The 57,671-nt window shown below is 46.9% G+C and carries 55 protein-coding genes, 3 tRNA genes and 1 pseudogene (2 of these 59 cut by a window edge); 48 read left to right on the top strand and 11 right to left on the bottom strand.

Annotated elements, in window-relative coordinates; genetic code table 11:
* The 8 genes from ACLTOH_RS02425 to ACLTOH_RS02390 form a co-directional block, all read left to right on the top strand.
* Positions 1-939, top strand: the end of a protein-coding gene (locus ACLTOH_RS02425) for a glycoside hydrolase family 2 protein (protein ID WP_412223244.1). 1,194 nt of this gene lie to the left of the window's left edge; the window shows 939 of its 2,133 coding nt (coding positions 1,195-2,133); the start codon falls outside the window, past its left edge; its stop codon occupies positions 937-939.
* A 139-nt stretch (positions 940-1,078) separates the two neighbouring features.
* Positions 1,079-1,636, top strand: a complete 558-nt coding sequence (locus tag ACLTOH_RS02420) for a hypothetical protein (protein ID WP_227062426.1) — start codon at positions 1,079-1,081, stop codon at positions 1,634-1,636.
* A 55-nt stretch (positions 1,637-1,691) separates the two neighbouring features.
* Positions 1,692-3,200, top strand: coding sequence for an alpha-N-arabinofuranosidase (locus ACLTOH_RS02415; RefSeq protein ID WP_412223243.1), 1,509 nt, complete (start codon positions 1,692-1,694; stop codon positions 3,198-3,200).
* Positions 3,200-3,475, top strand: coding sequence for a DUF6171 family protein (locus ACLTOH_RS02410; protein WP_227062430.1), 276 nt, complete (start codon positions 3,200-3,202; stop codon positions 3,473-3,475). Before ACLTOH_RS02415 ends, ACLTOH_RS02410 begins: the two co-directional genes overlap by 1 nt.
* Positions 3,450-3,893 carry a carbohydrate ABC transporter permease gene (locus ACLTOH_RS02405; protein ID WP_412223280.1) on the top strand — a complete coding sequence of 148 codons (444 nt, stop codon included), beginning with the start codon at positions 3,450-3,452 and terminating at the stop codon, positions 3,891-3,893. The genes ACLTOH_RS02410 and ACLTOH_RS02405 overlap by 26 nt, the downstream gene beginning before the upstream one ends.
* 49 nt (positions 3,894-3,942) lie before the next feature.
* Positions 3,943-4,839, top strand: coding sequence for a nucleoside hydrolase (locus tag ACLTOH_RS02400; protein WP_412200284.1), 897 nt, complete (start codon positions 3,943-3,945; stop codon positions 4,837-4,839).
* A 5-nt stretch (positions 4,840-4,844) separates the two neighbouring features.
* Entirely contained in the window at positions 4,845-6,998 is a 2,154-nt protein-coding gene (locus ACLTOH_RS02395; protein WP_412223242.1) for an ADP-ribosylglycohydrolase family protein, read from the top strand.
* Positions 6,999-7,019: 21 nt separating this feature from the next.
* Positions 7,020-7,919, top strand: coding sequence for a ribokinase (locus tag ACLTOH_RS02390; RefSeq protein WP_227062434.1), 900 nt, complete (start codon positions 7,020-7,022; stop codon positions 7,917-7,919).
* A gap of 36 nt (positions 7,920-7,955) precedes the next feature.
* On the opposite strand, the gene ACLTOH_RS02385 is transcribed toward ACLTOH_RS02390, so the two are convergent.
* The gene (locus ACLTOH_RS02385; protein WP_227062436.1) at positions 7,956-9,695 is read right to left on the bottom strand and encodes an alpha-glucosidase; all 1,740 of its coding nucleotides are present in this window, start codon (positions 9,693-9,695) and stop codon (positions 7,956-7,958) included.
* Between the two features lie 187 nt (positions 9,696-9,882).
* Between ACLTOH_RS02385 and ACLTOH_RS02380 the strand changes: the two genes are divergently transcribed.
* Both ACLTOH_RS02380 and ltrA read left to right on the top strand, forming a co-directional pair.
* Positions 9,883-10,782, top strand: a complete 900-nt coding sequence (locus tag ACLTOH_RS02380; RefSeq protein WP_412223240.1) for an AraC family transcriptional regulator — start codon at positions 9,883-9,885, stop codon at positions 10,780-10,782.
* 30 nt (positions 10,783-10,812) lie between these two features.
* Positions 10,813-11,973 (top strand): annotated as a pseudogene (gene ltrA, locus ACLTOH_RS02375) (group II intron reverse transcriptase/maturase); the annotation flags it as partial.
* A gap of 140 nt (positions 11,974-12,113) precedes the next feature.
* Here ltrA and ACLTOH_RS02370 read toward each other — a convergent pair.
* The 4 genes from ACLTOH_RS02370 to ACLTOH_RS02355 all read right to left on the bottom strand — a co-directional run bounded on the left by ACLTOH_RS02370 (position 12,114) and on the right by ACLTOH_RS02355 (position 15,832).
* Positions 12,114-13,529 (bottom strand): IS1182 family transposase, encoded by a 1,416-nt coding sequence (locus ACLTOH_RS02370; protein ID WP_021922233.1) that lies wholly within the window; start codon positions 13,527-13,529, stop codon positions 12,114-12,116.
* 128 nt (positions 13,530-13,657) lie between these two features.
* Entirely contained in the window at positions 13,658-14,086 is a 429-nt protein-coding gene (locus ACLTOH_RS02365; RefSeq protein ID WP_117465826.1) for an aspartate carbamoyltransferase regulatory subunit, read from the bottom strand.
* 91 nt (positions 14,087-14,177) lie between these two features.
* On the bottom strand, positions 14,178-15,089 hold the full coding sequence (gene pyrB / locus ACLTOH_RS02360; RefSeq protein ID WP_176865627.1) for an aspartate carbamoyltransferase: 912 nt from the start codon (positions 15,087-15,089) through the stop codon (positions 14,178-14,180).
* A gap of 203 nt (positions 15,090-15,292) precedes the next feature.
* Complete coding sequence (locus ACLTOH_RS02355; RefSeq protein ID WP_412223239.1) at positions 15,293-15,832, bottom strand: nitroreductase family protein; 540 nt, start codon at positions 15,830-15,832, stop codon at positions 15,293-15,295.
* 248 nt (positions 15,833-16,080) lie between these two features.
* Here ACLTOH_RS02355 and ACLTOH_RS02350 point away from each other — a divergent pair, with 248 nt between their 5' ends.
* Positions 16,081-16,461 (top strand): PH domain-containing protein, encoded by a 381-nt coding sequence (locus tag ACLTOH_RS02350; protein WP_227062444.1) that lies wholly within the window; start codon positions 16,081-16,083, stop codon positions 16,459-16,461.
* Positions 16,462-16,550: 89 nt separating this feature from the next.
* A complete protein-coding gene (locus ACLTOH_RS02345) occupies positions 16,551-17,924 on the top strand; it encodes an MATE family efflux transporter (protein WP_412223238.1) in 1,374 nt (457 codons plus the stop codon).
* 14 nt (positions 17,925-17,938) lie between these two features.
* On the opposite strand, the gene ACLTOH_RS02340 is transcribed toward ACLTOH_RS02345, so the two are convergent.
* The gene (locus tag ACLTOH_RS02340; RefSeq protein WP_412223237.1) at positions 17,939-18,361 is read right to left on the bottom strand and encodes a putative ABC transporter permease; all 423 of its coding nucleotides are present in this window, start codon (positions 18,359-18,361) and stop codon (positions 17,939-17,941) included.
* 47 nt (positions 18,362-18,408) lie between these two features.
* Here ACLTOH_RS02340 and ACLTOH_RS02335 point away from each other — a divergent pair, with 47 nt between their 5' ends.
* From ACLTOH_RS02335 to folK, 5 genes are all read left to right on the top strand, one after another.
* Complete coding sequence (locus ACLTOH_RS02335; protein WP_412223236.1) at positions 18,409-19,725, top strand: bifunctional folylpolyglutamate synthase/dihydrofolate synthase; 1,317 nt, start codon at positions 18,409-18,411, stop codon at positions 19,723-19,725.
* A 2-nt stretch (positions 19,726-19,727) separates the two neighbouring features.
* Positions 19,728-20,285: a GTP cyclohydrolase I FolE gene (gene folE, locus ACLTOH_RS02330; protein WP_118539072.1), complete on the top strand. Its 558-nt coding sequence runs from the start codon at positions 19,728-19,730 to the stop codon at positions 20,283-20,285.
* A 9-nt stretch (positions 20,286-20,294) separates the two neighbouring features.
* Entirely contained in the window at positions 20,295-20,825 is a 531-nt protein-coding gene (locus ACLTOH_RS02325) for an HD domain-containing protein (RefSeq protein ID WP_412223234.1), read from the top strand.
* A gap of 93 nt (positions 20,826-20,918) precedes the next feature.
* Positions 20,919-21,731 carry a dihydropteroate synthase gene (gene folP, locus ACLTOH_RS02320; RefSeq protein WP_227733740.1) on the top strand — a complete coding sequence of 271 codons (813 nt, stop codon included), beginning with the start codon at positions 20,919-20,921 and terminating at the stop codon, positions 21,729-21,731.
* A 39-nt stretch (positions 21,732-21,770) separates the two neighbouring features.
* Positions 21,771-22,628 carry a 2-amino-4-hydroxy-6-hydroxymethyldihydropteridine diphosphokinase gene (folK, locus tag ACLTOH_RS02315; RefSeq protein ID WP_412223233.1) on the top strand — a complete coding sequence of 286 codons (858 nt, stop codon included), beginning with the start codon at positions 21,771-21,773 and terminating at the stop codon, positions 22,626-22,628.
* Here the strand turns inward: folK and ACLTOH_RS02310 are convergent.
* Together ACLTOH_RS02310 and ACLTOH_RS02305 are read right to left on the bottom strand one after the other, a co-directional pair.
* The gene (locus ACLTOH_RS02310) at positions 22,606-23,103 is read right to left on the bottom strand and encodes a Gx transporter family protein (protein WP_117465832.1); all 498 of its coding nucleotides are present in this window, start codon (positions 23,101-23,103) and stop codon (positions 22,606-22,608) included. The genes folK and ACLTOH_RS02310 overlap by 23 nt on opposite strands.
* Before the next feature lie 90 nt (positions 23,104-23,193).
* The gene (locus tag ACLTOH_RS02305) at positions 23,194-23,622 is read right to left on the bottom strand and encodes a NusG domain II-containing protein (protein ID WP_117465833.1); all 429 of its coding nucleotides are present in this window, start codon (positions 23,620-23,622) and stop codon (positions 23,194-23,196) included.
* A gap of 54 nt (positions 23,623-23,676) precedes the next feature.
* Here ACLTOH_RS02305 and ACLTOH_RS02300 point away from each other — a divergent pair, with 54 nt between their 5' ends.
* Together ACLTOH_RS02300 and ACLTOH_RS02295 are read left to right on the top strand one after the other, a co-directional pair.
* Positions 23,677-24,768 (top strand): FAD:protein FMN transferase, encoded by a 1,092-nt coding sequence (locus ACLTOH_RS02300; protein ID WP_412221997.1) that lies wholly within the window; start codon positions 23,677-23,679, stop codon positions 24,766-24,768.
* Between the two features lie 91 nt (positions 24,769-24,859).
* The gene (locus ACLTOH_RS02295; RefSeq protein ID WP_022154707.1) at positions 24,860-25,210 is read left to right on the top strand and encodes an ArsR/SmtB family transcription factor; all 351 of its coding nucleotides are present in this window, start codon (positions 24,860-24,862) and stop codon (positions 25,208-25,210) included.
* A gap of 228 nt (positions 25,211-25,438) precedes the next feature.
* Here ACLTOH_RS02295 and ACLTOH_RS02290 read toward each other — a convergent pair whose 3' ends face one another.
* On the bottom strand, positions 25,439-26,464 hold the full coding sequence (locus ACLTOH_RS02290) for a DUF5050 domain-containing protein (protein WP_412223231.1): 1,026 nt from the start codon (positions 26,462-26,464) through the stop codon (positions 25,439-25,441).
* Positions 26,465-26,772: 308 nt separating this feature from the next.
* Here ACLTOH_RS02290 and pheA point away from each other — a divergent pair, with 308 nt between their 5' ends.
* From pheA to ftsZ, 12 genes are all read left to right on the top strand, one after another.
* The gene (gene pheA / locus ACLTOH_RS02285; RefSeq protein ID WP_412223230.1) at positions 26,773-27,897 is read left to right on the top strand and encodes a prephenate dehydratase; all 1,125 of its coding nucleotides are present in this window, start codon (positions 26,773-26,775) and stop codon (positions 27,895-27,897) included.
* 145 nt (positions 27,898-28,042) lie between these two features.
* A complete protein-coding gene (locus tag ACLTOH_RS02280; RefSeq protein ID WP_262594182.1) occupies positions 28,043-29,329 on the top strand; it encodes an ATP-binding protein in 1,287 nt (428 codons plus the stop codon).
* 8 nt (positions 29,330-29,337) lie between these two features.
* On the top strand, positions 29,338-30,888 hold the full coding sequence (locus ACLTOH_RS02275) for an exopolyphosphatase (RefSeq protein WP_412222000.1): 1,551 nt from the start codon (positions 29,338-29,340) through the stop codon (positions 30,886-30,888).
* A gap of 18 nt (positions 30,889-30,906) precedes the next feature.
* A complete protein-coding gene (locus tag ACLTOH_RS02270) occupies positions 30,907-33,033 on the top strand; it encodes an RNA degradosome polyphosphate kinase (protein WP_262594179.1) in 2,127 nt (708 codons plus the stop codon).
* Positions 33,026-33,652 (top strand): Maf family protein, encoded by a 627-nt coding sequence (locus ACLTOH_RS02265; RefSeq protein ID WP_412223229.1) that lies wholly within the window; start codon positions 33,026-33,028, stop codon positions 33,650-33,652. Before ACLTOH_RS02270 ends, ACLTOH_RS02265 begins: the two co-directional genes overlap by 8 nt.
* 9 nt (positions 33,653-33,661) lie before the next feature.
* Positions 33,662-34,315: an HAD family hydrolase gene (locus ACLTOH_RS02260; RefSeq protein ID WP_412223227.1), complete on the top strand. Its 654-nt coding sequence runs from the start codon at positions 33,662-33,664 to the stop codon at positions 34,313-34,315.
* Positions 34,316-34,924: 609 nt separating this feature from the next.
* Positions 34,925-35,188, top strand: a complete 264-nt coding sequence (locus tag ACLTOH_RS02255) for a hypothetical protein (protein WP_022312581.1) — start codon at positions 34,925-34,927, stop codon at positions 35,186-35,188.
* Between the two features lie 165 nt (positions 35,189-35,353).
* Positions 35,354-36,721, top strand: coding sequence for a UDP-N-acetylmuramoyl-L-alanine--D-glutamate ligase (gene murD, locus ACLTOH_RS02250; RefSeq protein ID WP_412223226.1), 1,368 nt, complete (start codon positions 35,354-35,356; stop codon positions 36,719-36,721).
* Positions 36,722-36,755: 34 nt separating this feature from the next.
* Positions 36,756-37,928 carry an FtsW/RodA/SpoVE family cell cycle protein gene (locus ACLTOH_RS02245; protein WP_118539812.1) on the top strand — a complete coding sequence of 391 codons (1,173 nt, stop codon included), beginning with the start codon at positions 36,756-36,758 and terminating at the stop codon, positions 37,926-37,928.
* A gap of 84 nt (positions 37,929-38,012) precedes the next feature.
* Positions 38,013-39,296, top strand: coding sequence for a UDP-N-acetylglucosamine 1-carboxyvinyltransferase (gene murA, locus ACLTOH_RS02240; protein WP_118539814.1), 1,284 nt, complete (start codon positions 38,013-38,015; stop codon positions 39,294-39,296).
* Between the two features lie 28 nt (positions 39,297-39,324).
* Positions 39,325-40,023 (top strand): cell division protein FtsQ/DivIB, encoded by a 699-nt coding sequence (locus ACLTOH_RS02235; RefSeq protein ID WP_337544821.1) that lies wholly within the window; start codon positions 39,325-39,327, stop codon positions 40,021-40,023.
* 101 nt (positions 40,024-40,124) lie between these two features.
* Positions 40,125-41,321, top strand: a complete 1,197-nt coding sequence (gene ftsZ, locus ACLTOH_RS02230) for a cell division protein FtsZ (protein ID WP_117466845.1) — start codon at positions 40,125-40,127, stop codon at positions 41,319-41,321.
* A 99-nt stretch (positions 41,322-41,420) separates the two neighbouring features.
* On the opposite strand, the gene ACLTOH_RS02225 is transcribed toward ftsZ, so the two are convergent.
* A complete protein-coding gene (locus tag ACLTOH_RS02225; RefSeq protein ID WP_022312103.1) occupies positions 41,421-42,467 on the bottom strand; it encodes a lysylphosphatidylglycerol synthase transmembrane domain-containing protein in 1,047 nt (348 codons plus the stop codon).
* Between the two features lie 237 nt (positions 42,468-42,704).
* Between ACLTOH_RS02225 and ftsH the strand changes: the two genes are divergently transcribed.
* The 7 genes from ftsH (at position 42,705) to ACLTOH_RS02190 (ending at position 49,355) form a co-directional block, all read left to right on the top strand.
* Positions 42,705-44,528 (top strand): ATP-dependent zinc metalloprotease FtsH, encoded by a 1,824-nt coding sequence (gene ftsH / locus ACLTOH_RS02220; protein ID WP_412223225.1) that lies wholly within the window; start codon positions 42,705-42,707, stop codon positions 44,526-44,528.
* A 201-nt stretch (positions 44,529-44,729) separates the two neighbouring features.
* Positions 44,730-47,003 carry an extracellular solute-binding protein gene (locus tag ACLTOH_RS02215; protein WP_412223224.1) on the top strand — a complete coding sequence of 758 codons (2,274 nt, stop codon included), beginning with the start codon at positions 44,730-44,732 and terminating at the stop codon, positions 47,001-47,003.
* Positions 47,004-47,142: 139 nt separating this feature from the next.
* Positions 47,143-47,358: a type II toxin-antitoxin system Phd/YefM family antitoxin gene (locus ACLTOH_RS02210; protein WP_022312100.1), complete on the top strand. Its 216-nt coding sequence runs from the start codon at positions 47,143-47,145 to the stop codon at positions 47,356-47,358.
* The gene (locus tag ACLTOH_RS02205; RefSeq protein ID WP_118504736.1) at positions 47,355-47,786 is read left to right on the top strand and encodes a PIN domain-containing protein; all 432 of its coding nucleotides are present in this window, start codon (positions 47,355-47,357) and stop codon (positions 47,784-47,786) included. The genes ACLTOH_RS02210 and ACLTOH_RS02205 overlap by 4 nt, the downstream gene beginning before the upstream one ends.
* A gap of 199 nt (positions 47,787-47,985) precedes the next feature.
* Positions 47,986-48,441 carry a YaiI/YqxD family protein gene (locus tag ACLTOH_RS02200; RefSeq protein WP_022312098.1) on the top strand — a complete coding sequence of 152 codons (456 nt, stop codon included), beginning with the start codon at positions 47,986-47,988 and terminating at the stop codon, positions 48,439-48,441.
* Positions 48,438-48,656 (top strand): aspartate dehydrogenase, encoded by a 219-nt coding sequence (locus ACLTOH_RS02195; RefSeq protein ID WP_412223223.1) that lies wholly within the window; start codon positions 48,438-48,440, stop codon positions 48,654-48,656. Before ACLTOH_RS02200 ends, ACLTOH_RS02195 begins: the two co-directional genes overlap by 4 nt.
* A gap of 24 nt (positions 48,657-48,680) precedes the next feature.
* Positions 48,681-49,355 (top strand): hypothetical protein, encoded by a 675-nt coding sequence (locus tag ACLTOH_RS02190; protein ID WP_337544829.1) that lies wholly within the window; start codon positions 48,681-48,683, stop codon positions 49,353-49,355.
* A 156-nt stretch (positions 49,356-49,511) separates the two neighbouring features.
* Here the strand turns inward: ACLTOH_RS02190 and ACLTOH_RS02185 are convergent.
* Positions 49,512-49,595: transfer RNA gene (locus ACLTOH_RS02185), tRNA-Leu, on the bottom strand.
* A 245-nt stretch (positions 49,596-49,840) separates the two neighbouring features.
* On the opposite strand from ACLTOH_RS02185, the gene ACLTOH_RS02180 reads away from it, so the two are divergent.
* The 10 genes from ACLTOH_RS02180 to ACLTOH_RS02135 all read left to right on the top strand — a co-directional run.
* The gene (locus ACLTOH_RS02180) at positions 49,841-50,230 is read left to right on the top strand and encodes a C-GCAxxG-C-C family protein (RefSeq protein ID WP_412223222.1); all 390 of its coding nucleotides are present in this window, start codon (positions 49,841-49,843) and stop codon (positions 50,228-50,230) included.
* A 32-nt stretch (positions 50,231-50,262) separates the two neighbouring features.
* Entirely contained in the window at positions 50,263-50,415 is a 153-nt protein-coding gene (locus ACLTOH_RS02175; protein ID WP_337537157.1) for a hypothetical protein, read from the top strand.
* Positions 50,416-50,435: 20 nt separating this feature from the next.
* Positions 50,436-51,008, top strand: coding sequence for a TetR/AcrR family transcriptional regulator C-terminal domain-containing protein (locus tag ACLTOH_RS02170; protein ID WP_412195487.1), 573 nt, complete (start codon positions 50,436-50,438; stop codon positions 51,006-51,008).
* Positions 51,009-51,180: 172 nt separating this feature from the next.
* Positions 51,181-52,326, top strand: a complete 1,146-nt coding sequence (gene fucO, locus ACLTOH_RS02165) for a lactaldehyde reductase (protein WP_412223221.1) — start codon at positions 51,181-51,183, stop codon at positions 52,324-52,326.
* Between the two features lie 288 nt (positions 52,327-52,614).
* Positions 52,615-54,429, top strand: coding sequence for a bifunctional homocysteine S-methyltransferase/methylenetetrahydrofolate reductase (locus tag ACLTOH_RS02160; RefSeq protein WP_337535746.1), 1,815 nt, complete (start codon positions 52,615-52,617; stop codon positions 54,427-54,429).
* Positions 54,430-54,556: 127 nt separating this feature from the next.
* Positions 54,557-55,327 (top strand): flagellar filament capping protein FliD, encoded by a 771-nt coding sequence (fliD, locus tag ACLTOH_RS02155; RefSeq protein WP_337535744.1) that lies wholly within the window; start codon positions 54,557-54,559, stop codon positions 55,325-55,327.
* A gap of 259 nt (positions 55,328-55,586) precedes the next feature.
* Positions 55,587-55,670: transfer RNA gene (locus ACLTOH_RS02150), tRNA-Leu, on the top strand.
* 79 nt (positions 55,671-55,749) lie between these two features.
* Positions 55,750-55,833 (top strand) — tRNA-Leu (locus ACLTOH_RS02145).
* Between the two features lie 80 nt (positions 55,834-55,913).
* Positions 55,914-57,230, top strand: coding sequence for an alcohol acetyltransferase (locus ACLTOH_RS02140; protein ID WP_412223220.1), 1,317 nt, complete (start codon positions 55,914-55,916; stop codon positions 57,228-57,230).
* Positions 57,231-57,256: 26 nt separating this feature from the next.
* Positions 57,257-57,671: the 5' portion of a DUF6320 domain-containing protein gene (locus ACLTOH_RS02135; protein ID WP_118504765.1), read on the top strand. It continues 290 nt past the right edge of the window; only the first 415 of its 705 coding nucleotides appear in the window; the start codon lies at positions 57,257-57,259; its stop codon lies off the right edge, out of view.

Raw genomic sequence — 57,671 nt, 5'->3', positions numbered from 1 at the left:
CATCCGGAGGATGAAGCGTTTGCGGATCGTTTTGTTCATATATATCTGGAAACAGTAGACATGCTAAAAAAGCATCCGTCGCTGTTTTGCTGGATCTGCATGAATGAGCCGGGCGATCTGACAGTAAGTACGGGGGCGAAGCTGTTTGCAGCGGTATGTGAGCATGATCCGAGTCGTCCGGTTATCAAGGGTTCCTTTTGCGTAGATGATCCGGATAGCGGAGACAGCCATAACTATACCGGATCGTTGGATGGCGGACATTACAGCGACATTTATGGGACGACAGAAAAAATGAATACGGAGTTTGGATTTGATGCGCCGCCATGCATAGATGACCTGAAAAAGATGCCGCCGGTATACCGCCGTCTGCAACCGATTCTGGATAATCTGGATTCAATTGGGCAGTATCAGTATCATCTGTTGAAATACTATATTGAGCATTATCGTATGCAGAAGTATAAGCCAAATGCAGGCTATGTGCAGTTCTTGTTTAATGATATGTGTCCGCAGACCTTTTACGGTATTTATGATTACTGGGGACTTCCGAAAAAGGGACTGCAGGCTGTGCTGGAGAGCAATATGCCAGTCGGAATATTTTTAAAATTTAAAGACAAGCTGGATGCGATTTATGCGGTCAACGATTACAGCTGTGCGCTTGGCATTTGCCGTGTAGGCTACAGTATTACTGATGAGACAGGAAAGGTAGTAGCCGAGGATGCAAAGGATATCAATATAAAAGAGGATTCGCTCACAAAGCTTTGGGAGTTTGATGGAACGATTCACAGCGGCAGTGTTTATAATGTTGCCCTGTGGATTGAGCAGGACGGAAAACTTCTGGCACAGAATGGATATCACGATGTATTTTATATGCCGCAGCACACGCCAGGCCATCCGACTTATATGAGCCATGAGACCGGCTGCAGAATTTACTGGGCATAGAGCTACGGATATCAGGGAGCAATCTGCAGGCATCATAGTATAACGAAGAGAAGAAAAAGAGGGCTGTGAAAAGAGAATAGTCCAGAAAAAAAGAAGGACCAAGGGGTTTCTTATAAAACTGATGCTGGCAAAAATGAATATGCATAATACAATCTGGGCGGATACGCAGCCGGAGAACGGCACCAATGAGAGGATTCTGGTGGAGGATTGTGTCTACGGTTTCTGCCACAGGTGTCTCACCTGTGGTTCGGAATCCGTACATAACCGGAATATCCTCATGCGCAGAATAAAGATCAAGGGAGCGGCGAGACTGTTGTGGCTGAAAATGCGTCCGGACACCCCGCAGTGCTATGAATACATAACCGTGGAACAGATCGAAGGCAGGGTAAAGGAATTCCTTAAGATCTATCACTGGACACAGTTTTTTGATCTGAAGGACCGCAAGGACAGACCGCTTTCTTATGCTGATCATATCACCATGTGGGATTGTGATTGTGTCTGTGATACATTTTTTGATGTGATCGCGGATGAAGAGCAGTATCTTCTTACGGATTTTACACTGAAGGACCTGCGGATCAAGGCAAGAGTGGATAATTTTTCGGAAGACAAATTAAGAAGCGTAGTATATGAGAACGTACAGGTGGAAGAGAGCACGGAGCCGGCGGGGAGCTGGCATGAAGTGAAGGGCTTCCAGTGATATTTTACGTAAAAAGCCACAGCGGCGGATAGTGTAAGCCGCGGAAAGGATCAATATGGCAAAGCTGTATATCAACGAGAAAAACAAGAAGGGACATATCAACCCGGAACTTTACGGTAACTTCTCCGAGCATCTAGGCAGATGCATCTATGAGGGACTGTATGTGGGAGAGGATTCCGAGATCCCCAATACCAACGGTATGCGTAATGATGTAGTGGCAGCACTCAAGGAGATGAAGCTTCCGGTGCTGCGCTGGCCCGGCGGCTGTTTCGCGGATGAATACCACTGGAAGGACGGTATCGGACCCAAGGAGAACCGCAAGAAAATGATCAACACCCACTGGGGTGGTGTGACCGAGGACAACAGCTTCGGTACCCATGAGTTCTTCGAACTGTGTGAGCAGATCGGCTGTAAGACCTACATCAACGGCAATGTGGGCAGCGGCACTGTACAGGAGATGTCCGAGTGGGTCGAGTATATGACCTTTGACGGGGTATCACCCATGGCAGACCTGCGCCGGAAAAACGGCAGAGAGAAAGCCTGGAAGGTGGATTATTTCGGTGTCGGTAACGAGAACTGGGGATGCGGCGGCAATATGACTCCGTCCTATTACGGCAATCTGTACCGCAGATACCAGACTTATGTGAGAAATTATGATCCAAAGCAGCCTATTTTCAAGGTATGCTGCGGTCCCAATACCGGAGATACCTATTGGACGGAAGAGGTGTTAAAAACCTGTTTTGAAAATGCACCGGAATGGCTGCACGGTTTTATGGATGGACTGTCTCTGCACTATTATACCCTGCCGGGAGATGACTGGTCGAATAAGGGAAGTGCGCTGGATTTCGATGATGCGGCATGGTACAAGACCTTAGCCAAAGCCTTTAAGCTAGATGAACTCATCGGAAAACATTCCACTATCATGGACAAATACGATCCCGAGAAGAAGATCGGTCTGATCTGTGACGAGTGGGGAACCTGGTATGATGTGGAGCCCGGCACGAATCCCGGATTTTTATACCAGCAGAGCACCATGCGTGATGCACTGGTAGCGGGACTTTCCTTAAATATTTTTAACAAGCATTGTGACCGTGTGAAGATGGCAAATATCGCACAGTTAATCAATGTATTGCAGGCAGTGATCCTGACGGAAGGACCGAAGATGCTGCGGACTCCGACTTATCATGTGTTCCATATGTACAAATACCATCAGGATGCGGATCTGGTGGAAAGTTATATCGATGGCGTGGAGCAGGTCGGTGAGGATGAGAAGTACAAGGTTCCCAATTTGCAGGAATCCGCTTCCGTGGATAAGGACGGTGTGGTGACCATTACCCTGAACAATCTGTCTATCAATCAGGCGGAAGAGATGGAGATCACCTTCGCGGAATGCGACCCGAAGCAGGTAAGCGCAGCGATTCTTACCAATGATATGCATGCATATAATACTTTTGAGGATCCCGACAAGGTACACGAGGAAGTATTTACAGATTATAAGATCGAGAACGGAAAGATCACATTTACCATGCCGGCGTGCAGCGTGGTAATGTTCCGGGTGAAATAATGCCGGACGAAGAAGTAAAAGAAGTAAGGCAGAAATACCCCTGCAGAAAATGTCTGTTGAGGGAGATGGATCAGAATGCCTATATGGAAAGTCTGTATGCGTACATCGCCAGACTGGAGCCTGAGATCAAGGCGGACGAGGCAGTTTACGAAGAACGTCTTGGCATATGCAAAGGCTGTGATTATCTGAAGGAAGGCTTGTGCGGTGCCTGTGGGTGCTTTGTGGAACTCAGGGCTGTGATTGCCAAAAATGTATGTCCCTACCAGAAGTGGTAATACAATCTGGGCGATTACGCTTCCTTTCTTGTCACAAACGATGTACCTGTTTATCGCAAGGCAGTTCTTTTATTCTGTGCCAGATGAGCTGATAGAAGCTGCAAGAATTGATGGTGTGAGTCATGCAGGTGCATTTTTCAAAATTGTATGTCCTATGTCAAAACCACTTTATGCAACAATTGCGATTCTTGCCTTTACGGGAACGTGGAATTCCTATCTGGTGCCTGCTACCTTTATCAACAGGATTGAAAAATATACACTTGTGGTTGGACTGCAGACGGTAAATATGTCTTTCTTCCAGAAAACTAATCTGACTATGGCAGGCGTTGTTTTATTATCCTTCCCAGTAATCTTATTCTTTATCTTTAACCAGAAGAAGTTCGTTCAGGGTGTTATGTCATCCGGAATTAAAGCATAAATCATTTACATGCCATATGAGTTATCAATTATGGAAAGGGAAACAGATTATGAAGGATTACGAACGATTAAAAATGATGGAATACCCAAAAGACCGGATAGACCTTGTTATTGACACGGATGCTGCAACAGAAATAGATGACCAGTTTGCAATTGCATACGCACTGCTTTCCAGGGAACGGTTTCATATCAGAGGGATTTACGCTGCTCCTTTTGCAATGAATGAAAAAACAAAAGATCCCAACGTTGGAATGCAAATGAGCTACGATGAAATAGTCAATATCATGCATCTTTGCGGTGAAAATCCCGATGGATTGGTATTCCATGGTGCCGGTGCATATGGTGCACCGCAGCCATCAGATGCATCCATGCATTTGGTTCAGCTGGCGAAAAACTACAGCCCGGAAAAACCGCTTTATGTAGCCGCTATTGGGGCAATCACAAATATTGCTACAGCTATTTTACAATACCCTGATATTATCAATCGAATTGTGTTGGTATGGCTTGCAGGAAATGATTTTGACGACAGTCCTAATGTATATAACATTTACCAGGATGTGAAATCCGCTCAGGTAGTGTTTGATTCAGGGGTACCATTTATTCACGTGCCCTGTAATTATGTGACATCTCATCTGCTTACGGGAATACCTGAACTGGAAAACTGTATTGGCAGAAAAAATGCACTATGTGATTACCTGGTAGAAAATGTAAAAAAGTATGGAGAAAACCACTTTGCATGGGGCAAACAGATTTGGGATATCGGGGTCATTGGTTATCTGATGAACGAGAATTTTTCATCCTGCGAAACTGTATCCGCACCCATTTTGACTGATAACATAACCTGGAGCAGAGATTACAGAAGGCACCTGATCAAAAATGTAAAACACCTCGATAGAGATGCAATCTTTCGGGACATGTATAAAAAACTTGGCAACCTAGAGGCATAGAATAAATGAAGTATGATGAACACTTTCGAAATAAACTCTATGGAGGAGTGATTGGAAAATATATCGGTGTAATGCATGGTGCAGAAATCGAAAGCTGGACTTATGAACAGATAAAGGATGTTTTTGGTGAAATCAAGCAGTATCCTGTCCGTTTTAATAATTTCTGCAGTGATGATGATCTGAATGGACCATTGTTTTATATGCGTGTTTTACAGGATTTTGGAACTTCAAACATCAGCGAAAGGCAAATGGGACATACCCTTTTAAATTATGTGGGAGAACGTCATGGTTTTTTCTGGTGGGGCGGATATGGTACCTCTACGGAAGAAACAGCTTATTGGAACTTGCTAAATGGCATAGAACCTCCCCTTTCAGGTTCCATAGAACAAAATGGAAAAATAACAGCAGAGCAGATAGGGGGACAGATTTTTTCTGACTGCTGGGGACTGCTGTGTCCGGGTGATCCTGCGCGAGCGGCACACTTCGCAAAAATGATGTCCAGTGTCAGTCACGACGGTAATGGTATCTATGGTGGACAATTTGTAGCGGCAGCCATTGCATCTGCATTTACATCAGAAAATGTAGAACAAATCATAGAATCAGCGTTGTCAGTGATTCCAGCTGACTGCGAATACGCTCTGATGGTAAGAGACGTGGTGACACAAAGCAAAAAAAATGAAGGTGACTTCCGTAAAACTTTCCACTTTGTAAAGGAAAAATACGGATATCAGAATTATGGTGGAGTGTGCCATATTATTCCCAATGCTGCAGTTATGGTACTGTCTCTAATACACGGGGCAGGTGATTTTTCAGATACTTTGAATATCTGTAATATGTGTGGCTGGGATACAGATTGTAATGTCGGAAATATTGGTACGATAATGGGCGTATTTACCGGTGCAGAGAAGATACCCAGTCAGTGGACAGAATCTTTATCAGACTTCCTTTGTGCATCCAGCGTGTTAGGTTGTCTGAATATACAGACATTATCGCAGCAGGCACTGCAGCTAATGAAACTGAGTCACAATCTTTACGGAGTAGAGCCTGAACCTTACTTTGCCGAGTTATTTGCGAAAACAGAAGGAAAACACTTCCATTTTGAATTTCCTGGTGCCTTGCATGCAATTCGTGTCCGGGCTAGCAGAAACCAGAAAGTACTGCTGACAAATACCAAAGAGGAAGCAGCGGGAGGAGAAAGGTCTTTAAAGGTAATAGCACCCTACTTGCATAAAGGTGAATCCGTACAAGTCTATTTTAAATCCTACTATGTCCCTCAGGATTTTCAAGACAGCCGTTATGATCCGGATTTTTCTCCTATCGTATATCCAGGAGATAAAATTACTGTGATGATTAAGGCTAGTAATTCTTCACAACAGATGACTGTCTGCCCTTTTATTAGGGATAGAATCACCGGTCAGTATATTAAACTGGAAAAAGCAGCCCTTCATCTTTCTGATCCATTACAGAATACGCAGAATGATAAATTCCAAAAACTGGAATTTCAAATTCCTACATATGAAGATATTCTCATAGAGGAAATAGGATGGGAATTTTACGCACCTATTGATAACAATATGGGACCCTTTACGGTATTCCTAGATGATGTCGAAATCATACAGAATCCTAATTATATGATTCATTTTGATAAGCTACCCATGGAGCGTTGGAATGTGCTTCATACCTGTGTTGCGGGGCTTACCTGGCTACGAGGTAAAGTTGAACTTGAGGATGGTTGGCTGGCTGTGAGTGGGTGCAGCGCACCCGCTGAAGCCTACACAGGAGAAATTCACTGGAAAAACTACAGGTTTCAAAGCATTATAAGGCCTGGTAAAGGTGATACACACCGTATACTATTCAGGGTACAGGGTGCCATGCGGTGCTATGCTGCAGGGTTCATGAAGGATAACAGACTGCTTCTCTGGAAAAAAGAGAAAGATTATCGTGTGCTGTGCCAATGTCCATTCACCTGGGAACCAAACAAAGAGTATAAGCTTACTGTTGAAGTAAACGGCAATAAGACTGTTATTTATGTAAATGACCATGCTTACCTGGAATGGGAAGACAAAGAGAACGCATACAATGAGGGATGCATTGGATTTGGGACAGAAGGAAGCAGTCGAACATTCTTCAAGGAATACGAAATCTGTATGCTAGAGTAACAGGAAGGGATGAAGTGATTGATGAAAATAATAAACTGTGGTTCACTGAACCTGGATTATGTATATTCTGTTGACCACATGGTACAGAAAGGTGAGACCCTATCATCCATCTCCATGGAAACATTCTGTGGAGGCAAAGGTTTAAACCAGTCCATTGCACTTTGTAAAAGTGGTATTTCGGTGTATCATGCCGGACGTGTGGGCAGAACAAACGGTGACATGTTGTTAAAAATGCTGGAAGATGTGGGCGTAAATACAGATTTTGTCTCCATTGTGGAAGAGGAAACAGGTCATGCCATCATTCAGAGGAATTTGGTGGGTGACAACTGCATCTTATTATATGGAGGAGCAAATAGAGGAATTGAAAAGCCCTGGATTGATGAATTATCCTCTCATTTTGAGGCAGGGGATTATCTCTTACTTCAAAACGAAATCAGCAATCTTCCTTACATAATGGAAAAAGCAATTGATGCAGGTGTTCACATTATATTAAATCCCTCCCCCATGGATCAGCAGGTACTGGACTGTCCTGTAAAACAGGTAGACTACATTATCTTAAACGAGATTGAAGCGGCGGAAATATGCGGTCTCGTGGGTAAAATAAAAGACGAACAGCTTGCGGGAAAGCTTGCTGAATCATTTCCGCATACAAAGGTCATTCTGACTCTTGGAGAAAAAGGTGCCTTGTATCTGGAAAAGGGAAACATCATCAGACAGGAGAGCTTTCATGTGCCAGTAGTGGACACTACTGCTGCCGGAGATACTTTCACGGGTTATTTCTTTGGCAGCATTTTAAGTGGCATGAAGCCGGAAACTGCTTTACAAAGAGCAGCAAAGGCTGCGGCTATCGCAGTGACAAAGAAAGGAGCAGCACCTTCCATACCAGAAGCCCTAGAAGTGGATGGTTTCTTTTCCGAATAAACATTACGTGTAGAATAGAGCCCTGTAAGGATAATCTTACAGGGCTCTATTCACTGATTTCAGGAGAATTAATTCTGCCTGATCCTGCATCAGAAGCACAATTGATTCACAGCTATCTAAAGTTATGGAACGCTGGGTGTTCATTTCTTCCAATGCAATATCGTTTCGATTAACGTTAGACAAAAGAATCTGCTTTACAACTCCCTCTAGTGGAAGAGCGCAGGAACAATCTCCATAATTCCCAATCACAAGAATATTCTTTCCATCTTTCTCACTTAATCGCTTATAGGCAAATATTCCAGGAACCTTTTCATAAGCAGGTACAAATGCGCCATAAGTGAATGTCTCCAGGAATTTAGGATTCTTACGTAAGGCAATCAGCTTTTTGTAATAGGATAGCACGGAATCCGCATCTTCTTTTTGTGCTGCCACATTAATACAAGCGTAATTACTATTCTCTAAAAGCCATGGATTACCGGTTGTAAATCCTGCATGGGGAGTGGCATCCCACTGCATAGGTGTTCGTGCATTATCTCTGCTGTTTTCATTGCAGGCGTTCAGTGCCTCTTCTTTACTGCATCCAGCTGCAAGGGCAACCTGGAACTGGTCGATCGTACTGATATCATTATACTCAGAAATATCGCTTCTAACGCAGTTAGTCATTCCAATCTCCTGACCTTGGTAGATAAAAGGAATGCCCCTAAGCAGAATGGAAGTAGTGGCCAGCATTTTCTTTCCTGCATCATTTCTGGCATAAGCAGGCAAATAACGGCTTGCACCCCGTGGCTCATCATGATTTTCAATGATATTTGCTTCAAACCCTATTTCCATATCCCTTTGCTGGACTGCGAATGTAACATCTCTCCAAGCTTCGAAATGAAATGGCGGGGCATCATACCAGCCGTGTCCCTCACTGCTCATTGACTGTACAGAAAAATCAAATTTAGTAGAAAAATGTCCGTTATCGCCAATAAATTCGGGCAGTTCACTTTCCTTCATATTGAACACCTCACCCACAGTAAAGGCATCATATTTTTCAAATGTCTCTTTCTTCATTTCTTGCAGGAAGTCACCTATACCATTGGTGGACTCCAACATTTTAACACAGGACACCAGACCATCATCACCATCCGGGGGAAAGGAGGGGAAGGAGGTATTCTTTTTGATATTGATAATAGCATCAATCCGGAATCCAGAGACACCTTTGTCAAGCCACCAGTTAATCATCTCATAGATTTTTTGACGCACGGTCGGATTTTCCCAGTTTAAATCAGGCTGTTCCTTTGCAAAACTATGCAAATAGTACTTACTGCTTCCGGGTACCTTCTCCCAGACAGAACCCCCAAAATAAGAGCGGTAGTTGCTGGGCGCATTTCCGTCTTTGCCCTCCAAAAAGTAGAAATAATCAGCATATTCTCCATCTGGGTCATCCAGTGCCTTTTGAAACCATTCATGTTGACTGGAACAATGATTTACTACAAGATCCATGATAATATGCATACCACGTTTTTTTGTCTCTGCCAACAGTGTATCAAAGTCCTCCATGGTTCCAAATTCTTCCCCGATTTTGTAGTAGTTCGAGATATCATATCCCTGGTCTACAAAGGGAGACTGATAGATTGGAGAAAGCCAGATGATATCAATGCCCAGTTCCTTTAGATAATCCAGTTTGGAAATAATGCCCTTGATATCCCCAATACCGTCACCGTTTGTATCCATAAAACTCTTTGGATAGATTTGATAGGCAACTTTACCATGCCACCATTTACACTTCATATATCGTACCTCCTCGTTACAAATACATCATTTATTGAATTGTCTTTTCCAGTATTGTATGATACTGTTATTATATTCCATAAATAGGTATATATCTTGCACAATATTGGCACATTATTATACAATTCTGCTATACCATAAAATATTATGCCATTACCGCACCAGAAAGGATAACACACATTTTTCCATGACACCTTATACAAAACCCCTACCGGAACAGAAAGAAAATACAAAACATGGAGAGCAGCTGTTCCCATTACAGAAATACATTACAAAACTTTATCCAGAAGACACTACCGTGACAGCACATTGGCATGAGGAGGCGGAATTTACCAAAATAACAAAAGGTGCATGTCGTTATCAAATCCATCTTGAAACTTACGATGTAGAAAAGGGTGATTTTATCTTTATTCCTCCCGCGGTACTGCACTCCATTATTAATGACAGGTTGCCTGAAATGGAATCAGATACATATGTGTTCCACATGAATTTTCTTGGAGTGGGAGCCTCGGATGTGTGTGCCATTCAATACCTGATGCCCATTACAAACAGAAAACTCATTCCTCCTGTTGTTATCAGAAGAACTCATCCAATCTACACGCAGATATCTTCGATTTATAACGAAATATGTAAGCATGATAAGGAAAAACAACCCGGATATGAACTCTGGTTGAAATCTTTGTTGCTTAGTCTGCTCGCAGTTCTTATACCGTATTGCAAAGAGGAGTCTGACAGTTTTGCTCTGCAGAACCAGCACATCGAGAAACTAAAAGAAGTTCTACGCTATATTTCAGATCACTATATGGACGAATTATCCATTGAAGAATTAGCGAGTATCTGTTGCTTTAGTCAGTCCTATTTTATTCATTTTTTTAAAAAGTATGTGGGCATGTCCTGTATTGAATATATCAACAATGTTCGCCTTGAACAGGCTGCCTTGCAACTAGAATCAAACACAGACACTACTCTGGATGTGTCCCTGGCGGTTGGTTTTCGCAATCTTTCCTATTTTCACAGAGCTTTTAAGAAAAAATATGGTATGACTCCGGGAAAATTTGTTCAGGAAAACAACGCAGGTTTCCGCTAAAGTCCTCTGTGATATATTTACCCTAAAACATATCTAAAGGAGCATCAACAAGAGATAACCGACCGCATTTATTGCGGAAAGTATACTCCGTCTCCAGTAAGACGAGCCACGATTCCCAAACCAGATGGTGGTGTGCGAAAGCTTGGTATACCAACAGTGGTAGACCGTACACTCCAACAGGCAATAACCCAACAGTTAGTGCCAATCTATGAACCACTGTTTGCAGAGGGTAGCTATGGCTATCGTCCGAACAGAAGTGCAAAAGATGCAATACTTAAGATTAAGGAGTATGCAGAACAAGGCTATACATTTGCTGTAGTCCTTGACTTGTCAAAGTACTTCGATACTCTTAATCACGAAATTCTCATCAATCTTCTCCGAAAGAATGTAAAAGATGAACGTGTAGTACAGTTGATAAAGCGCTATCTGAAAAGCGGTGTAATGGAAAACGGAGTAGTCATTGACACAGAGGAAGGCTCACCACAAGGTGGAAATCTATCACCATTGCTGGCAAATGTCTACCTCAATGAGTTCGACCAAGAATTCCTGAAAAGAGATGTCCCATGTATAAGATATGCCGATGACATCGTGCTTCTTGCAAAGAGCAAGCGGGCATCAGAGAGACTCTTGGAAAGCAGTACAAAATATCTTGAGGAGAGGCTGAAACTTACAGTCAACCGAGAAAAGAGCCGTACTGTCAGCGTGTTTGCAATCCGAAATTTTAAATTCCTTGGCTTTGCATTGGGAAGGAACGGAAAAGGCATTTATGTCCGAGTTCATCCGAAGTCATGGAAGAAGTTTAAGTCTAGACTGAAGGAGTTATCTTCCCGTAAGCGATGTCAGTCAATCAAGCCAAACCTTGAGAAAATCAAGGTGTATGCGAGGGGATGGCTTAACTACTACGGAATTGCAAGTATGAAGAACAACATAGATGAAATCAACGGATGGCTCTATCACAGAATACGTATGTGTATATGGAAACAGTGGAAGAAACCAAGGACGAAGGTACGTAACCTTATCAAGATGGGAGTACCAGAAGCCTTGGCAATGCAAGCGGGAAATACCCGACGTGGACATTGATTCGCAACGCATACAGTCGCAGTGAACATGGCAATGACAAAAGAAAGACTGATAAACAGTGGCTTTTATGACTTAGCCACAGCCTATCAGTCTGTGCACGTCAACTATTGAAACCGCCGTGTACCGAACGGTACGCCAGACTGTCTAACGATTCGAAAATCCAGTCTGATGTACGGTATTTTTATCTTCGATTTTTTTAATATCATTTTTATCTTTGTTTTTCACATGAATTACATATGTTCCTCTCCTTGCTACATCACACTTTCTTCAAACTTCGTTACTAATTCTTCTGTTGAAAACATGCTTAATAATCGCTTAAAGTTATAAGCGATAAACATAGATGCAGCTTCTGCGTCAACATTCTCTTGTCTGCGTCGAAGAAAGAAACTATATCCGAGACTTCTTTTTATAGTCCCAAATGGATGCTCCACGATACATCTTCTCTGTTTATAAACCTCGTTATTATTTAGTGTTTCATTATACACAGTTTCAAGAACATCTTCATATACCCAACGCTGTATCGTTCTTCCAGATGAAGAAGTAGTGCAGTCTTTTTTATATTTGCATGAATTGCAGTCTGTACACTTATATTTGCGATACTTCATACCATTCTTCGAAGTATTTTCAAAAAATCGCAATCTATCTCCTGCCGGGCATGTATATTCATCAGTTTCACCATTATATATAAACTTTTCTTTGCGAAATTCATTATCCTTTGTAGCATTATTCGCTTTAGCTTTTTTTATAAAGACATTCATTCCAGCATCAACACAGTTTTTTATCTCCGTTCCGTTATAATAACCTGTATCTGCCAGAACTGTAGAGGACTCTTTTTCTAAAAGTTCGGATGCTTTTTGTGCCATAGTGTAAAGCTGGTTTTGGTCATTTATATCATTAGTCGTCGAAATATCTACAACAAAATGATTCTTTGCATCTACAACAGACTGTACATTGTAGCAGATATCCAATGAACCGTTATTTTTCATCCTTCTTGAATCAGGATCTGTCAAACTCTTTTGTTCCAGTCCTTCATCTTTTAATTCATGTTTTTGTGTAAGATACTGTTCTTTTAGCTCTTGATATGTTTTTAGTTTATCTGTAAGGTCATCTGCCAGCGCTTCATCTTTAACGATTGCCATAAGATATGCATTTATCTGAGCTTCCGCATATTCGATTTTTTTATCTAAACCGCTTTGCGTAATACAATTATGCTTGCTGTTTTGAGCACGGATCTTAGTTCCATCAATAACAATCAGTTCTCCATCAATGAGCCCCCAACCTTTGAGAATAAGGGTAAGATTTCGTAATGTATTGTGAAACGCAGCCTTATTCTTCTGAACAAAACCTGCAATAGTACCATGATCAGGTGTTATGCAGTTTATAAGCCACATTAATTCCAGGTTGCGTTTTGCTTCCGTTTCCAATGCTCTGCTAGAACGAATCTTATTTAAATAGCCATAGATATGAAGTTTTAATAAATCAGATCGGCGATAAGGTGATTGTCCTCGATTCCTACCACTATACTCTATAAAACCTAGATTTTCTAAATTTAAGGATTCTACATAAGAATCTATTACTCGGACAGAATTATCCTTACTTATTAAGTCATCTAATGAAGTGGTTACCATTCTTGTTTGATATCTATCTGCGCCAACAATATATGCCATAACGAATCCCCCTACGATACTGTATTTGGTAGTTTTATTATAATATTTTTCTTAATCGTTAGACAGTCTGACGCACGGTGGTGTGAGAGGACGGCGGTTAGTCACCGCCTCCTACTCGATTATGAATCTTAGCTTTCGCTGTATTTCTCTTCGCAGTATTTGCAGCGGTAGATCTCTTTTTTCTCATCGGAGAGGACAAATACGTGGGGCAGTCCCTGCTCGATGGAAGTGATGCATCTGGGGTTGCGGCATTTGATGACGTTCTTGATCTGTTTGGGAAGTACCAGTTCTTTCTTCTCTACGATCTCACCGTTTTTGATGACGTTGACGGTGATGTTGTGGTCGATGAATGCCAGTACATCCAGATCCAGCATATCGATATCACATTCTACTTTCAGAATGTCTTTTTTGCCCATTTTTCCGCTACGGGCGTTTTTGATGATAGCAACGGTGCAGTCTAACTTATCCAGCTGAAGGTGCTCATAGATCGAGAGACTTTTTCCGGCTTTGATATGATCGAGGACGAAGCCCTCTTCGATTTTTCCTACATTTAACATAGTAATCTCCATTCTGCAGGCACAGAGTGCTGCGTATGTTAACTTTAATATACGAATTCATAAGATAATTTTGCGGTCAGATACCGGAAAATTATGCCAGACCCAGCAAAGTCAGGATCAGAGCCATACGGACATAGACACCGAACTGTGCCTGCTTGAAATAGGCGGCTCTGGGATCGTCATCGATCTCCACGGAAATCTCATTGACTCTGGGAAGGGGATGCAGCACCAGCATATCGGGCTTCGCCAGTTCCATTTTTTCCGGGGTCAGTACATAGAAATCTTTCAAGCGGACGTAATCCTCTTCGTTGAAGAAACGTTCCTTCTGTACACGGGTCATATATAAGAGATCAAGCTCCGGCATCACGTCTTCGAGACGGATAACTTCCTGGAAAGGAATGCCTTTCTCGCGGAGCATGTCGGTGACATAATCAGGGATCTTCAGCTCTTCGGGAGAGATGAAAATGAATTTGATGCCTTCGTAGCGCACCAGTGCGTTGATCAGGGAGTGTACGGTACGACCGAATTTCAGGTCACCGCACAGACCGATGGTAAAATTATTCAGATCGCCGTGGAGGCTGCGGATGGTCTGTAGGTCCGTCAGGGTCTGGGTGGGATGCTGATGGCCGCCGTCACCGGCATTGATCACAGGGATCAGGGATTTCTCTGCAGCTACCATGGGAGCACCTTCCTTGGGATGGCGCATAGCACAGATGTCCGCATAGCAGGAGATGATGCGGATGGTATCGGATACACTTTCTCCCTTAGAAGCAGAAGAGGAAGCCGCATCGGAGAAGCCGATGACTCTGCCGCCTAAACGGGTCATGGCGGATTCAAAGCTTAAGCGTGTGCGGGTGCTGGGCTCGTAGAAGCAGGTGGCGAGGATCTTGCCGTCGCATTTGTGGGCGTATTTGGCGGGATCCTTCTCAATGTCGTCTGCCAGAGCGAACAGCTTGTCCAGTTCCTCAACAGAGAAGTCAAGTGGGTTCATCAAGTGTCTCATTTTTTCATTTCCTCGTTTCTGCGCTGCTATTTTCGACACAGTGACCGTACGGAATAGGAGAATCCGTGTTCACTTGTGTATGCGACATCATAAGAATACAGCGCTTTTCTTATGATGCGGGTAGAAACAGGGACCGCAGGAAGCAGACAGCTCATACCCTGACCAGAAAAAAGTCGAAGAGGAAAAACTCTTCGACTTTAAAATTACTGTTGATAAGATAACAGATCCGTTACGGGTTTCCGTTTGGGAGCAACGGGTGCTTCTGCGGGATAACCGATGGGGATCAGTGCGATCAGGTCCTGATTTTCAGGAATCTCAAGGAGATCAGCAGCTTCCTGCTGATCGAAAATACCCATGATCACGGTGCCAAGGCCCTGCTCGTAAGCAGCCAGGCAAAAGGCTTCGCTGGCAACACCGGCATCGAACATCTGCCATGCATCGCCTCTTTGGGTAGTGAAGGAGCCGTCTCTCTCGAAACCGCTTCTGCCCTTGATCACGGTTACTGCAACGACCATGGGAGCGTTCTCCATGATCTTGCCATTACCCGGGAAGGAGGAAGTACATGCTGCCAGTTTCGCTTTCTTTTCGCCTTCCACAGCGATATAACGAACGATTTGCGTATGCTTCCAGCTGGGAGCATAAGAAGCTGTCTCTACGATCTGAGCCAGAAGCTCATGAGATACCGGCTGATCCGTATACTGACGGATACTTCTGCGGCCTGTGATACATTCTTTTGCGGTCATTGTTTATCCTCCTGTTTTTTTGCATTTGTAATATAATAGCATTTCTGAAGGGTAGAATCAAGCAGGAAAGAGTGAAAAAATATAGAAAATTTGTGTGGATATGACAGAAAGGTTTTGCATTCCCGGATAGGATATCATATAATGAGGCAAAGAGAACTATATCGATGAAGCCGGTTGTGTAAAAGACGGTTCTACTGTACGTTACAGCGGCTGTGGAATACCGGACCAGGCAATAAAAGGAGGGCACTATGTCAGTAGAATTTGTGGAAAAGAAGCGCTGGTTATTTTTAGGATTACCTTTTACTTTTACCAGGTATGTGATCAAAGAGGATATGATCACTGTGGATACGGGTGTGTTCACCAAGGTGGAGAATGACTGCTATATGTACAAGGTACAGGATGTGGAGCATACGGCAAGTATCTGGGAGAGAATGGTAGGACTTGGCACCATTGTCTGTTATACCGGTGATACCACTCATCCCAAACTGTTGATTGAGCATATCCGCAACTCCAAAGCGATCAAGGAGTTTATTTTGAAGGAGTCGGAAGAAGCCAGATTGAAGCGCAGAACCGTGAACATGCTGGATATCGGTTCCGGAGAGGTTGAGGATATTGACGATTTACAGTAATATTGAGAAACAAGTATACATGTGTAAAGTATACATGTGTATAAGAGACGGGGCCTTCCGGGACCCTGTTTTTTCGGGAGAAGAGATTTATGGAACTTGATATGACGAAGGGCAGCCCTTCCAAGCTGATTACAAAATTTATCATTCCTATTATCATAGGTAATATTTTCCAACAGTTATACAGTATGGTGGATACCATTATCGTGGGTCGGTTCGTAGGTGTGGATGCATTGGCGGCAGTAGGAGCCACCGGGTCGGTAAGCTTCCTGATCCTGGGATTTACCCAGGGACTGACCACCGGATTTACTGTGCTGACGGCACAACGCTTCGGAGCAGGGGACCGGGAAGGTATGCGTAAAAGTATCGGAAGCGCTGCCATCCTGTCGGTGATCGTGACGATCGTGATGACCGCAGTCAGTATGGCCGGCATGGACAGCCTGCTTCGGGTGATGAATACTCCGGAAGATATTTTCGATATGACGAAGGAATACATTATGATCATCTGTGCGGGAATTGCCTGCAATGTATTGTATAACCTGCTGTCCAGTATCCTGCGTGCCATCGGCAACAGTGTGGTGCCGTTAGTATTGCTGGTGATCGCTTCGGTGACGAATATTGTCCTGGACTATGTACTGATCGTTTACGGTCATATGGGAGTGGGCGGTGCAGCTTATGCTACCATCATTTCTCAGGGATTATCCGGTGTACTGTGTCTGATTTATATTATTAAGAGCGTACCTACACTGCATATCCGTCCGGAGCATTGCAGACTGGAAAGCCAGTGTGTGAAAAATCAACTGACCGTGGGAATTCCCATGGCACTGCAGTTTTCCATTACAGCTATCGGTACTATTCTGGTACAGGCAGCACTGAATCTGCTGGGTTCTACCGTGGTGGCATCTTATTCGGTGTCCTGCAAGGTGGAACAGCTGGTAACACAGCCCTTTGCTGCAATGGGTGTGACTATGGCAACTTATTGTGCGCAGAACCGCGGCATCAATGATCTGGACCGGATCCGTAAGGGCGTGAAAGCTGCCAATATCATGTCCGGTGTCTATGCGGTGCTTGTCTACGGACTGGTATATATAGCACTTCCTTATATTGTACCGCTGTTCATCTCCGAACAGGTTGAGATGGTATGTGGATATGCCAGAACGTATATTACGATCTGCGGCATGTTCTTCATTCCGCTGGGAATGATATTTATCTTCCGAAATGCGCTGCAGGGCTGTGGCTTCGGCTTCATGCCCATGATGGGCGGTGTGGTGGAATTGTTGAGCCGTGGTATCGTGGCTTTTGCGGCAGCGCATCTGATGAGTTATGTGGGTGTGTGCTTTGCCAATGCCTCAGCCTGGCTGACCGCAGGTATTTTCCTCTGGATCGCTTATCATTTCCTCATGAAGAAGATGGTGAGGGACAAAAAGGGCCATGAGGAACGGATGCTGGCAGAAGCAATGCAGTAATGCTGTAAAACGGCTCAGGGCAGGATTTTTTCAAAAAACAGTCCTGCCAGGAACCACCAGGGGGCATAGTCCAGCCGGATGATCCGGTGGATGTGGAAACGGCTTTTACCGTAATCCCAGGGGCAGAGACCATGCTTCCACAATAGGCGCCCACTGAGATATTCCACGGTGAAGATCATTGCCATATAGAACAGCCCGCGCCCGGGACGACTGATGTGCAGGTGCTCAAAAAGCCGTTTGAAGGGTGCAAGCAGGCAGGCGGAGCCGTAGATGGGGAACATCCACAGAGAAGTATTACCGGTAAGACGCAGATCCCTGCGCCGGAGGGAGTGCAGCGCTGTGAACAGGATCTCTATGCACCAGCCACACAGTCCGCACAGGAGAAAGCTCCTGCCGAAGGTTTTCAAAGAGTTTGCGATGGATTTTGTCATTTTCATGGACATAGTATATGAAATTTTCAGTGTATGATACGGGAGAGACTGCTATGAACTATCAGGAAGCAATGAAATATATGGAAAAAGTGGGAACCTACGGCATTGTTCCGGGGCTGGACAGCATCAGAGAGCTGTGCAGAAGGCTGGGAGATCCGCAGAACGACCTGAAATTCGTACATATTGCGGGAACCAACGGAAAAGGTTCCACACTTGCCTATATTTCCAATATCTTACAGGCTGCCGGATACCGTGTGGGAAAATATATATCACCTGTTATTATTGATTATTGTGAAAAAATCCAGATCGGAAAGCAGAAGATCACCCATAAGGATCTGTGCGATGGTCTGGAAATCATCCGGGAGCATTGCGAGGCAATGGTGCAGGACGGGTTCCATCATCCCACGCCTTTTGAGATCGAGACGGCGCTGGCTTTTTGGTATTTCCGGAAGAAACAGTGCGATATCGTCGTGCTGGAGACCGGCATGGGCGGCAGAGAGGATGCCACGAATCTGATCACCACCACACAGGTGGCGGTACTGGCATCCATCGGTATGGATCACATGAAGTTCTTGGGTAGCAGTCTGGAGGAGATCGCAGCACATAAGGCCGGAATCTGTAAGCCGGGATGTCAGGTGGTCTCCATGCGGCAAAAGGAAGCGGCACAAAAGGTTGTGGAGCAGACGGCGGCAGAGCTTGGCTGCATGCTGACCATCGCAGATGTGGCAAATGCAAAGCATGTGAAATACGGACTGAAAAAGCAGACCTTCGATTATGGAAATTATAAAAAGCTGGAGATCACCCTTGCGGGGAAATTCCAGGTAGCAAATGCTGTGCTGGCGGTAGAAGCGGTGCAGGCTCTGGGGAAATGCGGTTATGAGATCAAAGAGACTGCCATTCGGAAAGGCCTGAAGGAGACTGTCTGGAACGGAAGGCTGCAAATACTGGAAGAACACCCGTTATTTATAGTGGACGGCGCGCATAACGAGGATGCAGCCGCAAAACTTGCGGATTCCATAGAATTCTATTTTACAAACAAAAGAATTATCTATATAATGGGAATGTTAAAGGACAAGGAAGTGGACCGCGTGATCGCGCTGACGGAGAAGTATGCGGATCAGATTCTCACGGTGACACCTCCGGACAATCCCAGAGCCATGCATGCTTATGATCTGGCAACGGAGGTGGCAAAGGTACACCCCAATGTGACGGCGGTGGACAGCCTGGAAGAGGCAGTGGAGCTTAGTCACCTGCTGGCAGGACGGGATGATGTGATATTGTGCTTCGGCTCTCTCTCTTATCTGGGAAGAATCCTGAAGCTCATGGAGAAGAGACAGACAGCAGGGAATAAACAGAAAGCGAGGCGGTGAAAATGGTAGATCAGAAGAAAGTACAGGAAGCAATAAAGCTTTTACTGGAAGGAATCGGGGAAGATACCGATAGAGAAGGACTGAAGGAGACACCGGAGCGGATCGGCAGGATGTATGAAGAGATCTGCGGCGGTATGGATCAGGATGCGGGAGAGCATCTGTCGAAGGTCTTCTCTGTAGACAATAACGAGATGGTACTGGAGAAGGATATTACCTTCTATTCTATGTGCGAGCATCATCTGATGCCTTTTTACGGCAAAGCTCATGTTGCGTATATCCCCGATGGCAAGGTTGTGGGTCTGAGTAAGCTTGCCAGGACTGTGGAGGTATATGCCAGAAGATTACAGATCCAGGAGCGGATGACGGCGCAGATCGCTGATGATATCATGAAATATCTGGCGCCTCAGGGAGTTATGGTAATGTTGGAAGCAGAGCATATGTGCATGACCATGCGCGGAATCAAAAAGCCCGGCAGCCAGACCGTTACCATGGTGACAAGGGGAGTCTTTGCGGAGAATAAGGAATTGCAGGACAGATTTTTACAGCTGGTGAACCGGTAGACATTATGGATGCGGACGAAAGCTGCAAAGAGACCGGGACGGAATGGTGAGACTTTGATGGATAGAATTGATAAAATATTAAATCATGATTTGTTTTTATACCATTTAGGACAAAATAATGCGGCAGAAGCAGACAGACGCTTCTGCCGTCATGGTATGGCGCATTTTCTGGATGTGGCCCGGATCGGGACGATCATAGCTCTGGAGGAAGGACTGAAACTGGACTGGGAGTGGATCTATGCGGCGGCATTGCTCCATGATTGCGGGAAGCATGAACAGTACGAGAACGGCACGCCTCATGAGCAGGCCAGTGTCCGGATCGCACCGGAGATCCTTAAGGACTGTGGATTTGACGATAAAGAAACGGATGTTATTGTAACTGCAATCTCACGGCACAGAGATCCCGAGGCCGCGAAAGAGAAGAACCTAAACGGCGTTCTTTACCGGGCGGACAAGGCAAGCCGTGCCTGCTTCGCCTGCGATGCGGAGAAGGATTGCAACTGGAAAGACGGCAAGAAGAACCTGACGATCAGGTACTGAGTGCAACAGGCTGAACCGAGAAATTCGCAAAGCTGTACCCGGTAGGGGAACATATCCGGACAAAAAATAATACAAACATGAGGGAGAAAACAAATGAAGATTGGCAACAGAGAGTTTCAGACCAAAGGACATACTTATGTAATGGGGATCCTGAATGTGACCCCGGATTCTTTTTCCGACGGAGGAAAGTGGAATGACAGAGACCGGGCATTGAAGCATGTGGAAGAAATGATCGCTGAGGGGATGGATATTGTGGACATCGGCGGAGAGTCCACGCGTCTGGGTTATACCCTGCTATCTGACGAGGAGGAGATTGCCAGAGTCGTACCCATGATCGAGGCTGTGAAGGCAAATTTTGATATTCCCATTTCCCTGGACACCTACAAAAGCGGTGTGGCAGAGGCGGGGATCCGCGCGGGAGCGGATCTCATCAACGATATCTGGGGATTGAAATACGACAGACACATGGCGGAAGTCATTGCAAAGAGCGGCCTGCCCTGCTGTCTGATGCACAATCGCAAAGAGGCGGACTATCAGGATTTCATGCAGGATGTGGCGGCAGATCTGGCAGACACGATCCATCTGGCGGAAGCGGCAGGCATTGCGGATGAGAAGATCATTCTGGATCCCGGCGTGGGGTTCGGCAAGACCTACGAGAACAATCTGGAGATCATCAACTGTCTGGAAGAACTGAATATGTTCGGCTATCCCCTGCTGTTGGGATGCAGCCGCAAGTCGGTCATCGGGCTGACACTGGATCTGCCGGTGACGGAGAGAGTGGAGGGAACGCTGGTGACTACCATGTTCGGCGTCCAGAAGGGATGTATGTTTGTCCGGGTGCATGATGTGAAAGAAAATGTCCGCACCATTAAAATGTGTGAAGCTATTTTAAACAGCAGCAACTGATATTTTGCGAAGAAGCGTTGGGAAAGGCGGAGTCGGCAAATGAAAAAAGGCACTTATGAGGACCAGATCCGTATCGAAGAATTGGAAGTATACGCGCATCACGGCGTATATCCGGAAGAAAATGAAAAAGGACAGCATTTTTATGTGAATGCCACGTTGTATACGAATACCCGTCCGGCAGGACTGGCGGATGACTTAAGTCTCTCCACCAATTACGGAGAGGTCTGCCAGTTTATCACGGAGTTCATGCAACAGCATACTTTTCAATTGATCGAAACGGTGGCGGAGCGGACTGCTTACGAAGTATTACAGCAGTTTCCACTGGTACAGGGACTGGATCTGGAGATCCGCAAGCCTGAGGCTCCGATTCCGTTACCCTTTGGCAGTGTATCTGTGGCAATTCACAGGGAATGGCATGAAGCCTATATTGCCGTGGGTTCCAATATGGGAGACAGCAGAGAACATATCGCGCGGGCACTGGCACAGCTTAAGAATAGTAAAAATATCAGAGTAGAAAAGGTATCGGAGCTTTTGGAGACATTGCCTTACGGCGGTGTGGAACAGGAGAATTTTGTAAACGGAATGTTTGAGATCCGGACATTGCTGACACCGGAAGAACTGTTGCGGGAACTGCATAAGATCGAGGCATCGGAAGGACGGGAACGGAAGATCCACTGGGGCCCCCGGACACTGGATCTGGATATTATTTTCTATGATGACTTGATCTACAGCTCCGAGGATCTGGTGATCCCGCATGTAGATATGGAGAACCGTTATTTTGTACTGAAGCCATTAAGTGAGCTGGCACCGAATTTCCGTCATCCCATTACTCACAAGACCGTAGCACAGATGCTGGCGGAGCTTCCCGTGGATCTCACGGAAGGAAGCGAAGCGTAAAGCGGGCACAGAGACCAATGAACAAACCGGTCACCAGACCGCTGAGAAGCAAAAACGGCAGATAGACAAGCACGGCGGGAACGGAAGTCAGTAAAAACGCAACACCAATCTGCCCCAGATTGTGAAAAACAGCACCTGTCATGCTTGCGAGGAACAGGTAATTCCCATGCAACAGCAGCTTCACAAGCAACATGGCAAACAGGCAGAGTATACCGCCGGACAGGCTGTACAGGAGACTCATGGCCTGCCCGAAGAACATGGTCGCTAAAAGGATCCGCACCAGAAGCACGAAAAAGGCGTCTTTTGCGGAATATTTCCATAGAACAACAAGCGTTATTATATTGGAAAGCCCCAGCTTGATGCCCGGGATCGGGACAATGGGGGGCAGAGCACTTTCCACGGCATACAGCGCAAGTGCAATGGCCGCCAGCAGAGAAAGCGTCGTCAGTTTTCTGGTAGTTACAGGTGGTTTCATAAAAATCTCCGTGTTTTCGTAATTCGTAAATGGTCCGGTGGTTTGGTACCGTGCATTTTGGTACGCTGTGCAGGCAAAAATGGTATTCTGTCAATAGGTCACGCCGTCCGGAACCGGTGCAGTGTCATCCGGAACGGAAACCTCTTCTCTGACCCGGATCACCAGCCGATTGGGCAGACAGGTGATGGGGAGCAGGGAGGTGCTGATAAATCCCTGATGCACGCAGATCTGATCCGGACAGGACGCAGAGACGATGGCAATGCTGCCCGGACGGACACAGACGGTATTCGTGGCACCGGCATTCCCGGAGACCTCAAAGGTATATTCGGCGGTCACCGTATCCAGACGGATGGTCTGCAATAATTCGCCGTTCTGATAGAGATCGGCATAGAGAGCCTGACCGTTTTCTACGGAACTGTGCGAGACTACATAGATCCGCACTACGCAAAGGACAGCTATTACAAGCAGAGCGGTGGTAAGGAGAACTGCTTTTTTTCGATCATTCATGGAAAGATTCATAGGAATAAGGAACTCCTTTCTGATGAGAACAGTATAGCAAAAGGAATGAAAAAAATGAAGAAGTATTTGAAAACGCCCCGGGTGTTGCGGCGGGCAACGTTACTGGCAATGCTCCCGGTGTTTTTTCTGGCGGGATGCGGGCAGAAAACGGAATGCGAAAAAAGCATAGATACCGCCATGGGAACCGTGATCTCCCAGACCGTTTATGTTACCGGAAATTCCGCAACCACAACAAATAGTAAAATAAATGAGAAAATAACAGATGTTCTTTTACAAAAACTAAACGATCTGGAACAAAAAGAACTTTCCTGGAGACTGGAAAGTGCGGAAGTGGCGCGGATCAATGCAGCCGCTGGAGAAGGGCAGAACTCCGTATCTCCTGCGATGGCTGAGTGGCTGGGAAGATGCCGGCAGATCTCAGAGGAGAGTGCCGGGGCCTTTGATGTCAGTATCGGCCGGCTCAGTCGTCTGTGGGACATTGATACCTGGGCGGCTGCCGGAGATTCCGGGGATTATGAACTGCCGAGGCAGGAAGAGATCGCGGAGGCTCTTGCCACCACAGGCTGGCAGAAAATTCAGTTGGAACAACAGGCGGACGGGGATTCGGTGAGCATTCCCGCAGAAATGCAGTTGGATCTGGGAGCTGTGGGAAAAGGTGTGGCGCTGGATGAGATCCTTAAGACACTGGAAGCGCATCCGGAGGTAAGTGGTGCCGTGATTTCCGTGGGCGGCAGCATCCTGACTTACGGAAGCAAGCCGGAGGGCGGAGCCTGGCAGATCGCAGTGACAGATCCGCTGGATCCTTCGGAAAGTGTGGGCGTGCTGACACTGGACGGAGGGCACTGTGTATCCACATCGGGAGATTATGAACGCTATGTGGAAGTGGATGGTGTCAGATATCATCACATACTGGATCCGCGGACCGGATCACCGGCCCACAGTGATGTGGCGGGGGTCACCATCGTGACGAAGGACGGATTCTTAAGTGATGCCCTGTCTACGGCCTGCTTTGTACTGGGACAGGAGGAAGGCCAGCAACTTCTGGAAAAGTATGATGCGGAAGGATTGTTCATCGACCATGAGGGAACGATCACCATGACAGAGGGCATGCGGCAATATTTTCATTTGTCGAATTCGCAGAAATAGTGTATAGTAAATATAGTTAACCGTAGATAACAGTCAGTGCAGAAAACCTCTGTTGAGAGAGGGATCACAGAGTAAATAATGGAGAAATAAAATGGAAGAGAAGAACAGTTATCTTTCCGCAGATCCGGAAACCATCCGGCAGATTGATGAGAAGATGCCGCCGGAGGAGGAGTTACAGGATCTGGCAGAATTTTTTAAAGTATTTGGAGATGCTACAAGACTGAAGATCTTGTCGGTGCTGCTGTGCTCCGAAATGTGTGTGTATGACATAGCCACTCTGCTTGGTATGTCACAGTCTGCCATTTCCCATCAGTTACGGGTATTGAAGCAGATGGATCTGGTGAAGAACCGCAGAGACGGCAAGACGATCTTTTATGCACTGGCGGATGACCATATCATCACGATTCTGAATCAGGGCCTGAACCATATCGAGGAAGGTTAAAATCAATTTGCAACGGGAACGAAAAATAAGAGCCGCAGGCGGAATGTCTGCGGCTCTTGCTATGTTAGTATTCTGTAACTATTCAGAGCAGTATTCGCAAAATCGCATCTTCGATGCTTTCTTTTTGCTCATACAAGCTGCTTCGCCAAAGAAATATGAGCGGATGCTCTTACAAATGCAAGCATTCGACGAACATCCGCTCATATTTCATGGCTCTGAATCGTTACATTATTTTTTCATAGCATCCAGCGCGGCCTGTCTGGCTGCGTCAAATCCGCTGTAGCTCTGACTGCCTAATGGAGAGTGATACCAGGAAGAGTCATCTCCGAACATCTGGAAATAGACATACTGGGATGTCATATTGATGGCAGTATAATTGCCTTCGGCAATGACCCAGGAGTCGCTTCCGTCATCCCGCATGCATTTCAGGCAGGCTTCTTCGCCGTTCACCTGATAGTACACATAACCGTAACCCACATTGAAGCAGTCGATCCGTTCGTTGGTCAGGACTTCGATCTCATTCCGGGACAGGGAGTAACGACACAGGCGGTAATCATTTTCCACATCCATATAGTAGACATAATCTCCCTGTACGATGGGATACCACAGATTGCCGTCCCATACGGTGGAAACTCCGTCCGTTGCGGTATTCATGGCATAGAGATAGTGGTTGTCCTGCGTACCGTTGTAATAAATGGTGCCGTTTACGGCGCTGGCGGGATTGATCTCGAAGTTGGCAAGTTCCGTCTTGTCAGACTTGTCGATCTTCATACGGTAAAATAAAGGCCCGTTATCATCCACGGTCATAATATAGAGGTTGCTTCCCATCAGCTGGGCGGTGGAAATGGGATCTCTGGTAAGTCCTGTGACGTCGCTGCCGTTTAGCTTACAGCGGTTGAAGGAACGCACAGTTCGCAGAGCACCGATCCCGGCATCCCCGGAAGCTCCGGTCTGATAATAGTAGAGGAATTTACCGCCAGCCAGGATATTTTGTACGGAGGCATTTCCAAGTTTTTTGATATTCTGCTCCGAAGGATCCATGGAGTACAGGGTGTCGCTGTCATAGACATTGGCAAAATACACTTTTCCATCATACTCGCAGAAGTAGCCGGAATTGTTCAGATTTCCGGCGGTGTTCCCCACGGTCTCCGGGGGATTGTCAGGGATCCGGTCTCCCACGATGGCAAATGCACCGATGATGATCACGAACAGAAGAAAAGGAATCAGAATCAATAAGGCTTTTTTATCTTTCATAAGCAATCCCTCTTTATGTAAAATGAAATGTAAAGTTTTTGTAATATCTAATATTATACCTCGGTTCTTGCTTGCTAACAAGAAAAAAGTGAGATAGAATGTAACTATTCAGAGCCAAAGGGCGAAGTAACCACTATGAGCAAATAACATGCAAGCATGTTATTCAGAAAAGCCTCGCAGAGGCGGTTTTGCGAATGTGGTTCTGAATAGTTACATTTGGAGTCAGCGGATTCCGAATGTTTGAGAATTGCGGGAGCTGCTTTGCAGCGGAGCAATTCGTGGATATCAGTTAAGTTAAGGAGAACAGCATGGATTTATCACAGTTAAGACAACAGATCGACACCATTGACCGGCAGATCGTGGATCTCTATGAGAAGCGCATGGATGTCAGCAGACAGGTGGCGGAATATAAAATAGAGACCGGCAAAAAAGTATTTGACAAACAGAGAGAGCAGGAGAAGATCGCCGGAGTTAAGGCACTGACCCATAATGATTTCAACAGCCACGGCGTGGAAGAACTGTTTGAACAGATCATGTCCATGAGCCGGAAGCTTCAGTACCAGCTGTTAGCCGCCCACGGAAGTGAAGGAAGGCTTCCTTTTATCGGCGTGGAAGAACTGGAAACCGACTGTGCCAGAGTGGTCTACCAGGGAGCGGAGGGATCTTATTCCCAGGCTGCCATGCACAGATTTTTCGGGGAAAATGTCAATGCCTTCCATGTGGAAACTTTCCGGGATGCCATGAGTGCTATTGATGAAGGCAGTGCGGATTTCGCAGTACTTCCCATTGAGAATTCCACCGCCGGAATCGTGAATGAGATCTATGATCTGCTGGTAGAATTCGAGAATTATATCGTGGGAGAGCAGGTGATCCCCATCGAACACTGCCTGCTGGCACTGCCCGGCACGAAGATGGAAGAGATCAAAAGAGTCTATTCCCATCCCCAGTCCCTGATGCAGAGCGCCAGATATCTCTCCGAGCATGACTGGCAGCAGATCAGCATGCAGAACAACGCTTTCGCAGCACTGAAGGTGGCAAAGGACAAGGATCAGACCCAGGCGGCCATCGCCAGCGAATATGCGGGCCAGACCTACGGACTGGAGATTCTGGAAAAAGGGATCAACGATTCCGACAGCAACTCCACCCGTTTCATCATTGTGACGAACCAGAAGATCTTCCGCAAAAATGCCAACAAGATCAGCCTGTGTCTGGAAATCCCCCATGAGAGCGGATCCCTGTACCACATTCTGTCCCATTTTATCTACAACAATCTGAACATGACCAAGATCGAGAGCCGCCCGATCCCCGAGAGGAACTGGGAGTACCGCTTCTTTATTGATTTCGAAGGCAATCTTGCGGACAGCGCGGTGAAAAACGCACTGCGGGGACTCAGAGAAGAAGCCCGCAGCATGAAGATACTGGGCAATTATTAAGCATAACAACTATTCAGAAACCCATTCGCAAAACCGCCTCTGCGAGGCTTACTTAAATAACATGCCTGCATGTTATTTGCTCATGTGGTTACTTCGCCCATTGGCTCTGAATAGTTAAAACATATAAAACAAGAAGGTTAGACATATGAGAGAAAAAGAACTGATCGTATACCGTGATTTCGAGGACGGAGAACTGCTGTATGACATGGCGTTCCTCATGTCCCATTACGATGACGAATATTACAACATGGAAGATATGGCGGCACTGTTTTACGAGTGCATTCATGATTTGATCGATCTGGCAGGCAATTACGGTTTCCACGGGAATCTGTGGCACTGCTATCTGGCCAATCTCCTGGTGAATAACGAGAACAGCTACAGCTGTGGCTGCGAGATCCGCGGAGAGATCGTCGGTTCCATCAACGATGCGGCACTGCATGACATCCGCATTTTCAAGGAATTCTATGACTTTGATTTTGCCCCCATGATGGAGCAGCTTCATGTGCCGGAATTTTCCATCATTGAAAATTATGCCAGCAGCATGCAGGAGAGCAAGGTGTACAATAAGAGAATTTGTGCCCGCATCTGTGAACTGGCGGAAAAGTTCTGCGCAGACGGAACGGCCGAGGAGATGAAGGCTACACTGACCCAGTTCTATAAGGAATACGGTGTCGGCAAATTCGGCCTGCACAAGTCCTTCCGCATTACCCATGACGAGGAGGGTGTACATATCGTTCCGATTTTGAACATTGCCCATGTGAAACTGGATGATCTGGTAGGTTACGAGCTTCCCAAGAAAAAACTGGTAGACAATACCGAGGCTTTTGTAAACGGTAAAAAGGCCAACAACTGCCTGCTGTTCGGTGATGCGGGAACCGGTAAATCTTCCAGCATCAAAGCCATTGCCAATGAATATTATGACAGGGGCCTGCGTATTATCGAGGTCTACAAGCATCAGTTCCAGGATCTGAACACGGTCATCAGCCAGATCAAGAACCGCAATTACAAATTTATCATTTATATGGATGACCTGAGCTTCGAAGAGTTCGAGATCGAATACAAATACTTAAAGGCTGTCATCGAGGGTGGTCTGGAGAAAAAGCCGGAGAACGTCCTGATCTATGCTACTTCCAACCGCCGCCATCTCATCCGCGAGAACTACAGTGACAAGGAGGAGACCAGAGAGGATATGCACACCAGCGATACCGTACAGGAGAAGCTGTCGCTGGTATACCGTTTCGGCGTGACCATTTATTTCGGTGCTCCCAACAAAAAGGAATTCCAGAATATCGTGAAGACTCTGGCGGAGCGTTATCATGTGGAGATGCCGGAAGAGGAACTTTTACTGGAAGCCAACAAATGGGAACTGTCCCACGGCGGACTGTCCGGAAGAAGTGCCCAGCAGTTCATTGATTACCTGTTAGGAAAGTGAGGAACCTTATGAGTGTAAAAACCTTCGCAGCCATTGATGTGGGCAGCTTTGAACTCACCATGAAAATATTTGATCTCTCCGGGAAAAATACCATGCGGGAGATCGACTGTATCCGCCAGCGGATCGACCTGGGCTCGGACACCTATGCCCACGGGAAGATTAGCAATGAGAAAATAGATGACCTGTGTCATACTTTGAAAGAATTTGCACAGATCATGGAATCCTACAAGGTGACAGCTTACAAAGCCTACGGTACCAGTGCCATCCGGGAGACGCAAAATACCCTGATCCTACAGGATCAGATTGAACAGCGTACCGGCATCCGGGTGGAGACCTTAAGCAACTCCGAACAGCGTTTTCTGGATTACAAGTCTATTGCCTCCAAGGGAGAGACTTTCCGCAGAATCATTGAGGAAAAGACGGCGATCCTGGACATCGGCGGGGGTAGTATCCAGATTTCCCTGTTCGACAAGGATACACTGGTCTCCACACAGAACCTGCGGCTGGGGGTACTGCGGCTGCAGGAACTGCTGAATCATCTGAACGCGGGCAGCACTCAGATGGAGCGTCTGGTGGACGAACTGGCTACGGCACAGCTGGATGATTACAAGAAGCTGTATCTCAAGGACCGCGAGATCAAAAATATCATCATCGTGGACGATTACCTGTCTCCCTGGGCGGTGCGCAAGGCTCACGAGCGGGGAGAAGTCAATGCCGTAGTGGATCGCAAGGCATTTTCCCAGCTGATGGAAGCCCTTCGTACCAAAGGCACCACGGAGCTGGCGAAGCGGATGGATATTGCGGAGGAGAAAGTGCCTCTGGTGTACATCAGTGCCATTCTGACCAGACGAATTGCAGAACTCATGGGCGCGGAACTGGTCTGGGCACCGGGCGTAACACTCTGCGACGGTATCGCCTATGAGTATGCGGAGCAGAACAAAATGTTCCGTGGCGAGCATGATTTTGCGGAGGATATTATCGCTTGCGCACTGAATATCAGCAAGCGCTACAATGGCAGCAGTAAGAGAGCGGATACCCTGGAACATATCACGACCACGATTTTTGACAGTATGAAAAAAGTGCATGGCATGGGGCAGAGAGAACGCCTGTATCTGCGGCTGGCCGCTATTTTGCACGACTGTGGAAAATATATCAGCCTGCTCAATGTCGGCGAGGCTTCCTATGACATCATCATGGCAACGGAAATGATCGGATTGTCCCATATGGAGCGGGAGATCGTGGCTAACGTGGTAAGGTTTAACCACAGCGATTTCGTCTATTATGGGCAGGCACAGGAGCGCCCTATGGGACTGGATAAGGCGAGCTACTTAACGGTTGCCAAACTGACTGCCATCTTACGTCTGGCCAACAGCCTTGACCGCAGCCACAAACAGAAAATGAAAGGTGTCAAGGCCGTTTTACAGGAGAATGAACTGATTCTGAAGGTGGACACCCAGGAAGATATTACGCTGGAAAAGGGATTCTTCCAGACCAGCACGGAATTTTTCAAGGAAGTATACAGCATTACCCCGGTGATCCGGCAGAAAAAGAAATTTTAAGGGAGGCAGCAGGGCAAAATGGAAATCGATTTTAAAGATCCGAAATATTATACCAACCGGGAACTGAGCTGGGTACTGTTCGACTATAGAGTGTTGAACGAGGCCAGAGACAAGAGCATCCCACTGTTCGAACGGTTGAAATTTTTAAGCATCACAGCATCGAACCTGGATGAATTTTTCATGATCCGCGTGGCATCTTTAAAGGATATGGAAAATGCGGGTTATACCAAAAAGGATATTGCCGGCATGACGCCCACAGAGCAGTTAAAGGCGCTGCATGTAGCAATCCATGAACTGGTGGATCTGCAATATTCCACCTATAACCGTTCCTTACTCCCTCTTCTGGAGAAAAACGGTCTGCATATCATCAGAGAGCATGAGCAGCTGACGGCGGAGGAGGCAACGTATGTGGATCAGTATTTTCAGGAAAATGTGTATCCTGTGCTGACCCCCATGGCCGTGGACTCTTCCAGACCGTTCCCTCTGATTCGCAACAAATCTCTGAACATCGGAGCCATGGTGCGGAAGAAAAACAGTGACGAGGAACTGGAATTCGCCACCGTACAGGTGCCCAGTGTCCTGAGCCGTGTGGTACGGATCCCGTCTAAGGGCAAGGCCTGCAAGATCATTCTGTTAGAAGAGATCATTGAGCGGAACATGGATAAGCTGTTTCTGAATTATGATATTGTCTGTGCCCATCCTTTCCGTATCATGCGAAATGCGGATCTGAGCATTGATGAGGATGAGGCGGCAGACCTGTTAAAGGAGATCGAAAAGCAGTTAAAGAAGCGTCAGTGGGGCGAAGCCATCCGCCTGGAAGTGGAAAGCGGCATGGATAAGCGGCTGCTGAAGATCATTAAGAAGGAATTGAACATCGAGCCCGAGAATATTTATGAAATCGACGGACCGTTGGATCTGACTGTATTGATGAAGATCTACGGGCTGGAGGGCTTTGACCATTTAAAGACTCCCAAGTATGAGCCCCAGCAGTCACCGGAGCTTCCCGCAGGCTGCAATATTTTCGAGGAGATCCGTAAGGGAGATATCCTCTTACATCATCCGTTCCAGAGCTTTACGCCAGTGGTGGATTTCATCCGTCAGGCGGCGAGAGATCCGGAAGTACTGGCTATCAAACAGACCTTGTATCGTGTCAGCGGCAATTCTCCCATTATTGCGGCATTGGCTCAGGCCGCCGAGAACGGCAAGCAGGTCACAGTACTGGTGGAACTGAAAGCCCGTTTCGATGAGGAAAATAATATCGTCTGGGCGAGAATGCTGGAAAAGGCAGGCTGTCATGTTATCTATGGACTGGTGGGATTAAAGACTCATTCCAAGATCACACTGGTGGTCCGCAGAGAAGAGGATGGCATCCGCAGATATGTCCATCTGGGTACCGGTAACTATAACGATGCTACGGCGAAGCTGTACACGGATGTGGGTATGCTGACCTGCGCGGAGCGCATCGGCGAGGATGCCACGGCAGTATTCAACATGCTGTCCGGTTATTCTGAGCCACTGTTCTGGAACAAGCTGGCATTGGCACCGTTATGGCTGAAGGATAAGTTCCTGCACCTGATCGAGCGTGAGAAAAATTATGCGCTGGAGGGAAAGAATGCTCATATCATTGCGAAGATGAACTCCCTCTGCGACAAGGATATTATCCGTGCCCTGTATGAAGCAAGTGCGGCCGGCGTGAAGATCGAACTGATCGTCAGAGGTATCTGCTGCCTGAAGGTGGGAATCCCCGGTGTCAGCGAGAATATCAGTGTCCGCTCCATCGTCGGCAATTTCCTGGAGCATAGCCGTATTTTTTATTTTGCAAATGATGACCATTATGAGATCTATTGTGGAAGTGCCGACTGGATGCCCCGTAATCTGGAGCGTCGTGTGGAGATCCTCTTCCCGGTAGATCGCCCGGAGCTGAAGGAAGAGTTATTACATATTCTGAACAGTCAGCTGAAGGATAATGTGAAGGCTTCTATTTTACAGCCGGATGGCAGCTATGAGAAGCAGGACAAGAGAGGAAAGCAGTTGTTCAATTCCCAGGATGCGTTCTGCCTGGAGGCCATTCAAAAAGCAAAGGAGGCTGCGGGAGAATCTGCCATCGAAAGCAGAACTTTTATCCCGGAGACACATCATGAATAAGAAGATCATACTGGCATCCGCCTCCCCCAGGAGACGGGAGCTTCTGACACAGATCGGACTGGATTTCGATGTTGTGGTCAGCGAGACCGAGGAGAAGATCAACTCCACAGAGCCGGCGAAAGTGGTGGAAGAACTGTCAGCGCAGAAGGCGGAAGCGGTGTGGGAGAAGCTTGCGGTAAGTGGTGTCTTTGATCCGGAACAGAAAAGTGGAGAAGCTACGATGACGGACACCCTTGTGCTGGGAGCCGATACTGTGGTCGCCTGCGACGGCAAGATTCTGGGTAAGCCTGCGGATTCGGAAGCTGCGGCAGCCATGCTTACTATGCTGCAGGGCAGAGGACATGAGGTATACACAGGCGTGACGATCCTCTATGAGGAAAACGGTGAGAGGAAGACGCTGACTTTCCATGAGAAGACCACAGTGCATTTTTATCCTATGACCGATGCACAGATCCGGGAATATGTGGCTACCGGGGATCCGATGGACAAGGCGGGAGCCTATGGCATTCAGGGATTTTGTGCACGGTATATCCGCGGCATTGAAGGAGATTACAATAATGTGGTAGGGCTTCCCGTGGGAAGAGTCTATCAGGAACTGCATGGATTGAGATTAGTGTAGGAGAACAGAATGAAGAAAGCAGCAATTTTTGACCTGGACGGAACCTTATCCGATTCTATTATGAGCATGAAATACAGCGGAGACAAGACCATGGCGGAATTCGGCTATGGACCTTTCTCGGTACAGGATTATAAATATTTTGTGGGAGACGGTGCCGCCAATCTGGTAAAGCGGGCACTGATCAAGGGTGGCGATACGGAACTCACCCATTTTGAAGCAGCCTATGCCAGATACAAGGAGATCTTCCAGGCGAACTGTATGTATCAGGTGAAGCCTTATGAAGGAATCCCCAAGCTGCTGGAAGAGTTGAAGAAACGCAGCATGAAGATCGCCGTATTATCCAATAAGCCCCACCATGCCACTGTGGATGTCATCGAGAGCCTGTTTGGTAAGGGCTATTTTGATGTGGTGCAGGGACAGGTGGACGGCGTGCCCATCAAGCCCGATCCCGCCGGAGTCTTCCGCATCTTAGACCAGTTCGGTCTCACCGCAGACGAAGTGCTCTACATGGGAGACACCGCTACAGATATGAAGACCGGCAAGGCGGCAGGTGCCTTCACTGTAGGAGTCCTCTGGGGCTTCCGCAACCGCAAGGAACTGGAAGAAGGCCACGCCGATGCTATTATCGCCCACCCGTTGGAATTGTTGAAGTATTGCGAATAATTGAAAGTTAGTGAAGAAATGCTATCAAATCCCCATAGCCCTTGGCAGGGTATAAGAAACGCGGCACGCTCGTACTTTAGTACGATGCGCTCCTGTCGCAGAGCGTAGCGGTACATAAGCGGTCACAATACGACCGCAATGCGTCCCTTGGGACGCTATGGTACCGACGTCTGCTTACGGCACTGCTTATTCTTATACCCAGCCGGGGCTACTGGTTTTTTTGAAAGCTTTCCAAAACGCAGAACTCCCGGCGTATGCGGTGCCATGTCGAAGATGTTTGTCGGAGGATGTTGATATTTTCTAGAAAAGTGCTGAAAGGCAGGGGGAAAGCGGACACGATGTCCGCGTCAGCCGATTGTCGACATGGATGTCGACTGTAGGCGGCCCCGTCATGACGAGAACTACTCATCACTTTTCGTAGAAAATTCACATCCGGAGACCTTACATCGAGACATGTGTATCGCATGCTCCGGGAGTTCGTGGATTTTGCCAATGTATTTAACTAACTCTCAATTTACATCTATATCGAATTGCTAATTGACGTAATCTTATATCCATATTATTATGAAAATAAATAAGACATTTTTGTAAGAATTTGGAGGTAATAGCATGCGAGAGTATGATGATGCGGTACTGGAATGCTTCCTGGACAAACAGCTCCAGCTTTTTCCGGAAGCTGTAGCAGAGACACTGGATGAGGCAGAAGATTTTCTGGAAGAGTGCATGGCAGTCGTGGTAGATTCCGTGGAGGATGTCATTGAGTATTTTGATGAGGCCGGCATGGATGTGGACGGCGCTGTGGATGATGAGATTCTGGAGGCAGATGAAGTATTCGATATCGGAGACGGCAGATATCTGATCGTAGAAGCGTAGAACCGAAGATTATTGTACACAGAAACTGGAATGAACCGGAGCTCTCCGACATATATATGTTGGAGGGCTTCTTTGCGTAAGTCTCCTGTAAAAATCTCTTCCCCATTTGTAGGGAATGCGTTATAATGAACTAATGGACTTTTACAGAAAGGTATGGTAAGGAAAATGTTAGAAGGACAAAAATGTCTGGTCATCGGCTCCGGCATCAGCGGGATCGGTGCAGTGGCTTTATTGGAAAAATACCATGCAGACGTGGTTCTGTATGACAGCAGTGATAAATTGACAAAGGAAGATCTGGAGGCGAAGCTTCCCGGGGAAAGCAAGGCAGTCTGTATCGCCGGAGAACTGCCGGAGGAGGTAGAACTGAGCATTCAGGCAGCCGTTTTAAGCCCCGGAGTACCTACGGATATTCCTCTGGTGAACCGTATGAGGGACCGCGGGGTACAGATCCTGGGAGAGATCGAACTGGGATTCCTTGCAGAGCAAGGCAGAGTGATCGCCATTACCGGCACTAACGGCAAGACTACCACCACCACATTGACCGGTGAGATCATGAAAGCTCATTTCGGTGCGGAGAAGACCTTTGTAGTGGGTAATATTGGCAACCCTTATACACTGGAAGTAACGAAGACGTCAAAGGATAGTGTCACCGTGGGAGAGATCAGTTCTTTCCAGCTGGAGACCATACATACATTCCATCCGGTAGTATCAGCCATCCTGAATATTACACCGGATCACCTGAACAGACATCATACCATGGAGGCCTATGTGGCAGCCAAGGAAGCAGTGGCTTCCCACCAGACAAAAAATGATATCTGTGTATTGAATTATGACAATGATTATACCAGAGATTTCGCAGGAAGATGTCCTGCGACTCCGGTACTGTTCTCCTCCCATCACGAGTTGGAAAACGGTTACTTCCTGCGGGGAGACAAGATTATCAAGAGTGTGAACGGCGAAGAGACCGAACTGATGGATATTCACAAGGATATGAATCTGGTAGGCCTGTGCAATGTGGAAAATGTCATGGTAGCCATAGCCATTGCAGAAGGTATGCAGGTGCCCATGGAGACGATCCTTACTGTGATCCGCGGTTTCCATGCGGTGGAGCACCGGATCGAATTCGTGGCTACCAAGGGCGGTGTGGACTATTACAACGATTCCAAGGGAACCAATCCCGATGCGGCGATCCAGGGCATCAAAGCCATGAGCAAGCCTACCGTGCTGATCGGCGGAGGCTATGACAAGCAGAGCGAGTACGATGAGTGGATCGACAGCTTTGATGGCAAGGTAAAGTGCCTTGTCCTCATCGGCCAGACCAGAGAGAAGATTGCCGAGTGTGCCAGAAAGCATGGCTTTGATAAGATCCGTTTCGCAGATACCTATGAGGAATGCCTGAAGCTGTGTACCGAACTGGCCCAGCCGGGAGAAGCGGTACTGTTGTCTCCGGCCTGTGCAAGCTGGGGCATGTTCCCGAACTATGAAGTCAGAGGACAGCTTTTCAAGGAATATGTACACGGACTGGCGGAATAAGAAATCATAACAGAAGTAAGGAGTAAAAGCAGGCATGGCGGAAACGCGGGGAAGAAGACGTAAAAAGAAACAACAATCCGAATACTTTTTTGACTACAGCCTGCTTTTTATTGTGCTGTTTTTACTGGGATTCGGACTGATCATGATCTATTCGGCCAGCTCCTATGAGGCTTATGATTCCTATGGAGATGCCGCCTATTATATGAAGAAACAGCTGATCGCCAATATCATCGGTCTGGTCTTCATGATGGTCATTGCCAATATCCCGTATACCTTCTGGGAACGGTTTGCCACCCTGGGATATGTGGTGTCCATGATCCTGATCTTCCTGGTAAAGACCCCCCTGGGTATCACTTCCCACGGCGCTACCAGATGGATCGGTATCCCACATACGGGCTTCAACCTGCAGCCTGCGGAAGTAGCGAAATTGTGTATGATCCTGTTCCTGGCAAGTCTGGTATGCAAGATGGGAAAAAGCGTCCGTACCATGAAAGGCTTCTTTACCATGATGGCGGCACCCCTGCCGATCGCAGCATCGGTGTACCTCATTACGGATAATTTGAGTTCCGCCATTATTATTATGGGTATTGCGGTGCTGATGGTATTCGTGGCAAGCCCGGATTACAAGAAATTCATCATCATGGGAGGCAGCGTACTGGCGGCGGCTGGACTTTTGGTAGTCGCAGTCGTACAGTTGGGAGATAAGATCGGTGGCAAGTTCCGTCTGGCAAGAATCCAGGCGTGGCTGAACCCGGAAAGTCAGGCACAGGATAAAGGCTTCCAGACCCTGCAGGCACTGTATGCCATCGGAAGCGGTGGCATCTGGGGCAAGGGACTGGGGCAGAGTATGCAGAAGTTAAGCTTCCTGCCCGAGGCACAGAACGACATGATCTTCTCCATTATCTGCGAGGAACTGGGATTGTTCGGAGCGGTTGCCATTATTCTCATGTTCATTATGCTGTTGTGGCGGATGATGGTCATTGCCAATAATGCACCGGACCTGTTCGGCGCCATGCTGGTGGTGGGCGTTATGGGACATATCGCAATCCAGGCGATCTTAAACATTGCCGTAGTTACCAACTCCATTCCCAACACCGGAATTTCCCTGCCGTTTATCAGTTACGGAGGTTCTTCGGCATTGTTTTTGCTGTCGGAGATCGGACTGGTATTGAGTGTGGCGCGCAGGATCCAGTTAAAAGAGCTGTAGAAAAATACATATTCAGAAGACATGGTACGAAACAGTGCTTTCCTACATAAGATAAGATTATCATAAAAACGGGGATGGTGCTGTATGAAAGGAATCCGCATGCAGGGAGGCATTCCGCTGCAGGGGAAGGTACGCATACAGGGATCAAAGAATGCGGTACTTCCGATCCTGGCGGCAACGCTTCTTACCAATGAAGTATCCTATATTCAGAACTGCCCACGTATTGCAGATGTACACTGTTTCGTGCATCTGCTTCGGGAACTGGGATGTCTGGTGCACTGGCAGGAAAAAGGGATCCGGGTACAGCCGGGAGAAAATGAAGAACTTCCCTGCGAGAGAGCGGAGGCCAGACGGATGCAGGGGGAAGCTATCACCGGAATGCGTTCATCTCTGTGCCTGTTGGGAGCATTGCTGGGAAGATGTGGTTATGTGACCATGGAGCATCCGGGTGGGTGCATCATCGGAGAACGGCCGATCGATCTGCACATCAGGGCACTACAGCAGATGGGCGTCGAATTCCGGGAGGAAGAAGGGCTTCTGTCTGCACAGGTGAAGGATGGGAAAATGCACGGGGCAGAGATCACACTGGAGTTTCCCAGTGTGGGAGCTACGGAGAATATTTTGCTGGCTGCGGTGAAGGCGGACGGAGACACCAGGATACTGGGGGCCGCCAGAGAACCGGAAGTGACGGCATTGTGCGAATTTCTGACGGCATGTGGTGCACAGATCGAAGGAATCGGAGAAACGGAACTATTGGTTCATGGTGACAGACCGCTTCATGGTACACAGTTCACGGTTCCGGCAGACCGGATCGTAGCCGGGACGTATCTGTTCGCCTGTATCGGCTGCGGAGGCAGTACACTTTTGACAGAGGCTCCCTGGGAGCAGATGGAAGCGGTGACCTTTGTGGCGGAAAAAATGGGTGCACAGTGTATTGCCTCGGAGGAAGGCCTGTTCGTACAGTGTTCCAAAAGGCCGCAGGCCATACCACATTTGCGGACTGGGCCATACCCGGAGTTCCCCACGGATCTGCAGTCGGTGGCAATGGCGGTGCTGACGAGAGCGGAAGGATGCAGCTGCATTGAAGAGAATATTTTCGAGAATCGTTTTCGTATTGCGGAACCGCTAAAGGGCATGGGAGCAGAGATTGTTCTGAAGGACGGAAGACATGCCGTGATCACCGGAGTGGAGCATTTACGGGGAAGCCGGATGGAAGCATGTGAACTTCGCGGCGGTGCGGCACTGGTTCTGGCGGGGCTTGCGGCAGAAGGCGAGAGTTTCGTGACAGGACAGCACTTTATAGAACGCGGATATGAAAATATCTGCAGAGACTTGAGAGAATTAGGAGCACGGATCATCAGTGTATAGAGACCGAAGCAAAATTATCAGAAGAATAGTGATCATAGGCATCCTGCTGCTGGCACTGGGCGGTGGTGCGGTGGCATTGCACTCCGTGTATACGGTACGTACCGTGTATGTGGAGGGCAATGTGCATTATACCGAGGACGAGATCATGGAGATCGTGATGTCGGGACCTTTGGGAGATAATTCCCTGTATCTGTCTCTGAAATACCGGGACAGAGGGATTCAGGACATTCCCTTTGTGGATGTGATGAATGTATCGATTCTGGCACCCGACACGATCAAGATCACTGTATATGAAAAAGCACTGGCGGGATATGTGAAATATCTGGATACTTATATGTATTTTGATAAAGACGGCTATGTGGTGGAAAGTTCCGGGATCCGCACCCAGGGAATACCGCAGATCACGGGGCTTTCCTTCAACCATGTGGTGCTGGGAGAGCAACTGCCGGTGGAGGATCCGCAGGTGTTTTCCAGGATCATGGATCTGACAAAGCTTTTGAACAAATATTCACTGGCTGCGGACAAGATCTATTTGCATTCTTCCGGTGACATTACGATCTACTTCGGACAGATCAAGGTGTCCATGGGCAGTGACAACAGCCATATAGAGGACAAGCTGCAGTTGTTGCCGGACTTCCTGGAGAAGTTACAGGGTAAAAGCGGAACCCTGCAAATGGAAAACTACGAGGAAGGAAAGGGTAAATTTACATTCAAACCGGACGCGTGAAACATTTGTGAAACATTTTGAAAAAATAGGTTGCTAAATTTGTAAAATGATTATATGATAGTCTATGTGAAGTTGAAAAGGGTTAAAAGGAGGAACTAACCTTGCTGGAGATTAAGACGAATGACGCGGATGTAGCTGCCAAGATCATCGTAGTCGGTGTAGGTGGCGCGGGTAACAACGCTGTAAATAGAATGATAGATGAGAAGATTGACGGAGTGGATTTTATCGGGGTGAATACCGATAAGCAGGCATTGCAGCTCTGCAAAGCTCCGAAACTGTTACAGATCGGTGAGAAGCTGACCAAGGGTCTTGGTGCGGGAGCCAAGCCTGAGATCGGTGAGAAAGCAGCCGAGGAGAGTGCAGAAGAGATTTCCGCAGCTCTGAAGGGTGCAGACATGGTATTCGTCACCTGTGGTATGGGCGGAGGTACCGGAACCGGAGCTGCTCCGGTAGTGGCCAAGCTTGCAAAGGATATGGGCATCTTAACCGTTGGTGTGGTAACGAAGCCTTTCCGTTTTGAAGCAAAAGCCCGTATGGTCAATGCATTAAACGGTATCGAGCGTATCAAGGAACACGTGGATACCCTGATCGTAATCCCCAATGATAAGCTTCTGGAGATCGTGGACAGACGTACCACCATGCCGGAAGCACTGAAGAAGGCGGATGAAGTACTGCAGCAGGCAGTACAGGGAATCACTGACCTGATCAATGTTCCCGCAGTTATCAATCTGGATTTCGCAGATGTACAGACGGTTATGAAGGACAAGGGTATTGCTCACATCGGTATCGGTGAAGGCAAGGGCGATGACAAGGCTATGGAAGCTGTCAAGATGGCAGTGGAGAGCCCTCTGTTAGAGACTACGATTTCCGGTGCTACCCATGTTATCATCAATATTTCCGGTGACATTACCCTGGCAGATGCTTCCGATGCGGCAAGCTATGTTCAGGAGCTGGCAGGAGACGATGTAAATATTATCTTCGGTGCCATGTATGATGAGTCCAAGTCCGACAGTTGCACCATTACGGTTATTGCTACCGGTCTGGAAGACAAGGCCAACAACGGTGTACAGAATCGTCTGGGAGGAGGCGCTGCATTCAGACAGCCTGCTTCCCATATGACTCCCAGTTCTCTGAAGGGAATGAATATACAGTCTACCGCTCCTACGACATCCCAGGGACAGGGAGGACAGGCTCCGAGACCCATACAGCCGGTGCCCGGTATTCATAAGCCTACAGATATCAGAAGCTCTGTAGAAGAGAAATCTCTGAAGATTCCTGATTTCTTACAGAGAAAGTAATACTTAGCATTTGTTTTTATAATAACGGAACATAATAAGAGCCACGACACAGAATACTGTGTAGTGGCTTGTTTTGTGTGGAGATTTTAGGAAAGCATATTAGTCTGCCGTTCTCTTTTTCCTGTGCAGAGAAATAATCCTCTCCCCCAGTACAAAGAACGCACCGATCGCACAAGGTAACAGCATGGTGGCGAAACGGTAGAGAAGCACGGCAGACAGGGCTTTGGCCTCCGGCAGGAGACGCCGGAACAGCAATGTAAAGACAGCTTCTACGGATCCGATCCCCGCCGGGGTGGGGATGACACCCGCCAGCGACTGGCTGAGAGAGGTCAGAGCAAAACATTGCAGGAAAGAAAAAGGCAGATCGCCGTATTCTCCCCCAAGAGAATTGCAGAACACGATCCAGGGGATGATATACCAGATAGTGAACTTTAATACATTACACAGGAACAGGTGAAGCAGCAATATTGGATCCTGTAACAGAGACCGGCTTTCCGCCTGTAGCAGGGCAAGCTTATGCCCGGCACCGGTGAGTTTTTCCTCCCAGGAGGGATGCTTTGCACGGAACCGGTTGGCCAGCAGATTACAGGCAGTCTGCATCCAGGGTACGGTAGCGACAGCTAACAGAACTCCTGCGATCACACAGACTCCTGCAAATCCCAGCAGGATATAACATTGATAATCGGCAAATGAAGCATGAATAAATCCATAGGTTGCCAAAAACAATAGCAGACTATAGACTGCCATAGAGACCTTGTGGACAATATATTGGAAAAAGTACATGCCGGTGGCATTGGGAACCGGGATACCGGCTTTGTTCAGGTAATAGATTCCTGCGATGCCGGAACCGCTGCCCAGAGTGGCTGTCTTATAGAAAGAGCAGTAGAAAGCATTACAGAATCCCTTCAGGCGGGGATATTCCGGGTGCGTTTTATGCACGATCAGCCAGGTGATGTGCCCTTCAAAGATATGGTAGAGGATCACGGTCAGGAACAGGGACATGACCACTTGCGGGGAGACATTGGCAAGCTCCGTCAGCATATCTCCCATGGAATCCCGGAAGCTGTAATACAGGATACCTAATAACAGACAGACAAACAGAAGCTTTCCTGCGAATTTTAATCTCTTTTTGGTAGTATCCGACACAGACGTTTCCTCCTTTTTGAACCTTTTGGCAAGTAAAAATCTATTTTGATTGTCTCTCTTTTGCCTGAAAATGGAAAGAAACAGATTTTGAAAAACGTAGTCTTTTCACCGCATAAGTTTATCTTTTTTTTAGAATAAGGTAAGAGAATATCCATTGATTGTCTGATGAAAAGTGGCTATGATTGATTTATTACAACAGATTTGGACAATAATACAGGAATGAGAAAGGGAAAATGTATGCAGGAAGTCAAACAACCAAACAAAAAACCGTTCATATTCTATTATATGATTGCATTGATCGTGATTATCCTGATCAACAGTCTTCTGGTACCTCAGATCGTACAGAGGGCAGTGAAGGAAGTGGATTACAACACTTTTATGCAGATGACTTATGATAAACAGATCGATGAGGTACAGGTCCAGGACAATCAGATTGTATTCACGGCAAAAGATGACAAGACCATCTACAAGACCGGTCTGATGGATGATCCGGACAGAACGCAGAGACTGTATGACAGCGGGGCAAAATTCTCCAGTGAGATCGTGGAGGAAGCATCGCCGGTTTTAAGCTTCCTGATCAGCTGGCTGCTGCCTTTGATCATCATTATTGGCTTCGGACAATTGATGTACCGTCAGATGGCGAAAAAGGCCGGCGGCGACTCCATGATGTTCGGCATGGGAGGCATGGGCAAGAGCAATGCGAAGGTCTATGTGAAGTCTTCCAACGGTATCAAGTTCACCGATGTGGCAGGAGAGGACGAGGCGAAAGAAAATCTGACAGAGATCGTGGAATACCTGCATGACCCCGACAAATACAAAGAGATCGGTGCTTCCATGCCGAAGGGTATCCTCTTAGTAGGCCCTCCCGGAACCGGTAAGACGATGTTAGCCAAGGCAGTAGCCGGAGAAGCCAATGTTCCCTTTTTCTCCATGTCAGGTTCGGAATTCGTGGAGATGTTCGTAGGTATGGGTGCCTCCAAGGTCAGAGATCTGTTCAAACAGGCGAAGGAAAAGGCTCCCTGTATCGTATTTATCGATGAGATTGATGCCATCGGTAAAAAGCGTGACGGACAGGTGGGCGGAAACGATGAGAGAGAACAGACATTGAACCAGCTGTTGACCGAGATGGATGGATTCGAAGGCAACAACGGTGTTATCATCCTGGCGGCCACCAACCGTCCGGAGAGTCTGGATCCTGCACTGTTACGTCCCGGACGTTTTGACAGACGTGTGCCGGTAGAGCTTCCCGACCTGAAAGGAAGAGAAGAAATCCTGAAAGTGCATGCCCGTAAGATCAAAGTCGCAGATAATGTAGATTTTAATAAAATCGCCCGTATGGCTTCCGGAGCCTCCGGTGCAGAGCTTGCCAATATCGTCAATGAGGCAGCTCTTCGGGCAGTCAGAGATGGACGTAAGTTCGCAACCCAGGCAGACTTAGAAGAGAGTATTGAAGTAGTCATTGCCGGTTATCAGAAAAAGAATGCCATCCTTACAGATAAGGAAAAGCGGATCGTGGCATACCATGAGATCGGACACGCACTGGTGGCAGCGAAGCAGACTAATTCCGCACCGGTGCAGAAGATCACCATTGTGCCCCGTACCTCCGGTGCACTGGGTTATACCATGCAGGTGGAAGAGGAAGGCAATCATTATCTGATGAGCAAGGAAGAGATGGAGAACAAGATCGCTACATTGACCGGTGGACGTGCCGCGGAAGAGATTGCTTTCGGTTCTGTGACCACAGGAGCTTCCAACGATATCGAACAGGCTACCAAGCTTGCCAGAGGCATGATCACCCGCTACGGTATGAGCAAGGATTTTGACATGGTAGCCATGGAGACCGTGACGAACCAGTATCTGGGTGGAGATTCCTCCCTGACCTGTTCCATGGAGACCCAGACTGCCATCGATAAGGAAGTGGTGGAACTGGTGAAGAAGCAGCATGAGAAGGCAGGGCAGATCCTGCTGGAAAACCGTGCTAAACTGGATGAACTATCTCAGTATTTATATGAAAAAGAGACCATTACCGGAGAAGAATTTATGAAGATATTGAATTCCTAAATGGTTCCCGGAGAAGACGGAATCGGCGTTTGTGCCGGTTCCGTTTTTGTGTGAGCAAATTAAACAAATCTTAAAGAGGTGCTAATGGCATCTTAAACCATGCCTACTGTTATCTTAAAAAAGAAACCACTATACTTTTCCTGTAAGAAAAAGCTGTGGAATGGCAAATTTACAGATTACGGGAAGGGACTGGATATTAAGATGCGAAACAGAAACTACTTTAACAACAATAACATGCAAAAAGGAATCGCACTGGCAACCTGTATGGCGATCGTCATGGGACTGTTCACCGGGTGCGGGAAGAAGAACGATCTGCAGATTGCAGCGTCACCTGATGAAGTGCAGAAAGGGCGATATGTAGAGACGGAACTCTCACTTCCGGAGGAATGGAAGGACAAAAATATCAGCCAGATCTTCCGTTCGGGTGATGAATTACATTTTCTCGTGGCAGGAGGATCGGAAGGTCAGGTCTCTTTAGAGGAATGGATGCTGGGCGAAGGGGATACTCTGACGGAAGTGACGAAGGACTGGCTGAAGGCGCTTCCCGAGGGAAAGGGTCTGGAGAGCAGTGACAGTTTTACACTGTTGCAGGATGCGGAGGGGAATCAGTACCTGTACGGCAACTGTTACCGGGATGAGGAGAGCTCTTCCGCACATCTGTGGAAGGAAGCGGGCGGCAGTGCGTTGGATATTACACCACAGAAGTGGCTGGAGCCTATGGATATGGATGGCTATCGGTTCTATGATACGCCGCAGTATGTGACACTGACAGAGGATGAATTGTTAGTGGGACTGTCTTATTTTTCCCTGGATGTTGTATTGGCACAGGACGGAAGCCTGGTGAGCAGCCAGGAGAGCGACAGCCTGACAGACAGTGGCAGTCTGTCGGATAATAAGTGGGTCAGTGCTGTGGGAGATACGTTGTATCTGGCACAGGCAGATGAACAGGGCTCTGTGAACGGATTGTTACAGATGCAGCTGGATGGAAATAACGGGGCAAAAGCTAAGGGAGTGATTCCCTTTTCCCAGGACAGCTATAGCTCTGCTTATTTCAGTGTGCTGGAAGACGGCACAGTCTATGCGGCGGATGCAGACGGATTCTTCCACTGTGATGCTGGAGATGCTAACTGGCAGAAGCTATTAGAAGGAATCGATACCAGCTTTTCCATGTCGGATCAGTGGTGCCGGGATATTGTGGCACTGTCGGACGGCAGTGTATACGCGTGGTTTGGAAGTGAGAGCGGGGATAAAATAATGATTTACCGCTACGATCCCGATGCGGTGACAGAGGTGACCGAAGAACTGACGCTGTATACCGTAGAGGAGAGCTTCTTTTTACAGCAGGCTGCGGTGCAGTATCATAAGCAGCATCCGGAGATACTGATCCATGTGGATGCGGCAATCTCCATGACGGATAAATACAGCGGAAATGCGGATTATCAGCAGATCTATCAGGATCTGAACACTTCCCTGACCTCCGGCAACGGACCGGATCTCATGGTGATGGATCATCTGAAACTGGACACGTATGCCTCTAAGGGCTTGCTGTTGGATCTGCAGGAGATATTGCAGCCCATGGAAGAGGACGGAACCCTGCTTTCCAACATTACAACAGTGTATCAAGAGGCGGATGGAAGACGGTATGCGGTGCCGCTGCAATTCGGATTATTGTTAGCTGTCGGCAGGGATGTGCAGCCGGAGGAAATGAGCAGCATGGATGCTATTGCAAAGGCGGTATCCGGGAAGACGGAGAGTTATATGGGGGACCGCACCTGCGGCGAACTGGTGGAAGAGTTCTATCCGTTGATCGTGGATGATATTTTACAGAACCGTCAGGTGAATCGTGATACCTTACGTCCCTGGCTGGAAGATTTGAAGAAGATTGCGGATAACTGCGGTATCCTGCCTTCCAGAAAAGAAGGCCGTGCAGCGAATATCTGGGATCTGGGATCTGATGTGAAGCTGGTACTTCAGGAGACTGACGGCTTTAATCAGGCAATGACACCCTATGCTGTGGCAGAACTGTTGAATGCCAATGTGGTATCCGTGGAAAATGCATTTTATCCGAAGATGGTCATTGGAATCAACAGCCGGAGTGAACACGTGGAGATCGCAAAGGATTTCCTGCGGTTTGCTCTGTCCGAAGAATTGCAGAGCGTGGATACCTATGAGGGATTCCCTGTCAATGCAAAAGCGTTGGAGACGCAGGCTGCAGCAGACCGCAGCATGGCGGAAGCCTATACCACCTATGATATCGACGGCAGTACCGCAGAGTTCGCCATCAAAGCCTACTCTGAGGAGACTGCGAACCATCTGATGGAGCTGTGTAGGGCAGCCACCCTGTGCCTCAAGGAAGACACTCAGATCGAGACCTCCCTGACCGAGAGCCTGCAGGCATACCTAAACGGGCAGGCGAGTGTGGAGGAAGCCATGGATGCTGTGGAAGGAAGCCTGAAGATGTATCTGGCGGAGTAGTGCTCCGACCAGCATTCAATAGTCGATTTTCGAACGATTTTATTGATAAAATCGTTCGATTTGTGTATAATATAATTGAAAAGAGAGATTCTCTTTATGAGACGATAAATAGTTATTCTTCAAGAAAGGTGATGATGATATGTCCATTACTGCAACTGAATTAAAAATTAATCTTGGCAAATATCTTATGCTTGCAGAAACAGAGGATATTTATATTACTCGTAACGGAAAAGTTGTTGCAAAATTGTCTAATCCATATCAGGATAGAGTAGATGTTGCTAAATCATTGTTTGGCGTTCTTTCAAATGATATGACTCTGGAAGAAGCACGGGAAGAAAGGTTGAATACGATATGAGAGTTTTAGTTGATACTTGTGTTATCATCGATGCATTACAGTCTCGTGCTCCATTTTCAGAAGTAGCGCAAAAACTCTTTATATATTCTGCAAATAAGCAATTTGAGGGTTATATTACAGCAAAGTCAGTTACAGATATCTATTATCTGACACACCGTTTAACACATAACGACGTAGAAACACGAAAGATTTTGAGCAAGCTTTTTACTTTATTTCATTTGTTGGATACCACTTCTTTAGATTGCCGGAAAGCAATATCTTCTGAAATTGGTGATTATGAAGATGCTATTATGGTGGAAACAGCAATTCGTTCAGAAATGGATTGTATAGTAACCAGAAATGTAAAAGATTATATGAAATCTTCTGTTAAGGTGTGTGAACCTTCTGCATTATTAAAGCTATTAGAGGAAGAAAACGAAACTGAATAAAAACAAGAAGTGAATTGTTCAAAATGGATAATTTTTGATATGGATTGAAAAATAGCCTTATCCTGAACCGACCTCCTATCGTTAGACCTAAAATCTAACGATAGGAGGTCGGTTTTTTTATGGCTAAATATACACTTGTAAACGTCTGATAAAGTTACTATAATTTCAATTACAGAAAAAGGTGATGGAGAACTTACTTATGCAGATTTATGTGGATGCAGATGCCTGTCCGGTGGTGGACATAGTGGAAAAGATTGCAAAGAAATATCAGATTTCGGTGACACTTCTGTGCGATACCAATCATATACTGACTTCCGGTTACAGCGAGGTGGTGGTCGTGGGAGCCGGGGCGGATGCTGTGGATTATAAGCTGATCAGTCTCTGCCGCAGGGGAGACATCGTGGTAACTCAGGACTATGGCGTGGCAGCCATGACGCTGGGCAAGAGTGCCTACGCCATCCACCAGTCCGGTAAATGGTACACGGATGAGAACATCGACCAGATGCTCATGGAACGACATCTGAATAAAAAGGCAAGAAGAGCTTCTCATAAAAATCATTTAAAAGGTCCGAAGAAGCGGACAGAAGAGGATGACGAAAGATTTGCACAATCCTTTGAACGGATGGTAAAAGCAGCACTGGAGGAAGAGAAATGAGACTTTTTCCAAAGAGAACCGAAAAGAAGACTTACGACAGAAGCAATCAAAAACCTGTTATCAAAGCCAGCATCTGCAACGGTGAACAGGTGGCAGGATTTAAGGATATTCGCACGGGAAAATTTGAAGAGGTCATGCTGATCCGCCGGGCGGAAGACCTTGAGACATTTAAGATAATGTATGGGATTGAGGGAGAGATTACAAAAGAATATTGATTTTAACAAAGCGAGGAATAGACTATGAAAAGAAAAATTATTTTAGCGCTGATGACAATATGTATTTTATCTTTTGTTTCCTGCGGAAAACAGGAAGCTACAGCGACAACAGAATCCATCCCCAATGCCGTTGAATCTGCACAAGTAGAACTTACAGAAACAACCACGGAGACAATAGAAAGCACTGAGGTAGTAGAAGATAACACAAGTGAAGCAGAAACGAAAGACGAATCAACAGAGGCAGAAAAGACCACAGAAGTAACCAACATAGAAGAAGCAGAGCCACTTTCAGAAAAAGACCTTGCATTTAGTTTTTTGGGATATGATACATATAATGAATATGTAGAGGCAGGAAATGATGAGGCTGCATACATGCTTGCCGATAATGCAAACATGATAGTATCAGGTGAATTTACAGATGATGGTAATGTAATAGAAAGTACAGTAAGAGGCATCAAACTTGGAGACAGTATAGACAAAGTAATTGAATTATATGGAGATACAAAGCAGCGTTCCGCAGATATTAAAGATGTATTCTCACATGATGGGTTAAAGGACTCCGGAGCATATAATTATTTCTTAAAAATTGATTCAACCAAAGACTACTTTTATGCATTTAGATTTAGAGTAGATCAAAATAATAATATAATTGCAGTTGTAATAGAACCTATTTCAATGAAGTATTGGTCAGAAGATTGAACTTAACTGAAAATGCTGAAGAGCCGACACAGATCCTTGGTAGATTATTCACAGAGAGAAGGCAGCTTGAAAGAGTCTCACCCTAATATCATTATTTTTACAAATGAAAAAAGCTCAGGAACACCCTATCCCTGAGCTTTTTAAAGTAAAAAATAATGCGGAAGATGGGACTTGAACCCACACGGTATTGCTACCACAAGATCCTTAGTCTTGCTCGTCTGCCAATTCCGACACTTCCGCATAGCGACACAAAATAATTACTATCTCGCATCACGCAAGAATGATAATAACATCTTCCCACGGCAATGTCAACATGATTTTGAAATTTGTAGGAATTATTTATACACTTAGAACAGTTTGGGAGAAATGTAAAGATAGAAAATTATGACGATGGCGTCTTAGATTTATTTCTGATATAATACATAACAGAAAATACACTACAGATGATTATTGGAAAAATATAAACAGAAGAAGGAACAACAGTTATGGAATCAAGAGTAGAAAAAGCGGCAGAAAGAAAAATGTGTGGCTACAATTGTGCGCAGGCAGTAGCGTGCACGTATTGTGATCTGGCGGGAATTGATGAAGAGACGGCTAGGAATCTTACCCAGGGCTTTGCGGTAGGAATCGGCGGCAGCATGGAAGCTACCTGCGGAGCTGTCATCGGGGCGGTCAATGTACTGGGACTGATCAATAAAAATCCGCAGAAGACCATGCAAGGGTCCAGAAGGATAATTCAGAGCTTCAAGGAGCAGAACAGAACCGTGATCTGTAAGGAATTAAAAGGTATCAACGATGGCATTGTAAAGAGGGAATGCATCGACTGCGTCAGAGATGCAGCGGCTTTACTGGAAGCAGAATTACCGGAAATGTAATCAGATCATACAACAGACAGGAGGAAAAAAATATGAAGAGAGTATTTCTGGCAACAGTATTATGTGTTGTCAATGCCGTAGGATTATGTGCCTGCCAGGGACAGAATAACGGAGCATCCACACAGAATATGCAGGAGCGGGATTTCGCGGATATGACGGAAGGTTATGCCCGCCGAAACCGGTAGTACCGTAGAGGTGTGACAGCATGAGTACGAAGGAAACTTCAGCGGATAAAACTAAATACCGTCTGGCGGAAGCGGCGAAAAAGTGTATGGCTTCGTCCGGCACCGATGCCATGACAGTGACGCAGATCGTGCAGACCTGCGGCGTGACGAGGCAGACTTTTTACCGGAACTTCCAGGACAAATATGACCTGATCAACTGGTATTTTGATAAGCTCTTACTGGAATCTTTTGCCCAGATGGGAGACGGACTTACTGTATACGAAGGACTGACCAGAAAGTTTGAATTCATTCAAAATGAGAGAGTCTTTTTTGCTGGGGCATTCCGATCGGATGATCATAATTCTCTAAAGGAACATGACTACGAGCTGATCCTGAATTTCTATACACAGCTGATCAGGCGTAAGACCGGCAGACAGCCTGAAGAGAACCTTTTATTTCCCTTGCAGCTTTATTGCAGAGGATCTATTGATATGACTGTGGAATGGATTTTCGCTCCGAGGGAGAGAACGCCGGAGCAGATGGCGGCGCTGTTGGTAAGTGCACTTCCTATGCCGGTGACAGAATTATTTCAGCAGTTGGGTGTATTGCGGTAGTGAAAAAATCACCAAAACTATTTGTGAAAAATTACTAAAATAGATGTACATATTGTGAACTTTCTGTAAAAAGTGACAGTTGCGGCAAACTGTCACTTTCTTTATGCGATGTTTGCAGTTAGAATAAAATCATCAATAAAATTGTTTTTATGTCGAAAGGAGATTATGTATCATGGCAAACAGAATTATGCTCAACCAGACCTCTTATCACGGTGCAGGAGCAATTGCAGAAATCGTAACCGAAGCAAAGGCTCATGCTTTTCAGAAGGCATTCGTATGTTCCGATCCCGACCTGATCAAGTTCGGTGTGACCGGAAAAGTAACCGGACTGCTTGACAAGGAAGGTCTTGCTTATGAAATTTATTCCGATATTAAGGCTAATCCTACTATTGACAATGTGAAAAACGGTGTGGCTGCTTTCAAGGCATCCGGTGCAGATTATATCATCGCCATCGGTGGTGGTTCTTCCATGGATACCTCCAAAGCCATCGGTATCATCATTGCCAACCCTGAATTCGAAGATGTACGCAGCCTGGAAGGCGTAGCACCTACCAAGAAACCCTGTGTACCCATCATCGCAGTACCCACCACAGCCGGTACCGCAGCTGAGGTTACGATCAACTACGTTATCACCGATGTAGAGCGCAAGCGTAAATTCGTCTGTGTAGATCCTCATGACATGCCCATCATCGCTGTGGTAGATCCCGAGATGATGTCTTCTATGCCCAAGGGACTGACCGCTTCTACCGGTATGGATGCTCTGACCCACGCTATCGAAGGTTACACCACCAAGGCGGCATGGGAGATGACCGATATGTTCCACCTGAAGGCAATCGAGATCATTTCCAAGTCCCTGCGCGGCGCTGTAGCCAATACCAAGGAAGGCCGTGAAGGCATGGCTCTGGGCCAGTACATTGCAGGTATGGGCTTCTCCAACGTAGGTCTTGGTATTGCCCATTCCATGGCACATACTCTGGGTGCTGTCTATGATACCCCTCATGGTGTAGCCTGCGCAATGATGCTCCCCATCGTTATGGAGTACAATGCTGACTGCACCGGTGAAAAGTATCGTGAGATCGCTCGTGCTATGGGAGTGGAAGGTGTAGACCAGATGGATCAGGCAACCTATCGTAAGGCTGCTGTAGATGCCGTTCGCAAGCTGTCCGAGGATGTAGGAATTCCTTCCAAGCTGGAAGCACTGAAGGAAGAGGATCTTCCTTTCCTGGCAGAATCCGCTCATGCAGATGCCTGCGCACCCGGCAACCCTAAGGATGCAAGCATCGAGGATCTGACCGCATTGTTCCGCAAGTTAATGTAATCATTAAATTTGCTACTGTTTTTCCGAAAAAGAATATGGTATGCTGTAACTATTCAGAGCCATGCAAATCATGTCAAATGTACGTCAAATGCTTGCATTCGTAAGAACATTTGACATGATTTATATGGCGAAGTAACCATATGAGCAAAAAGTAAGCTCTGAAAGAGCGGTTTTGCAAATGTGGTTCTGAATAGTTACGGAAGCTGATCAACGAGCAGGCTTGCGAGAGCAGACCTGCTCGTTTTTAAAAGAAAACTGGACGAAATCAACAGGACAAAGGAAACAATAATGGGCAATACAAAATACACCAAAGAACAGATCCGTGAAAGAATCCAACAGAAAAAGATTCTGTTTGACGGAGCTTTCGGCACTTATTACGGAGGAAAATACGACACGAGGCAGCTGCCGGAGCTGGCGAATCTGGAGGCTCCGGAGCGGGTAAAGGAGATCCACAGAGAGTATCTGGAAGCAGGAGCACAGATTTTACGAACCAATACCTTTGCTGCTAACAGCTTCTGCATGGATATACCCCGGGAACAGATCGGAGAGACACTGCGCAGTGGGCTTCGACTGGCAAGGGAAGCAGTGGCAGAGTGGAGAGAGACCACCGGAGAGACGAAAGAGATCTACATAGCGGCGGACATTGGCCAGATTCCAGGGGAGGCCATGGCACAGAAAGATGCTTTAAGCAGAGAATATGAAGAAATTTGTAATATTTTTCTGGAAGAGGGAGCGGACTTTTTTGTCTTTGAAACTTTTTCCGAGATGGAAGAGCTCCTGCCTGCGATCAAAATGATCGGGGAACAGGCATTTATTACGGTACAATTCTCTGTAAACCAGTTCGGCTACAGCAATGCAGGATTAAGTGCCAGAAAGCTTTTACAGAAAGCGGGTGAGGCAAAGGAGATCGATGCCGTGGGCTTTAACTGCGGTGTGGGTCCGTCCCATATGCACCGGATCCTGCAGATACTGGAAAAACCGGAAGGAAAACTTCTCACAGCCCTTCCCAATGCTGGGTATCCTCAGATGGTCACCGGCCGTATGCTCTTCACCGGGGATAACAAAGACTATTTTGTGGACAGAATGCAGCAGATGACTGCCCTTGGAGTGGATATGGCAGGCGGCTGCTGCGGTACGACACCGGAATATATCGCGGAGCTTGCCGGAAAGCTGGATCTGACCCAGTACCCACAGGCAAAAAAAGACACAGAACCGGAGAAACAGCAGGCACCGAAGGAAGACCGTTCTTTTTATCATACCAAAGAGGCGGAGGGCAGGAACCGAAAGCTGATCGCCGTGGAACTGGCACCTCCCATGGGAATCGATGACGAAAAACTGATGGATGCGGCACATCTGCTACAGAAGAGCGGAGTGGATGTGCTGACTTTCCCGGATTCTCCTTCGGGACGTACCAGAGCAGATTCCATTCTCATGGCGGAGAAGGTGGCAAGAGAGACCGGTATGTGTGTCATGCCCCATATCTGTTGCCGGGATAAAAATGCCATTGCCATGCGTTCCCAGCTGCTGGGAGCCTATATCAATGGTATTCAGAATTTCCTGGTGATCACGGGAGACCCCATTCCTTCCATGGTGCGGACCACGGTGAAGAGTGTGTTCAACTTTGATTCTGTGGGACTGATGCAGATTCTGGCGGATATGAACGAGGAGCAGTTCACGCAGGCTCCGGCCAGCTACGGCGGAGCCATCAATCAGGGCAGGCGTAATCTTGAGGTGGAGATCGGCAGAGTGAAGAAGAAAATGGCGGCGGGAGCTACCTTTTTTCTGACACAGCCCATTTCCACACAGGAGAGTGCCGACAGAGTGCGTCGGATCAAAGAGGAGACCGGAGCAAGGATTCTCTGCGGGATCATGCCGTTCGTGAGTCTTAAAAATGCCACCTTTATGAAGAACGAGATGGCAGGCATCGACGTGACGGACGAAGTACTGGCAAGATACCGGGCGGACATGACCAGAGAAGAGGGAGAGCAGGCCGGTGTGCAGCTGGCAAAGGAAGTGATCGTCATGACGGAGGATTTTGCGGACGGCTATTATTTCTCCTTTCCCTTCAACCGGGTGACCATGCTGGAAAAAATACTCAATTAATGGGATTTTTTCAAAAAACAGTTAACAAACCTTGGAAAAATCCGAAATAAGTAGTATACTGTAACTGATATAAAAGGACTAATGGCTGAAAGGCCGATTCAAAACAGTTGACACGGAGGTGACTGTGATGAGTATTAATATTCAGGCAAAGACCAATTATTCATTTCTGTTTTCCGGACTGAGTTCCTCTGCATCCAATGCGCTAAGCGGCAACTGGCTGGCAGATTATGCAAGTATTAAGAACGGCAGCTACGGGAAGCTGATGAAAGCTTATTACGGCAAGGAGAACACCGCATCCAAAACCGCAGCTTCCGACATAACGAAGAAAGACACCACGAAGGAGACCGCGAAGAAAGCACTGGCCAAGGTAGAGACCGCCACTGATGCTTTGAAGGAATCCGCAGATACATTACTGGCTACCGGTAAAAATGATCTGTTCGCACAAAAGGATATCACCACCAAGGATGAGAATGGTATAGAGACCACGACCAAGGGCTATGATACCAGTGCCATCTACAATGCGGTGAACAGCTTTGTGAAGAATTACAACAGCGTGATGGCTGCTGTGGATGATGTGAGCGATACCACAGTGAACAACCGCACGGAATCTCTGGGGAATACTACCATTGCCAACAGTAAGCAGCTGGCGAAGATCGGTATCACTATGAAAAATGACGGTACCTTATCCCTGGATAAGGATGCTTTTATGAAAGCGGATATGTCTACGGTAAAGAGCCTGTTTCGGGGAAATGGTTCCTACGGCTACCGTGTATCCGCACAGAGCTCCATGATCAATTTCGCAGCAGACCATGCTTCCACCAGAAGCAGTCTGTACACCGGAACAGCAGGATATATCGGCACTTACAATGCAGGCAATCTGTTCAGTTCCTACATGTAAATGTAAAATAATTGGTAACTATTCAGAGCCATGCAAAACTGTGTTCTGCGAATGCTTGCATTCAGGCAGATAAGCAGTTTTACATGGCGAAGTAACCTCATGAGCAAAAAGGAAGCCTCGTAGAGGCGATTTTGCGAATGGGGTCTGAATAGTTACAAGGCCGAAGAACGCAGAAATCGTAATTATTTTGCATACAGTTTAAATAATTCGAAAAATAGTGTTGACATTTGGAGCCGGTTGTTGTAATATACATTTGTTCGCAGAAATGGCGGAATTGGCAGACGCGCACGGTTCAGGTCCGTGTGGTAGTGATACCATGAGGGTTCAAGTCCCTCTTTCTGCATCACTTTTTCAAGTGACTTAAAGTAATTTGAAAAAAGTGTTGACATTTTTAATTAAATACTGTAAGATATATCTTGTTCGCAGAAATGGCGGAATTGGCAGACGCGCACGGTTCAGGTCCGTGTGGTAGTGATACCATGAGGGTTCAAGTCCCTCTTTCTGCATCACATGGCGGTGACCGAAAGGTTGCCGCCTTTGTCGTTTCTGAAAAATATAATACAAAACCGGGAAAGGGGCGAAAACCGTGGCAATTAATAGAAGAGACAAAACGAAGACAGACAGGGCATCGAAAGTACACAAGGACTGGTACAAACTGGATCTGTCGGCCATCGTATACCCGACCTTACAGAGAAGAGATTTTTCTTCCGTTTATCGTTTGTCCGTTCTTTTAAAGGAGGAGATCGATCCCGAGATGCTGCAGCGGGCCGTGAATCTGACAATGCCTCGTTTTCCGACGTATAAGGCGGCTATCCGCAAGGGTGTCTTCTGGAGATACCTGGAGCCCAATGACCGCCCCGGCCCATTTGTGCAGGAGGACGTGAAAAATCCCTGTCAGCCCATGTATTTCAAGGCCAATAACCGGTATCTGGTAAGAATCTATTATTACCGGAACCGGATCGCCCTGGAGGCCCATCACAGTCTGGGAGACGGTACCGGAGGCATGTGCGTATTGCAGACTCTGACGGCCACTTATCTGCGCCTGAAGGGGCATACGGAGATTGAGAACGGCGGTTTTGTGCTGGATATTTTAGAGACACCGGATCCGGTAGAACTGGAAGATGCCTACATGAAATATGCCAATGCCAAGGTGTGCCCGCCCAGACCGGGGGAGAAGGCTTACCGTGTCCGGGGAACCAAGGAGCCCTTTTATACCCTGAACATCATAGACGGTATTATGTCGGTGGCAGAGGTCATGAAGGTGGCAAAAAGCTATAATGCCACCATTACGGAATATTTCAATGCGGTTCTGCTCTATGCACTGATGCAGAAGCAGGAGAGTGAGTGGCATTTAAAATTACGTCCGGTAAAGATTGCCATGCCGGTGAATCTGCGGCGCTTTTTCCCATCGAAGACTCTGCGGAATTTTATCACCATGATCTATCCGGGGATTGACCCAAGACTGGGAGAATACACTTTTGAAGAGATCGTGACCCAGGTGCACAATTACATGCGGTATTATCTGAATGAAAAGCTGTTGCGGGGCGATATCACCACCAACGCAGAGACCCAGAGGAACCCGTTTATCCGTGTGGTACCGCTGTTTATCAAGGATCTGGTGGTCCGCCAGTTCTATACGAAGATCCAGGACAAAAACTCTTCGGCGGGGCTGACCAACATGGGAGCTTTGAAAGTGCCGGAGACCATGAAGCCCTATATCGAACGTTTTGATATCTATATGGGACAACCGTTCTCTACGAGAACCAACTGTGCCATTGCCAGCTTTGAAGATATTCTTACCATCAATTTTGCCAGCAGTATTGCGGAAACGGATGTGGAACGACTGTTTTTCCGCAAGCTGGTACAGGACGGTATTCATGTGAAGATCGAGAGTAACCGGTAGATCCTCCGGTTAGAAAGGAAATGCTTATGTCATATTGTGTGAACTGTGGTGTGGAACTGGATGCTTCGGCAAAGAAGTGCCCTCTGTGCGACACACCGGTGTATAATCCCAAGGCACCGGAACCGGAGAAGCAGCCATCCCCTTTTCCAAAGGAAAAGGGACAGGTGGAAGTGGTAAAAAGAAAAGATCTGGGAGTACTGTTGACGGTTATTGTACTGGCTACGGCGGTGACCTGTGGGCTGTTAAACGCTTTTGTGTTCCGCAGCAGTCTGTGGTCTCTGGCGGTGATCGGCGTAGTCCTGGTATTGTGGGTTATTATGATCCCTGTGGTTATTTATACGAGGCAGCCCATTTATCTGTCGATCCTGCTGGATGGAGTGGCAGTGATCGTGTATCTATATCTGCTGACTTATCTGACGGGACATAACAGCTGGTTCTATG

This window comes from Waltera sp. (assembly GCF_046969025.1).
Lineage (GTDB): Bacteria > Bacillota > Clostridia > Lachnospirales > Lachnospiraceae > Acetatifactor > Acetatifactor acetigignens.
This window is presented reverse-complemented; position numbering and strand designations above follow the sequence as displayed.

Bases quoted from the DNA above. Each gene is read 5' to 3' on its own strand.
- ACLTOH_RS02215 (WP_412223224.1), top strand. From the start codon at position 44,730: ATGCGAAACAGAAACTACTTTAACAACAATAACATGCAAAAAGGAATC.
- ACLTOH_RS02175 (WP_337537157.1), top strand. From the start codon at position 50,263: ATGAAGAGAGTATTTCTGGCAACAGTATTATGTGTTGTCAATGCCGTA.
- ACLTOH_RS02365 (WP_117465826.1), bottom strand. From the start codon at position 14,086: ATGTTAAATGTAGGAAAAATCGAAGAGGGCTTCGTCCTCGATCATATC.
- ACLTOH_RS02345 (WP_412223238.1), top strand. From the start codon at position 16,551: ATGGAACTTGATATGACGAAGGGCAGCCCTTCCAAGCTGATTACAAAA.
- ACLTOH_RS02205 (WP_118504736.1), top strand. From the start codon at position 47,355: ATGAGAGTTTTAGTTGATACTTGTGTTATCATCGATGCATTACAGTCT.
- ACLTOH_RS02340 (WP_412223237.1), bottom strand. From the start codon at position 18,361: ATGAAAATGACAAAATCCATCGCAAACTCTTTGAAAACCTTCGGCAGG.
- ACLTOH_RS02355 (WP_412223239.1), bottom strand. From the start codon at position 15,832: ATGACCGCAAAAGAATGTATCACAGGCCGCAGAAGTATCCGTCAGTAT.
- ACLTOH_RS02295 (WP_022154707.1), top strand. From the start codon at position 24,860: ATGGAAGAGAAGAACAGTTATCTTTCCGCAGATCCGGAAACCATCCGG.
- ACLTOH_RS02300 (WP_412221997.1), top strand. From the start codon at position 23,677: ATGAAGAAGTATTTGAAAACGCCCCGGGTGTTGCGGCGGGCAACGTTA.
- murA (WP_118539814.1), top strand. From the start codon at position 38,013: ATGAAAGGAATCCGCATGCAGGGAGGCATTCCGCTGCAGGGGAAGGTA.
- ACLTOH_RS02335 (WP_412223236.1), top strand. From the start codon at position 18,409: ATGAACTATCAGGAAGCAATGAAATATATGGAAAAAGTGGGAACCTAC.
- ACLTOH_RS02405 (WP_412223280.1), top strand. From the start codon at position 3,450: ATGTATGTCCCTACCAGAAGTGGTAATACAATCTGGGCGATTACGCTT.
- folK (WP_412223233.1), top strand. From the start codon at position 21,771: ATGAAAAAAGGCACTTATGAGGACCAGATCCGTATCGAAGAATTGGAA.
- ACLTOH_RS02160 (WP_337535746.1), top strand. From the start codon at position 52,615: ATGGGCAATACAAAATACACCAAAGAACAGATCCGTGAAAGAATCCAA.
- murD (WP_412223226.1), top strand. From the start codon at position 35,354: ATGTTAGAAGGACAAAAATGTCTGGTCATCGGCTCCGGCATCAGCGGG.
- ACLTOH_RS02400 (WP_412200284.1), top strand. From the start codon at position 3,943: ATGAAGGATTACGAACGATTAAAAATGATGGAATACCCAAAAGACCGG.
- ACLTOH_RS02385 (WP_227062436.1), bottom strand. From the start codon at position 9,695: ATGAAGTGTAAATGGTGGCATGGTAAAGTTGCCTATCAAATCTATCCA.
- ACLTOH_RS02325 (WP_412223234.1), top strand. From the start codon at position 20,295: ATGCGGACGAAAGCTGCAAAGAGACCGGGACGGAATGGTGAGACTTTG.
- ACLTOH_RS02180 (WP_412223222.1), top strand. From the start codon at position 49,841: ATGGAATCAAGAGTAGAAAAAGCGGCAGAAAGAAAAATGTGTGGCTAC.
- ACLTOH_RS02420 (WP_227062426.1), top strand. From the start codon at position 1,079: ATGCATAATACAATCTGGGCGGATACGCAGCCGGAGAACGGCACCAAT.
- fliD (WP_337535744.1), top strand. From the start codon at position 54,557: ATGAGTATTAATATTCAGGCAAAGACCAATTATTCATTTCTGTTTTCC.
- pyrB (WP_176865627.1), bottom strand. From the start codon at position 15,089: ATGAGACACTTGATGAACCCACTTGACTTCTCTGTTGAGGAACTGGAC.
- ACLTOH_RS02350 (WP_227062444.1), top strand. From the start codon at position 16,081: ATGTCAGTAGAATTTGTGGAAAAGAAGCGCTGGTTATTTTTAGGATTA.
- ACLTOH_RS02280 (WP_262594182.1), top strand. From the start codon at position 28,043: ATGAGAGAAAAAGAACTGATCGTATACCGTGATTTCGAGGACGGAGAA.
- ACLTOH_RS02275 (WP_412222000.1), top strand. From the start codon at position 29,338: ATGAGTGTAAAAACCTTCGCAGCCATTGATGTGGGCAGCTTTGAACTC.
- ACLTOH_RS02380 (WP_412223240.1), top strand. From the start codon at position 9,883: ATGACACCTTATACAAAACCCCTACCGGAACAGAAAGAAAATACAAAA.
- ACLTOH_RS02370 (WP_021922233.1), bottom strand. From the start codon at position 13,529: ATGGCATATATTGTTGGCGCAGATAGATATCAAACAAGAATGGTAACC.
- ACLTOH_RS02395 (WP_412223242.1), top strand. From the start codon at position 4,845: ATGAAGTATGATGAACACTTTCGAAATAAACTCTATGGAGGAGTGATT.
- ftsH (WP_412223225.1), top strand. From the start codon at position 42,705: ATGCAGGAAGTCAAACAACCAAACAAAAAACCGTTCATATTCTATTAT.
- folP (WP_227733740.1), top strand. From the start codon at position 20,919: ATGAAGATTGGCAACAGAGAGTTTCAGACCAAAGGACATACTTATGTA.
- ACLTOH_RS02305 (WP_117465833.1), bottom strand. From the start codon at position 23,622: ATGAATCTTTCCATGAATGATCGAAAAAAAGCAGTTCTCCTTACCACC.
- pheA (WP_412223230.1), top strand. From the start codon at position 26,773: ATGGATTTATCACAGTTAAGACAACAGATCGACACCATTGACCGGCAG.
- ACLTOH_RS02290 (WP_412223231.1), bottom strand. From the start codon at position 26,464: ATGAAAGATAAAAAAGCCTTATTGATTCTGATTCCTTTTCTTCTGTTC.
- ACLTOH_RS02410 (WP_227062430.1), top strand. From the start codon at position 3,200: ATGCCGGACGAAGAAGTAAAAGAAGTAAGGCAGAAATACCCCTGCAGA.
- folE (WP_118539072.1), top strand. From the start codon at position 19,728: ATGGTAGATCAGAAGAAAGTACAGGAAGCAATAAAGCTTTTACTGGAA.
- ACLTOH_RS02210 (WP_022312100.1), top strand. From the start codon at position 47,143: ATGTCCATTACTGCAACTGAATTAAAAATTAATCTTGGCAAATATCTT.
- ACLTOH_RS02255 (WP_022312581.1), top strand. From the start codon at position 34,925: ATGCGAGAGTATGATGATGCGGTACTGGAATGCTTCCTGGACAAACAG.
- ACLTOH_RS02265 (WP_412223229.1), top strand. From the start codon at position 33,026: ATGAATAAGAAGATCATACTGGCATCCGCCTCCCCCAGGAGACGGGAG.
- ACLTOH_RS02390 (WP_227062434.1), top strand. From the start codon at position 7,020: ATGAAAATAATAAACTGTGGTTCACTGAACCTGGATTATGTATATTCT.
- ACLTOH_RS02260 (WP_412223227.1), top strand. From the start codon at position 33,662: ATGAAGAAAGCAGCAATTTTTGACCTGGACGGAACCTTATCCGATTCT.
- ACLTOH_RS02170 (WP_412195487.1), top strand. From the start codon at position 50,436: ATGAGTACGAAGGAAACTTCAGCGGATAAAACTAAATACCGTCTGGCG.
- ACLTOH_RS02245 (WP_118539812.1), top strand. From the start codon at position 36,756: ATGGCGGAAACGCGGGGAAGAAGACGTAAAAAGAAACAACAATCCGAA.
- ACLTOH_RS02270 (WP_262594179.1), top strand. From the start codon at position 30,907: ATGGAAATCGATTTTAAAGATCCGAAATATTATACCAACCGGGAACTG.
- ACLTOH_RS02200 (WP_022312098.1), top strand. From the start codon at position 47,986: ATGCAGATTTATGTGGATGCAGATGCCTGTCCGGTGGTGGACATAGTG.
- ACLTOH_RS02415 (WP_412223243.1), top strand. From the start codon at position 1,692: ATGGCAAAGCTGTATATCAACGAGAAAAACAAGAAGGGACATATCAAC.
- fucO (WP_412223221.1), top strand. From the start codon at position 51,181: ATGGCAAACAGAATTATGCTCAACCAGACCTCTTATCACGGTGCAGGA.
- ACLTOH_RS02190 (WP_337544829.1), top strand. From the start codon at position 48,681: ATGAAAAGAAAAATTATTTTAGCGCTGATGACAATATGTATTTTATCT.
- ACLTOH_RS02310 (WP_117465832.1), bottom strand. From the start codon at position 23,103: ATGAAACCACCTGTAACTACCAGAAAACTGACGACGCTTTCTCTGCTG.
- ACLTOH_RS02195 (WP_412223223.1), top strand. From the start codon at position 48,438: ATGAGACTTTTTCCAAAGAGAACCGAAAAGAAGACTTACGACAGAAGC.